The following is a 54,509-nucleotide window of genomic DNA, read 5'->3' as shown; positions in this document are numbered from 1 at the left end:
CCCGCCCGCCGAACCGCACCGCCCGGAGCCGCCGAATCCGCACGGGGTCGCCGAGGGCCGGCACGCGGCGCGCGACGCCGGGCCCGCATCGAGCCCGCAGCCGCTGCCCACCGGCGAGCCGACCACCCGGATGACCCGGGGGGCCGGCCAGTTGGAAAGCAGGTTCACCCGCCCCCCGGCCGGCCCGGTCGATGATCAGCGGACCACCGATTCCGGTGGTCGGTCATCGGCCGGGGAACAACCGGATGATGAGGAACACGCCCACAAGGGCAAGTTGTGGAGCAAGGTCAAGGACAATCTGTTCGGCGCCCCGACGATCGTGGGGGCGGTAGCGCTGGCGGCGCTCGCGATCCACGCCGACGGTGAGGCGGATCACATGGCCCGACAGCTTCCCGAACACAGCTCGGCCGCCGCGGCGGCAGCCGGAGCCGCCGACGCGCGGACCGACGGCGCCGCGGCCTTCGACGCACGCTCGCTGGGTGGCGTCGGCGCGGGATCCGATTTCGGCTCGTGGCCGGCCGTGGACAAGGTGTCACGCGCACCCGAGCCCAGCCCGGCCTGCTCGGTCACCCCGAACGCCGTCGAGCGCCCGGGGCCGGGTATGCGGACGGTCGCCGACCATCCCTGTGCGCATCTGGCGGTCGACAATCTGCACTACGTCGTCCCGACGGTCCCCGGTACGTTCGACTCGGGCCCGCCGATTCACATCTGACGAGTGCGGAGGCGATTTCGGGACCCCGAACCGGTCCTGGTATCGTCGTCGTTCGGCGTGCGGTACGTCGCGGATTCGTCCGTACCGTCACACGAGCCCCGGGTCTCCACCGGCCGCCGGGATCACTCGACCGTTCGCCTGGCTGGCAGAACATCAACGACAGACAGGGAAGCACTGTGCCTACGTACAGCCCGAAGGCGGGTGACGTGACCCGGCAGTGGTACGTCATCGACGCCACTGACGTAGTGCTCGGCCGCCTTGCCGTGCAGGCAGCGAATCTGCTGCGTGGCAAGAACAAGCCGACCTACGCCCCCAACGTCGATGGTGGCGACTTCGTCATCATCATCAACGCCGACAAGGTTGCCGTCTCCGGCAACAAGCGTGAGGACAAGCTCCTCTACACCCACTCCGGGCACCCCGGTGGCCTGAAGTCCCGGTCTGTCGGGCAGCTGCTCGACACCCGACCGGAGCGCGTGGTGGAGCGTGCCGTCAAGGGCATGATCCCGAAGAACAAGCTGGGCAACCAGATCGCGCGCAAGTTGAAGGTCTACGGTGGCGCGTCGCATCCGCACGCGGCCCAGCAGCCCGTTCCGTTCGAGATCAAGCAGGTGGCCCAGTGACCGCTCCTGAGGAATTCAACGAGGAATACGTCGAAGACGCCGCCGCGGAGGTCGTCGACGAGGGTGCCGGCTACGACGCCGAGTACACCGAGTCCGAGGGCTTCGCCGCGCCGGTCGTGATCGACCGCCCGGTGCAGACCGTCGGCCGCCGCAAGGAGGCCGTGGTCCGGGTTCGCCTGGTCCCGGGTTCCGGCCAGTTCGTGCTCAACGGCCGCACCATCGAGGACTACTTCCCGAACAAGGTGCACCAGCAGCTGGTGAAGTCCCCGCTGGTCACCGTCGAGCGCACCGAAGCCTTCGATGTGCACGCCCGCCTGGTCGGCGGCGGCCCGTCGGGTCAGGCCGGCGCGCTGCGCCTCGCCATCGCCCGCGCGCTGATCGAGGTCACCCCGGACGACCGTCCCGCCCTGAAGCGGGCCGGCTTCCTGACGCGTGACCCGCGTGCCACCGAGCGTAAGAAGTACGGCCTCAAGAAGGCCCGCAAGGCTCCGCAGTACTCGAAGCGCTGATCTTGCAGCGCGCGGCCGCTCCCACCCGCACCCGCACGGTGTGCCGGTGGGAGCACGGCCGACGCGACCCCGTACGAGAGCAGGCGCCCACTCCCGGGCGCCTGCTCTCGTGCTGTATCGATCGACGGTAGGCCGGGGCGGGCAGCCTGCGTCCGCGACGCAGGGTCTCCGCGCCCACCGCAATTCAACTCGAGGGGCGAGATAGATGGGGCGTTTGTTCGGTACCGACGGAGTCCGCGGCCTTGCCAACGACTCGCTGAGTCCGGAATTGGCACTGCAGATTTCGGCGGCCGCGGCCCAGGTGCTGGGCCGGGGCAGATCGCGCGCGGTGGCGGTGGTCGGCCGCGATCCGCGCGCCAGCGGCGAGATGCTGGAGGCCGCGGTGACCGCCGGTCTGACCGCCGCCGGGATGAGTGTGCTCTCGGTCGGGGTCCTGCCGACTCCGGCGGTGGCGTATCTGACCGCCGCCTATGACGCCTGCCTGGGCGTGATGATCTCCGCCTCGCACAACGCCATGCCCGACAACGGCATCAAGATCTTCGCCGCGGGCGGTCACAAACTCGACGACACCGTCGAGGACAAGATCGAGGAACTGGTCCGCGCGAAGAGTTTCGTGCGTCCGACCGGTGCCGGTATCGGGCGGGTGCTCAGCCTCTCCGGCGTCGACGGTCATGTCGAGGACCATTACAGCCTGGCCGGCACCCACGAGCGCTACGTCGAACATCTGGTGGAGGCCACCGGTCGCGATCTGTCCGGCGTCACCGTGGTCGTCGACTGTGCGCACGGCGCGGCCTCCGACGTCGGCCCGGCCGCGTACCGCGAGGCGGGCGCGCGCGTGGTCGCGATCAACGCCGAGCCGAACGGGCTCAACATCAACGAACGGTGCGGGTCCACGCATCTCGAGCATATTCAGCGCGCGGTGCTCGAACACGGCGCCGATCTTGGCCTGGCCCACGACGGCGACGCCGATCGCTGCCTGGCGGTGGACGGTTCCGGTTCCGTGGTCGACGGCGACGCGATCATGGCGATCCTCGCCCTGGCGATGCACGAATCGGGCGAGCTGGTGCAGGACACCCTGGTAGCGACCGTGATGAGCAATCTGGGTCTGCACATCGCGCTCCGCGATGCGGGAATCACCGTGCGCACCACGGCGGTCGGCGATCGTTACGTACTGGAGGAGTTGCGCCGCGGTGGCTACAGCCTGGGCGGTGAGCAGTCCGGACATCTGGTCTTCCCGCGATACGGCACCACGGGCGACGGGCTGCTGACGGGTCTGAAACTGATGGCCCGGATGGTCGAAACCGGTCGCGGCCTGGGCGATCTGGCGAGCGTCATGACGACCGTGCCGCAGGTTCTGGTCAATGTCCCGGTCGCCGACAAAGCCGCGGTCGCCGCCGCGCCGGAGGTTCGCGAGGCGGTGGCCGAGGCCGAGCGCACCCTCGGCGACAACGGCCGAATCCTGTTGCGCCCGAGCGGGACCGAACAGCTGATCCGGGTCATGGTCGAGGCGACCGATTCGCATCGCGCCAAACAACTCGCCGACGATCTCGCCAAGTGTGTGGCCGCGGTCTGAGCCCGCGGGCACGGCGAGCGGCGCGATGAACGGGGTGCGTACGCCGCGTAGGGGTGCGGCTGTATAGGCCGTTGACCGAGCGGCGGGCGCGCGGCCACGACGGCGGCGTCCGCGCATCATCGTCCGAATATCGGCTGGTCATCGCGAATGTCGGCGGGCGGCGGCGGATCCTGGAGGGGGCGTGTGAAGGTCGTCGGCGCGCCGACAGTCCCCGAGATCGGGGCGCGACTGTCGGCTCCGGGAAGTATGGTTGGACGCAGATCATGACGCGACAGCGAAGCTTGATTTCCGTGAGGGGGAACAGTGGACCCGCTGAAGCTTGACAAGTCTCCGACGCTCGACGACGCCGCGAATTCGGCCCCGCCGCCGACCGCCACCGCATCCGCTCCGGATACGGTGCTGCGGGTCGATCCCGCGGCGATGGCGGCCTATACGGCCATCGCGAATACCGTTTCCCAACAGCTGGCTTCGGCGGCGTCCGTGACGGCCGGCGCTGTCGACCCACAGCAGCTGGCCACCGACCTGGGGCTGGTGGGAGCGGACTTCGCCGCCAAATTCGCGGCCGCGGTCTCCGAACACGCGCAGGCGCTGTCCACCGCGGGCAAACTGGTCTCGGCCTACGGGCGTGGGCTGAACACCTATACCGCGGGTGTGCAGGGCACCGACGAGGATTCGGCCGTCGCGATCACCCGGACGGAGTCGCGGTCATGAGGCGGCCGACCGCATTGCGTCGCCGGCCCACCGCCGCGCGTAACGACACCAGCACGCCCGCAACGACATCCGATCCGTCCGTGGATCCGCCGATCGTCGCGACCCTGGTCCGGCCGCTGCTGGACCTGCGTGCCTCACTGGGTACCGGCGTCGCGACGCCCGCCGCGACCATCACCGGCGCTCTGTCCAGTGCGTCCACCCAGGCCGCCGACACCGAGGGACCACACCGCGAGGGCGTCCACGCGCTGGAATCCACCTGGACGGGTCCGGGCTCCGACGCGGCCGTTCCGGCATTGCGCACCACCCAAACTCAGATCGGTGACATCTCCGACCGGGGCCCGGCCTACCTGGGTGTCCTGGCCGACGCCCACGCGACCAGTGCGCGGGCGGCCGGCCGGATGGACCGGATCATCGCCGATTTCCGGCGCGACGCTCGAACCATCCTCGGTAACGCCACCGCCGCGCCGGATACCGATGCGGTGATTAATCGGGCCACCCAGGCGCTGCGCGACGCGATCACCACCGTCACCTCCGCACGCACCGAAATGGACGATCACTCGCGCCGATTGGACGAGATGGGGCCGCTCACGGTCACCACGCCGGCCGGGCTCAACTCCTCGCAGTCGTGGGGAGATACGCCCGCTACGGTCCTGCCCAGCGCCTACGGTGCGGTTCCCGGCCAATACGGCACGGTCCCAGCACAATACGGGACGGCGCCCGGTCAGCCGATCGATCCGGCGCAGCTGGCGCAGCTGCAACTACAGCAGCTGCTCGTGCAGGCCGGTGTGCAGGTCGGCACCTCGGCCATCAATGCCGGTGTGGATATCGGTACCCACCTGATCGACAAGATCGCCGAGGTCGGTACGCACACCATCGACACGGTGGCCTCCTCGGTCGACCAGGCGATACCGCAGCTGATCAATCCGGACCACACCACCGGTGACAAGACCAATCCGGCGGGGAATTCCGGAGATTCGGCGAAGCTGTTCGACTTCGGCCCCGGCAAGACGGCTCCTGGAACGGCGGGACCGGGCTCGATCATTCCGGGCGCACCCGCACCCGACAAGGCTCCGGCCGACAAGACCCCGGCCGACAAATCCGATCCGCCGCCCCCGTCACCGTCGTCCATCCTGCCGCCACCTGCCGACCCGCCGCCGATGCCGAAGCCACCGGCACCCGTCCCCGCACCCGCACCCGCGCCGGAGCCGGCACATCCGGGCGGGGTGGCCGGAGGTATGGCCTTGCCGCCGCCGGCCGGCAGTGGACAGGAACACAAACCTCGCGACGGCCAGCTCGGTGTCACCGTGCCGGCGGCCGAGACAACGGTTCCCGCCGCCGTGATCGGCGACTTCGGCGATGACACGGTCTGAGCCGGACCCGCAGCAGGACAACCCGTTCGACCTCGGCTTGCCGATGGTCCGGACTCCCGTCGGTAAGCAGGGCCGCAAGCGGCGGTCGGGCCGGCGAAATCCGAATCGCCCGGCCGCGGCGGCCTATCACGGCGCCGTCGCCGTGCCGCCGGCCCCGCCCGTCCCGGAGTCGGCGGCCTATCCGTCGGGGGAGTGGGAGCGGTGGCTGGAACCCGCGCAGCGCACGCCCGAGCCCGAGCCGGAGGTGGAACCGGAGCCGCGCCGCATCCCGGTCGGGGGACCGCTGACCGATCCGGATCTGGTCGACAAGTCGACGTTGGTTCCGCATATCGTCGACCGCTCGGGCGGTAACCCAGGTCCCGCACTGCGGCGTCCGCGCCCACGCCAGGCCGGCCCGCGCCGAGACCACCGTCGCGGTGAAAAGCTGCTGGCCGCAATCACGTTGATTGGTGTCGGCATCGTCGTCGTCTCGGTGGTGTTGACCGTCATCCATACCGGGAAGCGGTCCCAGCCGGTCGCGACCAAACCGCCGATGATCGCGGCGGTACCGGTGCCCACCTCGGTGAGTGCGACCCCACCGCAGCCGACGACCACGGCCGCGGCGACCTCGACGATCGCCACCGATGGCTGCGAGCAGCAGCGCACCGCGGAAGTGGTCTCCGGGACCGACCCCGGAGGCACCGCGAGTGGTCCGGACGCCATCCTGGCCTTCGAGCGGGCGTACTACGTGCAGCGTTCGGGGTACGCCGCCCGCGCGGTCGTCGCCGACGACTCGTCGGTGCCGCCGGCCGACCAGATCCAGCGCGGCATCAATCAGGTGCCGGTTGGCACCCGCTACTGCGTGCAGATCACCCGCACCGGCGACGAGGGGCAGTGGGAGGTCCGCCTAACCCAGCAGAAGCCGGACGAACAGCCGCATGCGTTCACCCAGATCATCAGCACCCGAGCGGAGTCGGGACGCACGCTGATCACCGGCATCGCAGCGGGCTGAACCACATCCGGATTCAGAACCGGGCGTGCACGAACCCGGTGAACGGCACGAGGAAGCCGCCGATCTCACAGACGATCAGCGCGTACATGGCCGCCCGCAGCGGCAGTCCGATGTCGCCGCGGAATTGATTGGTCGTATCCCGCCGCAGACCGTGCAGGCAGTAGGAGGCGATGGCACCGGCGAAGAAGCCGAGGACGATCAGAGCCGCAACGAGATTCACCGCCGTCGCCCAGTCCGACAGTTCCACGAAGACCGCGAGCAGCAGCGCCGCGAAGCTGTACATCAGGGCCGCGCGGTGTGCGATATCGACGTAGGGATGCGCATGTCCCTCCGCTGAGGTGCGCATCCCGTGGTACTTCCACACGCCCAGCAGCAGTGCCCAGACGAAGAGAAGGCCGGCGATCAGGAGCGTGATCCGGGTGTCCACACCGAGTTGTATCTGTTCCATCCGGGTCTCCTGGGCGGTCGCGTGAGGCATCGCGATCACTACGCCGAGCACGTTCTGATTCAACGGTTTTCGGTCAGTTGTCCGGCGGACATGTGCCAGCGCCGGGTCGCCCGCACGGTATCGAGCATGCGCCGATCGTGGGTGACCAACAGCAGTGTGCCGTCGAAGGATTCGACGGCTTGCTCCAACTGCTCGATCGCGGGCAGATCGAGATGGTTGGTCGGTTCGTCGAGTACCAGCAGGTTGACCCCGCGTGCCTGCAACAGCGCCAGCGCGGCGCGCGTGCGCTCACCCGGCGACAGGGTGTCGTTGGCGCGCAGCACATGAGCCCCGCGCAGCCCGAATTTGGCCAGCAGCGTGCGGATCTCCGCCTCCGGCCAGTCGGGTACCTCGGCGCCGAACGTGTCGGCCAGCGAGGCCGTGCCACGAAACAGTCCGCGTACCTGATCGACCTCGCCGATCGCCACCCCCGAACCCAGCGAGGCGGTTCCGGCGTCCGGCGCCACCTTGCCCAGCAGCAGCGCCAGCAGCGTGGATTTACCCGACCCGTTGGGACCGGTGAGGACGATCCGGTCACCCCAATCGACCTGGGTGGTAACCGGACCGAGGACGAACTCGCCGCGCGACACGACGGCATCGGACAGCGTCGCCACCACCGACCCACTGCGCGGGGCGGAGGCGATCGACATCCGCAACTCCCACTCCTTGCGCGGCTCCTCCACCACCTCCAGCCGTTCGATGCGGCGCTGGGTCTGGCGCACCTTCGACGCCTGCTTCTCGGTGGATTCGGCCCGCATCTTGCGACCGGCCTTGTCGGAATCCACCTTTCGCGGATCGCGAGCCTTACGGCGCGCATTGCGCACGCCGTGCTCGAGCCAGTTCCGTTGCATCACCTGCCGCGCTTCCAGCCCGGCCTTGGTATCGGCGTAGTCCTCGAAGGCCTCCCGCGCGTGCCGGCGAGCGATCTCGCGTTCGGCCAGATACGAGTCGTAGCCGCCGTCGTAACTGCCGACCTGCTGCTGGGCGAGATCGAGTTCGACGATCCGGTTGACGGTGCGTGCCAGGAATTCGCGATCGTGACTGATCACCATCAACGGCGTCCGCACCCCGGTCACGAAATTCTCCAGCCGGGCCAGACCGTCCAGGTCGAGATCGTTCGTCGGCTCGTCCAGCAGCAGAATGTCGAAGCGCGACAACAGGACCGAAGCCAGCCCGGCCCGCGCCGCCTGCCCACCCGACAGCGCGGTCATGGGTGTGTCGAGGCCTTGCGGCAAACTTTCGGTGAGGCCCAGTTCGGCGGCCACCTGGTCGGCGCGCGGTTCCAGGTCGGCGCCGCCCAGGGCGAGCCAGCGTTCCAGGGCGGCCGAATACTCCTCGGCGGCGGTATCGTCGGTCGCCAGCCGTTCGGCCGCGGCGTCCATCGTGCGCTGCGCCGCCGCGACTCCGGTCCGGCGGGCCAGGAATCCGGCCACCGTCTCGTCGGCCAGGCGTTCCGGTTCCTGCGCGAGGTAGCCGATCGTCGCATCGGGCGGGCTCAGCGTGATCCACCCCGTCTGCGGCGTACGGTCGGCCAGCATCCGCAACAGCGTCGACTTACCCGCGCCGTTCACCCCCACCAGACCGATCACATCGCCGGGCGCCAGCACCAGATCCAGGTCCTCGAACAGCACCCGGTCTCCGTGCCCCGCCGAGAGGCCGTGCGCATGCAGAGTCGTACTCACGCCCACGAGTCTGCCGGGTTCGGGGTATCACCCTGAGCCCGGGCCGTGGAAATCAGGGTCGGGATGGGTCTCGCGCCCGATGCGCGCCGGGGTGCCCGCACAGCACAGTGGAATCACCACGCACGACCGTGACAGAAGGAGAGCGTCATGACCGCCCCCACCCGCCGCCTCACCCGATCGACCTCCGACAAGTGGATCGGCGGCGTCTGCGGTGGCCTCGCCGAATACTTCGGCTGGAACGCCAATGTCATCCGCCTGCTGTTCGTCCTCTCCTGCCTGCTGCCGGGCCCGCAGTTCATCGTCTACCTGGTGCTGTGGCTCATCATCCCGAAGCAGTAGCCCGGCGCGGCAGACCGATAGTTATCCACAGGCAAACCTTTGGCCCACCTCGGCGCCGGTAAGTTATCCACAACATGCCGGACCGGGGATGCGCCACACCACTTCCGGATGCCAGGATGGAGGAAATTCCCGCACGTCCCTCGAGGAGCACATACATGATCCATTCGGGCGATCTGCCGGGCCTGGACCTGCCGGAAGTCGACGCACACTCCGACCTCGGCGGCATCGGCGCCGTGGAGCTGAACCACCCGTCCCAGGACATCGACGCCGACGGCATCCTGGACACCGAAACCTTCCACAGCGACCACTCGATGGAAGTCTGGTCCGATATGGACCACGACGGCTACGCCGACCACGTCAGCATCGTCGATGACGGCGGCGACTACTCCGCCTGGGAATTCCACCATTACCCCGACGGCCGCACCGAGTGGGTCCAGGTGGACAAGGGCAAGATGGGCAAGTGAGCGGCGTGCCTTCGGTTTTCGACCGACGGCCCGGCAAGTAGATTCGCTGGGTGCGCATCCGGACGCGATGGTCGGTACGAAAAGGGAACCGGTCGCGGTCCGTGCGCGTCGAAGAGAGTACGGGAAGGCTGTGGCGTCGGCCGCAGATCAGCGAGGGAGGGGAACTGAGCGATGGCTTCGGGTGGCCACGTCAAGGTGGACGTCGTGTCGCTTCAGCGGATGGCGACGAATCTCAAGGGCTCCGCGGGTGTTCTCGACAACAAGACCACGGAGTTGACCTCGCACACCTTCGGAGGTCCGCAGGCCGGCCGTGACTACACTGCCGACGGCGTCAAGATCAACCACTCGCTGGGACACCTGACCACGTGGTTGAAGAATTGGCAAACGGCGATCGCGAAGATGGGGGAGACGATGAGTACCAGCGCGAACACCTACTCGACGGTCGACGACTCCAACGTCGAGAAGTTCAACGCGACGGGCGTGAATCTGAACCCGACAACGCCCGCCGCGGCGCGCGTCTGATGTGGCCCCGATGTCGAGCACAGTGCACCCGCGGTGGTGAATCCTGGTGACTCTCAACGTTTCCACCGACGCCTCCGCGGACAAGATCCTGGACGAAGGTTGCACCGGGCTGATGTTCTTCCAGGAATATCTGCCCCGGTACGCGCAGGTCAATAAGCTTCTCGGATTCGGCCGAGCGGAGATGCCGTCCTACGAATCCTTGTGTGCCAAATACGATACCGAGCGGGGCATGGATCTAGCCGCCCTGGACGGTGTCGCGCAGGATCTCAGCCGGGTGGTCGGCGAGGCCAATACCGAACTGGAACTCCAGAAGACGCAGCTCGGTGCCTTGCCATCCGTCTGGCAAGGTACCGCGGGCGATGAAGCCCGTACTCTGCTCGATCAGCAGGTGCGGCGTGCGCAGACGGATTACGACCAGGTCAAGCAGGTGTCGTTGGGTTTGGCGTTAGCGCCCGCGTCGCTGCGGAATGCGGTCCTGGGCAAGGCGGAGGCCGTCAAAAAGTATTGGAAAGACGACGGTCCGGATTTCGATGGTTCCGCCGGACGCCAGAAAATCGACTGGATGATCATGGTGGCGGCCGAGTACAAGAACCCTGGTGCTTATGGCCCCATGGTGTCGATGCAGACTGCCAAGCAGTACGGGCCCACGGCCACGGACTGGCTTCGCACGGTTTTCGTGCCAGGGGTGGAGGACATCGTCCGGTCCTTCAACGACCTCTGTGCCCGAACGAAAACGACGATCGAGCAGCTCTACGGCGGCATATCGGATGCGCTCGACAGGCTGGATGTGTCGGCGTATCCGATGCCGGCTGGGACTCCGCAGCCGAGCAACCCAGGGCCTACTCCGAGCAACCCTGGTCCGGCACCCGCCAATCCGGGCCCAGCTCCCGCTAATTCGGTTCCCAGTAATCAATCGACGCCAGGGAATACCGTCCCGTCGTCGGTTTCTCCGACGGTCACCTCCGGCCTCGATGGACTCGCGCAGATCAGTCAGATCGCGTCCCAGCTCTCTCCGGTGGTCAGCACGCTCGGGCAGTCGCTGACCCAGGGAGCGACGGCGTTGTCCACCGCGATCCAGCAGGGGTTCGACGGTGCCCTGCAGCAAGTGCAGTCGCTGCTGCAGCCGCACGACGCGAAGGGTGCCGCAGACGGTACACCGAATGCCGAATTCGATATCGCCGGAAGGCATCTGAAGTTCGAGATGGGTCCGAACGGTGAGCTGAAGGTCATGATGTCCGACAGTTCGGGCGACGAGAAGACCTACAGCATGAAGTTGGACGAGCACGGCAACCCGGTGATCAACACCGAGGACACGAAGCCGGGTGCGGAGGGGGACGCGGGGAAGCCCGGAGGTGATGGTCAGCCGCCCGGCGAGGGGCAACAAACCGGTGACGGCCGCAAGCCTGACGACACCCAGCAGAAGCAGGACAGCGGAGTCGGCAAGCCGGGCGGCGATGATCAGGCACCTCCGCCACCGAAGCCGACCGATCAACAGCCACCCGCCGGAGGTGGTCAGTCGAGTGAAAACGGTGGTAGCCAAGCCAATCCGATGACCCCGCCGACCACCCCTCCGCCGCCTCGTCGTGATTCCGAGACCGATCACAAGCCACCGGCCGTCCCGCCGCAGGGCCCGCCGCCCGATCCCAACGGCTCGGGCGCGGAACTGGCCGAGGCAGGCCCACTCTGAGTCGTCCGCCGCTGACCACCCGGGAGAATTGAGATGGACCTCGCCCGCCACCTCGAAGAGGTGATGTACGAACACAACCGTTGGCTGCGCAACCACAACGAGGATTTCGAGGAAGCCCAACGCCGCCTCGCCGCCAATGGCGCGCATCTAGCTGCGGAGATCGACCGAGGCATCGTCGAAGCCGAACGTCTGGCCGCCGCCGAAGCCGAGGAACGCGAGCGCCAAGAGGAAGAGGCCCGTGAGCAACGCGAAGCGATAGCCCGCGCCGCGGCCGCCCGCAAAGCCAACCAGGCCGTCGCCCCGATCGACGACGAAGACGAGGACGACGCCTACTACCGCCGCAAGAGCTGGCTGGTCTGAACCGGCAGACTTCCGTCCGCCATTACCGGAACGAGTCGGTCACAGATCGTTGTCCCTCTCCGCGGATCGGAGCATTCGCACAGCGACCGACAGCTCGGCCTGCCCCGGCTGTGAGGCTGTATAACCACATTCTCGGATGTGTGCCAGGAATGCAGGTTCCGGAACGACATTGTGCTCTCGCAGGTAGTACGCGACTGCGCGCGACCACATCCATGTGCCGTCGGTTGCGAAGGAGACAGGGACCACCTTTCCTCTCGACGCGTCGATCCTGTCGATCGTGCGTCCGCTCGTTCGCGCCGCGATCGTCCCACCTGAGAGGAATCGCAGGACAGCCTCACGTTCGGCGTCATCCAACGAATGACGCTCGTGGGCCGGCGCGGGCATGTCTTCGGAATCGAACGCCCCGAACAACGTGGCAATCCTCACCGTTCCGCTACGCCTCGCCGATCGCTGTGGTATCGCTGGGCAAGCACCTTCAGGGGTCCGAGCGACGGAAGTTCGTCTTCTACAGCGTTCGGAAATGATCGTTCGTCCTATCGTCGATGAATCCGCTACTGCTGTGCGAGATTTACGAGCTGTTGCAGCGTGGCAAGCTCCGCGTCCGGCATGTGGGGTTGGATCATGCCCGACATGTGGTCTTCGGGGAAGCTGCGACATCTGTTGAGGATTTCGAGCGGTGGAACGTTCTGTTCGTAGCCCTCGGTGATGCGAAGTTTCCAGAGGCCGGCGGCGATTTGTGCGGTTCTGCCCGCTGCCGCGCGGGGCAGGTAGCCGGCCGCGTCGTTGGCGGTCGACGCCCACAGGTAGGCAATGAGGTTGCCGCTCTTGACAATCGGCAAATACCGAATCGGTGAGTCGGTGGTGGAGGGGTAGGTGGTAATGGGTGTGGAGACGAGTGGTCCCCAGCCCTGCGCGCGATTCACTGGTGTGCCGTCAGGGAATTCGCCGTCTTGAATGAGAGGGCCAGGCGCCGCAGGGCCGCCAGGGTTGGTGCGTTGGTACAGAGTGTCGAGATTCGGCGCGTCGAGGACAGGTGCGTCGGCGGGGATGTAGCCGCCGATGGGATCTTCGGGCGCACCGACCCAGCGCTGTACAGCATCGACGGGACGTAAACCCTGCTTGCAGGCGGTGTCGAGCCGCTCCCGCCAGACGTCCATCCAAGAGAAGTCGTTACGACTCAAGATGCGAACCTGTCCGGCGGAGTTGTGGTGCTGCGACGCCCAGATGTGACCGACGAACTCACCGCGGCTCAGGATCGGCCAGTAGAACAAGGGCTTACGAGTCCAGGGCTCGTATCGCCCTTCGAGCGGATCGCGCTGCGGTTTCGGTTCCGGATATTCGGGCGTCCCCGGCGGCGGGAGGGGGCCCCAGTTGTAGCTGGTGTCGTCCCAGGAGTTCACTGCGATGGGTCCCGTCTAGGAGGGTGATTCGTCAGTGGCAGAAGCGTCGGGAGAATCTCGGTGATGCGCACGTATTTCTCGTAGGACCTCGTTCTGCCAGATTGTCGGCCGGCGTTTTCGCCATGTAACTGTCCCTGGCGATTCGAAGTATGTGTGTTGCGCCAGCTCGCCGTTCGGATACCACTCTTTCCAATGCCCGATCGGTTCGCCGTGCTGAAACGAGCCCTGAACTTTCGGCGTACCACTCGGATACCATTCGCTTTCGGGACCGTCTTCCTTACCGTCTCGATAGAGAGTCGATGCCAGAATTCGGCCGTCGGCACCGGTTGTGACAATTTCGCCGGTGAAGGGTACGCCGTCATAAAAAACTTCCCCGAACGGTCCTTCGGTGAGTCTGTCGTCATCCGCGTTTATTTGCATGGGGGTTACCGAACTGCTCCACGTTCGACGCACGCGGAGCGGCTGTCGCTGAATGGTCTGCGAGTTCATTGGGTTCGGACACCGATCAACTGGCAGCTGTTTATTGCTGGGCGAGTGCCCGCAGTTGTTCCAGCGATGGCAGTTCGCCTTCTACAGCATCCGGCTGGATCATTCCCGAGAGGCGGTCCTCAGGATGGTGCCGGCTGTCCTGCAAGACTTGCAGTGGCGGGAGCTGTTGCTTGTACCCCTGGCTCAGTCGCAACTGCCAGAGACCGGCTGCGACTTGCGCTGTCTTGCCTGCGGAGTGAAGGGGAAGGTAGTCGGCAGCGTCATTGTCGACCGCGGCCCAGAGATAGCCGATGTGCCGACCTTCTTTGACTATCGGAAGATAGCGGACAGCGCTGGATGTGCTGGTCGCGTAGCGGCGTAACGGTGCGCTGACGAGTGGTCCCCAGCCTTGCGAGCGGTCGACCGGGGTGCCGTCGGGGTACATACCGTCCTGCACCAGCGGATTCGGCGGGGGTGGGCCGCCCGGATTCACCAATTCGTATAGGGCGGAGAGGCTTTCGGCTTGTTGGGCGTGGGTGTCGGCGGGGATTCCGCCGCCCTCGGGATGTTCCGGTGCGCCGATCCACTGCTGCACGGCCTGCTGGGCTGGGAGCCGGTCTGCGTATGCGGCGGCCAAGCGGTCTGCCCACGTGTCGATTGCGGTCCACGATGGATCGGACAATGGATCGCCCCCCGACATCTTGCGAATAAAGCCAGCGGAGTTGTGTGTCACCGATGCCCAGAGGCAACCCATGAATTCGCCTCGTCGCATGACAGGCAGATACAGGACGGGCTGGCGGGTCCAGCCCTCGTATGTCGCTCGAGGTGCCGTCGGCACGCCAGGGCCGCCCGGGGGACCGTATTGTCCTGGGGGCCCAGCGGGCGGGCTGAGATTCGCCGGCGGCAGCGGAGGCTCGTAAGGACCCTGCTGCTGGTGGGATGCCGCAGCCGCCGGATACACATTCCACGGCTCCGCCGGCCAGGACGGGTCGTTCATCGTTCTGTCATTCCTCTCGCAGTGCTTTAGGTCTCAGGTGCGGTCCGTGCCCGCGCCGCCGCCGTCGTCGGCGTCCGATTTTCGGTAGTACTCGCGAATCTCCCCGGGGCGTATAGTGTTCTCGGAAGTATCGGGGCCGAAACCCTTCGTAAATTTGGGATTGCTGTCTGTAACCCGTTCGTCCGCAGGCACCGCATCGCGGGCGCGGACATCGGCCGCGACCTGGCGGTCGAGTTCATGAAGCTGCTCGACGGTGATGCCCATACGTGCCGCGATTTTTTCATCGATCGTGCGTTGTTCCTCGGGGCTTGCCGACTGTTGCCACGGTTGATCGGTCATGATCGCTCGATTCAGAAGTAGGCGGATATCGCATCGTCGAATGCGGGCGCTGACGCGTCGACATCGGTGGCGGGCCGGTATTCTCGATTGCGGACGTGCTCGAGAAATTCTTGCGGAATATCGAGCGAGTAGTGGCGTAGGTAGTGGATCGAGTCGAGACGCCAGATCCAAGCGCCATCCGATATGAGCGTCGGTCCGCTTCGGATCCATTCACGCCCTTCGACGAGGTCGACAACATCTTCGAGTACATCGAAAATCGGTGTGCAGGCCGCCATATAGTCCGCGATCTGCTCGCGATCGCCGATGATGCGGGTGGTGTAGGAGTCGGAGAGTCGGGGGAGCTCACGTCCAGCGCTCCGGTACATCTCCGAGAATATTCCTACACTCTTCAGCTCGGTCACGAACACCTTCATTCCGTCAGTTGTCACGCGGAGGAATTTGCTGAAAATCCATTATCGTCCAAGCTGTTGCCTTCCTCGTCCCATCGATGCCGGACAGTCAGCATCCCGTTTTCATCGAAGTGATCCTCCTCGGACACACGACCATTGTGATGCCATTTCCGAAAGATGCCGGACGGGCTGCCGGCCACCATTTCGCCCTCCGACATCATATGTCCATCGGCCCACCACTTTCGGCTCGGCCCGTGGCGGACTCCGTTCACATAGAACTCCTGCGACAGCAGCTGGTCGCCGAGTGTTTCCACGACTTCGCCGGTATAGGGCTCCCCTTGATACTCGAGGCGCAGGTCGTCGCCCCAGTCGACGGGGTCGGTGTTGATATCGATTCGGCTCATTTCGTGTCGTCCTGTTCTCGATATGCATCAACGAGGTTGTCTGCGCTCGGCGGGAACCCCTCATGTCGGCCAGCGTAATTTTGTGCTGCCCCCATCATATGGTGGCAGTTCGCGCAATAGGGCACCGGCTGAGGAGCATCCGGGCGGAACGGGCGATACGTCTGGGAATACAGCTCGGCCAAAGCATCGGCGCCGGTGGGGAGCTCGATCCGGCCGGTGGCTCGGCGTATCTCGTTTTCTCGCTCGCGAGCCCACAATGCCTCATTGGCTGCCTTGACCTCGGCATGCCCAAGTGGGTTATCGAAATGCGGATGTGGTCTGGTGCCCTGTGGATAGCCGGGATAGTCGCGTCTCAGAGTTTCTGGATATCCGTTCCGATCGAGCTCTGGATATCCACCACCGGGCTGTTGCCGGCCGAGTTCCTGCATCTTGCGGAGATTTTCCGCCAAGGCCGGATGTAAGCGATTCTGAGGAATCAGGCTGCTGCCGTCGCCGTTTGTGCCCTCATACACGCTTCCCGTCCTGCGGTCCACCACGACAGCGTTCACGCTTCCGTGGGTGCTTGGACTCACGTAGGTGCCCTCGCGCTGGCTCCGAAGGACTCGTTTGGTTGCCTGCTGCTGTGACTCACCTGGCCGCGGCCTGTTGTCTTGGGCAGCAGCTCGAAATTGGTTCGCCCGGTCACGCGCGGTCGCGTCGGTATACTGCTCCACCGGTCGGCCATCGACCGCGCTGATCAGACCGTGCTCATCGCGTTCCACGCCTCCCGGGTGATCGCCCAGGTGGGCTATCTCCTTTGGTTCGTTCGACAGAGGAGCCGTGCTGTGATCGTGCGGAAGGCGTGGATGGTTCGGCGGATCCGGCTCCGAGTCGGCCATGATGTCCCAGCCGTCGCGATGGCCGTCGGTCGTGTGTGGTGCGTTCGGGTCCGGGGCGTGATGTGTCGGCTCGTTGGCAGACGAATGAGTTTCGCTCGGGTGGAAGGTCACCCAGTGTCCGCCGTCGTGAACCACAGCCGGCGAGTCCGGGGCTCGGCGGACGCCGACGGTGTCGGACGGGGCGCGAACCGGGACACCCAGTTCGTCGGCCAGCCGTTGTGCCCAGCCGATGTCGTTGCCTGCGTGACAAGCGACGAGTCGGACGGGGGTGCCCGGTCGGTAGTCAGGATTGTTGCGGATAGCTTCGGCGACGTGGTGCGGGTCGGTCTCTCCTTCGTTTCCCGGTGTAGGGCGACCGAAGCGGTTGCCGTGAACGATGACGTCGTGTTCGCCTTCGTTCCGGAGGTTTTCGTAGACCCGGCGGGTCTGAGGGTCGTCCCCGATGGCGGTCCGGTCGGTGCCGTGCAGGACCGGGGGGGCCGGTTCGGCCGAATGCTCCGAAGACCCGGCAGTGTGTTCAGCCCCGGGGTTTTCATGGGTCTCGTAGTGCTCGCTGGGGTGCTCCGAGTGCTGCGGCGGCGATTCGTAGAGATAGATGCGTGTGCGGCCGAAAAGGCCGGCACTGGGGTCGTGGACAACGCCTCGGACCTCGAACGTCGTGTTTCGATCGAACAGCACTTCGCGTTCGCCGGGGCGTGCAGAAAGGCCGGAGATATCGCGCCCGGTGCTCGAGTGGATGACGAACTCGACATTGCCGGTGAAGATGCGTCTGGGGTCGCGGGACGTGCTGGTGAAGGCGGCCTCTGTGACGGTTTCGCCGGGTATATAGCGCGCCAGCTCTTCGGGGGACAACGACGTACCACGCCACACTGTGCCGGCGTGGGCGGGCAGGTTGCCGAGTCCTGCAGAGATGTCCTGAGCGAGTTGATGCTGTGTCGGGTCGAGCTCCGAATTATCGCGCAGTCGATTGTTCAGGTCGGTGTAGAGACCGGCGTCCGGATCGGTATACGCGTGCAATGCGCGCCGTTGGTCGGCGGTGGGTTCGTTGTGCCGCTGGGGCGCGTTGTCATCGTGCAAACGCGTTTCGGAGCGGTCGGACCTCGATTGATCCCGCTGCTCGTCTCGGCGGGCGGGGTCGGACCGCATTTCGGAACGCCGGATGTCTTCTGGATGTCTCGTGTCGTGGTCGCCGCGCGCAGCCGTCTCACCACCGTGTCGTGGTGGCATCTCTCCACGCGGCTGTGCCGCGCCTGCGGTGGACGTCCCGTCTTCCCTTGAATGCCGCTCCGGCGAATGGTTACGGCTGTCCGGTAATGGGCGGTCGGAGTGTGCCGAAGGTGCCGTCGGCTCAGTGCTCCCACGATCGGAAGAGTGCGGAGCCGGCCGCGCGGACGGTGGCGAGCCTTCGGCCGAATGCGACGGCGCAGATCGTTCTCCGGCCCGAGTAGCGGGTGCTCCCGCATCGGCATGCATGCCGGTGGTTCTTTCGGGCGCGACATCTTCGGCAGCGCGTGCCGTCGCCGTGTGGGCGGTGGATGGGTTCGAACGGCGAGGTTGTTCGGAACGTGAAGGTGCCGAGGCTTCATGGTGAGGATGGCTGGTTGGTGACGGCGTGGGCGATTCCGCAACGGCGCGGTTCGGTGCGGGGGACTCCGACTGTCTTGCGACGCGCGCGTTTTCGGGTGACGGGTTGGTGTCCCGAGACGTCGGCATTTCGTGACGCCCGGCAGGAGTGACGTCGCTCGGGCGTGATTGAGATCGCGGGGTCTCAGGATGAGCAGGTTCCGCCGGGTGTCCGTCCGGTCGAGATGGGGAAGAGTGCGGAACCACCTCGGCATGGATCTCGAAAACGGGGCGCCCGTTGGCCGTTCCAATCTGCGTCACGTTGACGATGCGGTACTCGGTCTCCCGGGGAAGGATCAGTTCGCGCTGATCGGGGTAGGCACTGCGCTGTCCCATCCACAGACCGTGTGTGCCTTCCGGCAGGTCGAGCCGCATGCGGTATTCGAACGGTCTTCCGTCGACCACAGTTGGATTGGCGCCGAGAGAGGTCGACATATAGCCGCGTTCGGTTTGTGACACACCGATGAGCTCGCGTGGATCGCGTGAGCCGAGCGGTCGGCCGTCTCCGGCGGTGAGGAAAGAGATGTCGTGCATCCCGCGGATCGCGCTGACCGGTTCAGGCAGCGGACGGTTCAAGGCCGCGTCGATCGCGGCGATCCTGCGGCGGAAGGCATCGACAGTCGGTGGCTCACCGAAGTATCCGTGAAGCTGGTTGTGGCGTTGGTAGTTGCCCCACATCTCGTTCACGCGCGTGAAGACATCCGGCGCCGCCAGCGTGTGCTGGATCCACGCCCGCTGTACGTCCGTCGCATGCGGGTTGCGCAACATGTTCTCGAGCTCGGCGCGACTCCCGGGCATCCTGCCGCCGTTGAGCGGCGCCAACGCGTGGACGCCGTGACTTTCGTTCTCGAGATGTTGGAAGTAATGCCCGACGCTTCCGAGGGTATCACCGGCGCGGAGGAACCCGTTGGGCAGCGACTGCACGGTATAGGCGTGGACGGCGTTGCGGAGTTCCGGCGGCAGGCTTTCGAGGACGTGTCCCAGCACTCGCTCGCCGTATTGTTCACCGGCCGCGTCGGTCGAGAAGTGACGATATCCGTCCTGCCCGACGAAGCTCCCGTGTTCGTTCGCGGGGTGGTTCGGCCGATGCTGCGGTGAATCGGCTGGCGCAGCGGGATGGCCACCCTCGTGGGGCACACCATTGTGCGGACGCGGGTTCGCCGGATGGGTGGGCGAGGGGTGCACGGCATGGTTGTCGGCGGCGGGTCCGTGGGCGCCGGGATGTGTTGTGGCGCCTGTCGGTCGGGCCGTGTTGCGGGCTTCGGGCCCCGGAACCGGACGGCGTCCGGGACCGGCCGAGGGGTCGGGATGTGGTCGGCCCGCCCGCTCCGGTTGTGTCCGCGCGGCTGGTTCGGGGCGGGCTGGTGACGGCTCGGCCGGCCGATGCGAGGGGCGCGGTGTTTCCGGATGTGGTGTGCCCTCTGGACGCGGTCGGGGACCTGACTCCGGGCGAGGTGCCGGCTCGCCGGAGTGGTGGTTCGGGCGCGGCGTCTCCGGGTGTGATCCGTTCGGCCGGGGGGCTTCCGGGTGCGGGTGGTTCGGGCGGGGTGATTCGCGATGCGGTGCCGGGTGGGTGCTGTGCGACGGGGTTGCGCTGCGCCGCATCCATTCCGGGGGGCGCATGGCGTTGTCGAGGAAGTTCGGGTCGTGGTGGGCCCAGCGGGGTGGGGTTGCCGGTTCGGGTTCGCGGCGCAGCGGTGAGGTTTCCGGGCGTTCGGCTGGACGGGCCGGGTGTTCGGAGGTGTTGGCGGGACGATCGTGGGCGGCGGCGGCGGTGCGTTCGGGTGGGGGCGTGTTCCGCTCGTGCGGTGTTCCGGCGCGATCGCTCGGTGTGGGAGTGCGCTCGGCGGGGCGCTCCGGATGAGCTGTGCTCTCCGGGGACGAGTCGAGGGCGGTTGCGGACTCGCGCGCGTGGGCAGGTGAAAGCTCCTGTGCGGCAGGCTCTTCCGTTGTCCGGGCGCGGTGCTCCTCCCAGCGGCGGACTTCCAGATCGTGCGGGCTTTCCCCGGGCGGGTGGGCGCGGGCCGCCGAGATCTCCTCCGGCGTGGGCTGGTAGCGGTCGATGTGGGGGTTGTATCGGCCGGAGTAGAAGGGATCCATGTGGATCATCCGGCCGTCGTTGTGGCGGGCGACGTATGCGTGCACCGCGGGGTCGAAGCCCGGGCGGTGCGGGGGCGGCTGCGGCGTCGCTGCGGGCGGTTCCGCCTCCGCGCTGCGGTCGGTGTCGGTCCGCGCTGGTTCGGCCGGTTCCGCATCGGAACGGTCGTGGGGTGCGGCGATTGCATCGTCGGCCGGGTGTCGCTCGCCGGTGCGGTGGGCCAGGGTTTCTGCGTCACCCATGTGTGCGGAACCACGCCCCGGCGCATCGCCCGGCGCGGGTGACTCGGTCCGAGTCCCGTTGGGAGCCTGAGAGTCCGAACCATTCGCGGCAGCGCCGGACGGTCGCTCGACAGCCGGCTCGGCGGTATTCCCGTTCTGCGCGTGCCCGTTTCGGTCATGGGGAACTCGTGTTCGGCTCGGCTCCGGAGTGCGCGCTGGTGGGGCCGACTCCGGTCGAGGTCGCGCCGGAGGGTGGTCGTCGGCGGTCGAGCCGGGTGTGTGACGTCCCGGCTCCGGGCGGGCCGTCGTTCGCGGCGTGGATACAGCCGGACGCGGGGACTCGGTCCTGCTCGCCGGGGGAGTGTCGGTTCGCGCGTTGTCGCGCGGGGCACGGGAATTGTCCGGGCGCGAAGCGGTTTCGGGTCCGATGTGCGGCGCTGCCGATCGAGGGTCGGAGTGCGGTGTATCCGCGTGGGCCGGGGTGTTCGGCCGATGCGTACCTTCACCACCGGCGGAACCGAGAGATCCCAGCGACCCCATCGAGGGGGCCGCCGACGGTGTCGTGGCCGCGGGGGTGTCGGCGGTCGCGGCGTGGGTGGTTGCCGGGGTGGCCTCGGCCGGAGTCGGCGTTCGGTCCCCGCCGGGGTGCGGCGCCGCGGCCGGGTCGACCGAACTGCCGTGTGGCGTTGCCGTGGGTTGCGCCGGATCGGGTTGCGGTGATGGTGACTCGTGTCGGCCGACGGGCGTTACCGCATCCGGGTGTCGCGACGGGTCCGCTACTGCCGCAGGGGAATCGGGGTGCGCAGCGGAAGGCGGCGTCACCGGATCCGAATGCGGTGAGCCAGGCTGGTCGGATCCCGGCCGAGTCGTCGCCGGCGCATCGTGTGGGGGCGAACTCGCATCCGGATGCTGAGGTGCGGCATGGTCCGGCGCCGGTTGGGTGATGCCCGGCGGTGTGTCGTGGGAGGACGGCGAGGTCTCGGAAGCGCCCGGATGTGTGGTCTCGGACGGGGACGGCGAGTCGGTGTCCCAGTTCAGGCTCGACCCGGGGCGGGGCGGCTGCTCGGGTACCGAATGATCCACCGGGACAGGATGTTCGGATGGCGCGGACTCCGTACCCGAGGTGTGCGGGGCTTGCGGTGTATCCGCCGGACCGGTGTTGTGTTGCGGCGCGGCGTTTTCCGTATGTTGCGGAAGTCCGTTCCCGTGATCCGGCTGGGCGGTTCGGTCCGGTGCGGGCGCCGAATCGGTGTTGTGCGCGGTCGTGCCCGTCTCGGTGCCGGTGGGCGCGGGCTCCGAGGTGTGGGGCGACGGCTGTGCGCTGTCGTGAGCCGGGGATGGGGCGGGTGCATTGTCGTGCGCTGGGGACGACGGTCCCGGCCGCGCCGAGTTCGTTCCGTCATTCGAATGCGTGCCGGTCGAGTTGTCGTGCGTACCACTCGAATGATTCTGTCCCGCAGTGGAATCGGAACTGCCCGCCTCCCCGGCGTCCGTCGTTCCGGATTCGTGGCTCGCGGGAGCGGTCCGCCCCTCGTGCACCTGCCCGACCGCACCCTGGGCCGCCCCGGCGACCGACGATGTCGCGAGTGTGGTGGGGTCGATCTCGAATTTCCCGCCGAACGGGACGCTCGCGGCGGTTCCGGCGACCGATCCGACCGCGCCGCCGACGGCATCGGCGGCCGTGCGCGCGGCGAATTTGCCGGCAGTCGACCCGGCCTTGTCGACGAGCCCCTTGGCCAGGCCGTCGGAGCCCAGCTTCGCGCCCACCGCACCGCCGACAGCGCCCGAAACGCTCTCGGCGAACAGCCCTTTCACTTCCTCGCCGGTGAAACCACCGCGCTTACCCTGCGCCATCTGCAGCAGACTCGCGCCCGCGTCGACACCGGCGCCCTGCGCCACACCGATGAGCGCGGCCTTGGCCAGCGCCCGGGTGGAGATCTTCTGGATCAGCCACTTGATGATCTGGCGGATGGTCAAGCGCGCGGCGACCTGCGCCGCGGCCTCCTCGGCCGCGGCGGCGGGTGCCCCGATACCCGTACATGCCGTGGCGATCGCCTGGATCATCTGGATCGCGAAGATCACCAGGGTCGCGATGATGACGTATTTCGTATGTTCGATATCGGTGGCGGTGTCGTCGAGGTCCTTGCTCAGTCCCTTGATTTCCTCGATCAGGCCCGGCCACAGCCCTTTGTCACCCGCGACCTGATCCCAGAACTCCTTGATCGCCTCGTGCGTCTTGCCGTCGACGGCGGCCAAGGCGGACGTGGTGACCGATCCGGCATCGGTCTGGATTTCGGTCAGGGCGTCGGCGAGTTGATCCCACCCGTCGGCGAGCCGCCGCATCGCGGTCTCGTCACCCTTCGGCCAATCACCGGCGCCGACAACATATTTCGCGACCCACTGCAGCTCGGTGGGGATTTCGATACCCATATCCGGCGCAGATCAGAACTGGGTCTGGGCGATCGCACCGGCGTTGGATTGATCCTGCGCCTGCAGCGTTTCGGCCGCGGAGCGCATATTGCCCGCCATACTGCTGAGGATGGCGCCGAGATTGTCGCCGGTCGTGACGGCCTTACCGGCCGGATCGACGTATCCCTTCGCGAACTTCTCGCCGATTTCGTCGTCACCCCAGCATCGGCCCTCGGCCTCGACGATCCGCTTCAGGTTCTGCACCGCGGTGATCACCCGGTCCGAGACGTCGTTGTACCGGGGCTCGGTCGCTCGCAGGGCGGCCGGATCTGCCTTGAACGTGCTCATCGTTCCCCCCGCAGGTAGCCGCGGTTGCGGTAGTAGTCGTCCTCGTCCTCGTCGTCGAATGCCCCGGGCTCCGGCGAGTCCGGTTGCGCCGGTGCGCTCGCCGCCGGATCGGGCAGTAGCGAGTTCATCAGATCCTTGATGCTGGGTGCGCCCGGAAGAATGTCGGAGAGGTCGGGTACGTCACCGGCGACGTCCTGGATGGGCGCCAGCGCCTGCTGCGACAATTCGGCGGCGCGACGGGCGGCGGCCTGCGCGGCCTCGGCCATCGACCTGCCGAGTTTCTCCGGAGTCGACCGCTTGAACGCCTCGGGTTCCAGATGAACTTCCACCACCACGCCCGCGACGTTGGCGACGACCCGGACCAGATTGTCCGCGGACCAGGCCTCGGCCGTCGTGGCGGCCAGCCGTTCCTGTACGTCGGCGAGTTCGCGCTTCTGCTGTTCGAAGGTCGCCAGGAGGGAATCGACCTCCAGTCGCAACGCCTCGTTCCGCGCCCGCGCGGCCTCCCGCTCGGCGTCCGCCATCTGTCCACCCCTCCGTCGAGAACCAGCCGTCAACATATCCGACGCGGCCCGGCGACGATCGGTTCCCACCGTTCTCGTGCGAGCAGGTCGACGGCCTCCTACTTGCGCAGGGCGCGGGCCATCTGGACGAGCTGCAGCGGCGAAACGTGTTCGGGCTCGGGCTCTTCGGTGGCTTCCGGGTCTACCGCCGCGGTGTGCGGGATGTCGGCCTCGGGGTCGGCGAAGGGCTGATACTTCTTGTCGCCCAGGAGTTGGTAGCTGAGGTAGCCGACCAGGAGGGCGCGGGTGATGCGTTCGGTCTTCGGTTCGTATTTGGCGGCGCCGAGGGCGGCCAGGGCGCGACGGCCCTCGACGATGCCGTTGTGGGTGGCCTTGTCGACGGTGCGCAGCGACATCGGCCCGCCCCAGGCGGTGGCGAGGGCCTGCGCGGTGCAGTTGCCGGTGGAGATGTCGGCACCGCCGGCGACGATGAGCGCTGGGGTGTCGATCTGGGGTGCGAGGGCTTCCGCGCTCGGGGCGGTGGGTGCCGGATAGAGGGCCGCCACGGCGCCGACCTTGCGCTGCGAGGCGGCGATGACGGCGGCCCCCGCGCCCATCCCGTGCCCCGCCAGGGCGAGTTTGTCCGGATGCACGCTGATGGAGCCGCCGCCCAGCCGCACGCCCGCGCAGATGTCGAGGGTGGTCAGCAGGTCGGTGGCCAGATTCAGGTGCGAGGGCAGCGGGCCGCGTTCGGTGTCGGGTGCGGCGGCGACGAAACCCCAGGACGCGAGATGTTCGAGCAGTCGGCGGTAGTTGCCGGCGCCGGCGAGCCAGCCGTGTCCGAAGGCGACCGCGGGCAGGTTGTGGCCCTCTTCGGGGGTGTACACCACGCCGGGCTGCCCGGCGATGCCGAGGTTGCCGCGCATCACCCGGTGCGGACCCGGGCTGGTCAGAATGCTCAGAAGCGATTTCACAGACACCGACACGGGGGTGAACTCTACCGAGAGTCGCCCGGAATGCGGCACTGTCGCGAGCGGAGCGGCCCGGACACGCCGCCACCTGCTGCGATAGCAGGCCGATTCGCGTGTCCACGCGGCCCAAGTAGGCTGGGACACCATGTGCGGAATCGTTGGCTACGTCGGGTACCGGGACGCGCTCGGCGTCGTCGTGGACGCACTGCGCCGCATGGAGTACCGGGGCTACGACTCCGCGGGCGTGGCGATCCTGGACGGCGCGGGCACTATCGCGGTGGAGCGCAAGGCCGGTCGGCTGGCCAATCTGGAGGCCGAGCTGGCCGAGGCCGGCCCCGCCGCGTTCGCCGGGACGACCGGTATGGGACATACCCGGTGGGCCACGCACGGCGCGCCCACCGATCGCAACGCGCACCCGCACCGCGATCTCGCGGGCCGGGTCGCGGTCGTGCACAACGGCATCATCGAGAACTTCGCTCCGCTGCGGCGCGAACTCGAGGAGGCCGGGGTCGAACTGCGCAGCGATACCGACACCGAGGTCGCGGTGCACCTGGTCGCGCGGGCCTATGCGGCCGGACCCACGGCCGGTGATTTCGTCGGCAGCGCGCTGGCCGTCCTGCGCCGGCTCGAGGGCGCGTTCACGCTGGTGTTCACCCATGCCGACCATCCGGGCACGATCGTGGCCGCGCGTCGCTCGACACCGCTGGTGGTCGGTGTGGGCAAGGGTGAGATGTTCATCGCCTCGGATGTGACGGCGTTCATCGAGCACACGCGCGAAGCGGTCGAGCTCGGTCAGGACCAGGCCGTGGTGATCACCGCGGACAGCTACGTGGTCACCGATTTCGCCGGCGACACCGAGGGGGCGCGGACCCGGCCGTTCACCATCGACTGGGATCTGGCCGCCGCCGAGAAGGGCGGCCACGACTACTTCATGCTCAAGGAGATCGAGGAGCAGCCCGCCGGAGTGGCCGAGACGCTGATGGGCCATTTCGACAACGGCCGCATCGTGCTGGACGAGCAGCGCCTCGCCGACCAGGAACTCCGCGAATTCGACAAGGTGTTCGTGGTGGCCTGCGGCAGTTCGTATCACGCCGGCCTGCTGGCCAAGTACGCGATCGAACACTGGACGCGGGTTCCGGTCGAGGTGGAGCTGGCCAGTGAGTTCCGTTACCGCGATCCGGTCCTGGACCGGTCCACGCTGGTGGTCGCGATCTCGCAGTCCGGTGAGACCGCCGACACGCTGGAGGCGGTGCGCCACGCCAAGGAGCAGAAGGCGCGCGTGCTCGCGATCTGCAACACCAACGGCGCGCAGATTCCGCGCGAATCCGATGCCGTGGTCTACACCCGCACCGGCCCGGAGATCGGCGTCGCCTCGACCAAGGCCTTCCTCGCCCAGATCACCGCGAATTACCTTGTGGGCCTTGCCCTCGCGCAGGCGCGCGGCACCAAGTACCCGGACGAGGTGGCCCGCGAATTCGGTGAGCTGGAGGCCATGCCGAAGCTGGTGGAGCGGGTGCTCGAGACCGCGCCGCAGGTCCGCGAGATCGCCCGCCGGTTCGCGCATCAGTCGACGGTGCTGTTCCTCGGCCGCCACGTCGGCTACCCGGTCGCGCTCGAGGGTGCGCTGAAACTCAAAGAGCTGGCCTATATGCACGCCGAGGGTTTCGCCGCCGGTGAACTCAAGCACGGCCCGATCGCGCTGATCGAGGAGGGCCTGCCGGTGATCGTGGTGATGCCCTCCCCGAAGGGACGCGCGGTGCTGCATTCGAAGCTGCTCAGCAATATCCGGGAGATCCAGGCTCGCGGCGCCCGCACCATCGTGATCGCGGAGGAGGGCGACGATACGGTCCGCCCGTTCGCCGACCATCTGATCGAGATCCCGGCCGCCCCGACCCTCTTCCAGCCGCTGCTGTCGACCGTGCCGCTGCAGATCTTCGCCGCCGAGGTGGCGCAGACCCGCGGCTACGACATCGACAAACCGCGCAACCTCGCGAAGTCGGTCACCGTCGAATAGCGGCGGGCGCTCCGGTCAATTCCCCACGGCCACAAGCTCTTCGGGCGCAGCGACGGAGCGTGTCGTGCGACGTTCCAGTGCGCCCGACCAGAGGGCCAGGCCGAGCGCGCTCGTGGCCAGGACCACGCCGACCCAACTCGGAGCGGTGTAGCCGAAACCCGCTGCGATGACCGACCCGCCGAGCCATGCGGCCAGCGCGTTGCCGAGGTTGAAGGCCCCGATATTGAGCGCGGAGGCCAGCGTCGGCGCCGCCGCGGCCTGATCGAGAACCCGCTTCTGCAGCGGCGGCACGGTCGCGAAACCCAGCGCTCCGATCAGGACGACAGTGATCGCCGCCGCGATCTTGTTGTGCGCGGTAAGTGTGAACAGGGCCAGGACGACGGCCAGCGCCGCCAGCGTGATGTAGAGCATCGGCAGCAGGTGACGGTCGGCGTAGCGGCCGCCGACCAGGTTGCCGATCAGGAATCCGAGTCCGAACAGCACCATGATCCAGGTGACGGAGGTTTCCGCGAAGCCGGTGACCTCGGTCATCATCGGTGCGAGGTAGGTGATGGCGGCGAACACACCGCCGAAGCCGAGCACGGTCATCGCCATAGCCAGCAGGACCTGCGGATTGCGCAGGACCGCCAGTTCCCGGGTGAACCGGGCATCTCGCGGGGCCGGCCGATCGGGTACCAGCGCCAGCACTCCGCCGAAGGCGAGCGCGCCGACGACGGCGACCAGCGCGAAAGCGAGCCGCCAGCCGAAATGCTGACCCAGCAGGGTGCTCAGCGGAACGCCGATCACGGTCGCCACGGTGAGTCCGGTGAACATCATGGCGATCGCACCGGCGCGGCGGTCCGGGGCGACGAGCGATCCGGCGACCACCGCGCCGATGCCGAAGAAGGCGCCGTGCGCCAGTGAGGCGATGATGCGGCCGGTCAGCATCAGACCGAAAGTCGGTGCGGCTGCGGACAACGCGTTGCCGGCGATCAGGAGCAGCAGGCTGATCAACAGCATGCGTTTGCGGGACACGCGCGTGCCCAGGCCGGTCATCACCGGCGCGCCGACGAGGACGCCGAGGGCATATCCGGTGACGAGCCAGCCGGCGGTCGGGATCGAGACCGCATAACTGTCCGCGACCCCGGGCAGCAATCCGACCACGATGAATTCGGTCGTCCCGATGGCGAATGCGCCGAGGGTGAGTGCGAGAAGTGCGAGTGGCATCGGTACAAGCCTCCACACAGAGTTGTAGACGGGCGTTACGAGCTTCGACAATAATTGCAGACGCGTGTTAATTGCAAGCGCGTGCTATTGCGGGAGCGCGTTATCCTGGGGACGGCGACGACATGAGGAGGGCCGATGACCGCGGAAGCCGCGCTGACCGGATTGGCGGATGGCTGGTATGCGCTCTCGGTGCTGCACGACCGGATCGAGGCGAGGATCGAACGCGCCCTGCAGGCCGGTCACGAGCTCAGTGTGCGCGAATATTCACTGCTCACCGTGCTGAGCCGGCAGCACGACGGGCCCGGTGGCCATCTGCGGATGAATCAGGTCGCCGATTCGGTGGCATTGAGTCAGAGCGCGACCACGCGGCTGGTGACCCGGCTCGAGGACCGCGGTCTCCTGCAGCGCTATCTGTGCCCGGACGACCGCCGGGGCATCTACACCGACGTCACGCCCGCGGGTCTCGAACTGCTCGAACAGGCGCGGCCCACCAACGATGCCGCGCTGTCGCAGGCGCTCGGCGAGGCCGCGGCCGATCCCGAACTCGCCCCGCTGGTCACTGCCGTGGAGGCGTTGAATCGTCGCGAGGCGCGGGCAGGAGACGGGCAGTGACTACCGCACGGTGACGGTGCCGCGCATCTCGGGATGCAGCGGGCACAGGTAGCGGTAGACGCCGGGGATCGCGAAGGTGTGGCTCCACTCGCCGCCGGTGAAGATGGGGCTGTTGATGCCCATCGCCGCATCGCCGATGCCCTGTACGGCATGCGGCACCTTGTCGGAGAACTTCCAGGTCACCGTGTCGCCCGCCTGCACGGTCACGGCGTCGGGGGAGAACTTCATATCCTCGACGCGCACGGTGACCGCGGCCGGTTGGGCCGAGGTCGGCGAGGCTGCCGCGGTGCCCGGCGGTGTGCCCGCGGTCGTGGTCGACGGTGTGGATGTCGTTGTGTTCGAACCACATCCGGCGATCAGCACGACAGCCACCAGCGCTCCGGCGGTCGGGAGGAGACGCGCTGCGCGGTGGCGTACGGTGCTGTGGGCCATGGCTACGAGCCTAGTCCGGCGGCTGCGTCCGGCTCGCCGCACCCGCGCGCGGTGTCGGCGTCGTCGCGACGGCGAGAGAGCCGCGGGCATACCGAGGCCGGAGATCTCCGGGCGTACTCTGCTGGAGGTTCCGATTCGAGCGCGATTCCTACCGCGATCCCTACGAGGAGGCGAATGATGGCACCGGTCCTGCGGGGATACTTCACCGTCGACGAGGTGCGAGCGGCCGAAGCCGAACTGTTCGAGCGGGTCGCCGCGGGGGTGCCGATGCGCCGCGCAGCGTACGGATTGGCGAATGTGGTTGCGGCCGAACTACGGGAACGAACCGGAGCCGTCGCCGGGCGAGCCGTGACCCTGCTCGTCGGATCCGGGGACAACGGCGGCGACGCGCTCTGGGCGGGCGCCACGCTGCGCCGGCGCGGGGTGGCGGTGACGGCGGTGCTGTTGTCACCCGAGCGAGCGCATGCGGAAGGGCTCGCGGCGCTGCGCCGGGCGGGCGGCCGGATTTGCGAGGCCGGCGCGGGATCTGCCGCGGAACTGCTCGGCACCCCGGACCTGGTGGTCGACGGCATCGTCGGCATCTCCGGCCGGGGTGCGCTGCGACCGCGGGCCGCCGAACTGGTGGCGGTGGTCGAGGCACCGATCGTCGCCGCCGATCTGCCGAGCGGTGTCGATCCGAATACCGGTGCGGTGGACGGCCCGGCGGTGCGGGCCGCGGTGACGGTGACCTTCGGTGCGTACAAGCCGGTGCATGCGCTGGCCGCACCGTGGTGTGGGCGAATCGAGTTGATCGACATCGGTTTACGGTTGCCCCCGCCGGCCCTGGCCGCCTTGGAGCCGGTGTCGATCGGTCGTGACTGGCCGGTGCCCGGACCGCACGACGACAAATACACGCAGGGCGTGACCGGGATCCATGCCGGCAGTGACACCTATCCCGGCGCCGCGGTGTTGTGCACCGGCGCCGCGGTGACCGCCACCTCCGGCATGGTGCGTTACGCCGGAACCGCGGCCGCGCAAGTGCTCGCGCAGTTCCCGGAAGTCATCGCGGCCGAGAGTATTTCCGATACCGGCCGGGTGCAGTCCTGGGTGTTCGGGCCGGGGGCGGGCACCGACGACGCGGCGCGTGAGCGCCTGGCGGAGATCCTGGCCACCGACCTGCCCGTGGTGGTCGACGCCGACGGATTGACCCTGCTTGCCGCCACGCCGGAGCTGGTCACCGGTCGCGGCGCGCCGACCGTATTGACCCCGCACGCAGGCGAATTCGCGCGTCTCACCGGCCGTGAACTCGGCCCCGATCGGGTGGCGGCGGTCCGGGAACTCGCCGAGAAATGGCAGGTGACGGTCCTGTTGAAGGGGCGATCCACGCTGGTCGCCACCCCCGGCGAGCCGACGCTGGTCAACGAGGCGGGCGGTTCCTGGGCGGCCACCGCGGGCGCGGGCGACGTCTTGTCCGGCGTCATCGGCGCCCTGCTGGCGGCGGGGCGGGAACCCGCGTGGGCGGCGGCGGCCGCCGCGCGCGTCCACGCGCTCGCCGCCAACCTCGCCGCCCACGCGAACAGCGATGCGGGAGCGCCCATTTCGGCTACTCCGCTGCTGCACCACCTACGCGCCGCGGTGCGGACCTTGCGCAGTCTTGCCGAAAGCTGACCGTCGACCGGCTGATCCGGGTGCACTTTCCGGCCTGAGGGGTTCGGTGGCCGGTGCCGAAACCGCACCGACGGCATCCCCCACGGGTCGTTTCCGAATCAATCCCCTTGTGCCGCCAGCGTTACCGACTCCCATTCGCGCCAGGTCGAAAGCCGCGACTCGTAGTCGGCGGTCGCGATCTGCAGCGGCGCGGTGCCCAGGAACAGCCGCAGGGGCGGTTTGTCGGCGTCGACCACCGCCAGGATCGCCGACCGCGTGGCCGTCGGTTCGCCCGGCTGCTGGGACGAACGGGTGCGATTGCGCGCCGCCCGCACCTCGTCGTATGCCGGGTTCTCCGCGCTGTGGACCGACGACGGACCGGCCCAATCGGTGCTGAACCCGCCCGGCTCGATCAGGGTGACGTGGATGCCGAAACCGGCGACCTCCTGCGCCAGCGACTGCGAGAACCCCTCGAGCGCCCACTTCGACGCGTGATACGCGCCGAGATTCGGGAAGGCGCTGATCCCGCCGATGCTCGACACCTGGATGATGTGCCCGCTGCCCTGCTCGCGCAGAATCGGCAGCGCCGCCTGGGTGACCCACAGCGCCCCGAAGACATTGGTCTCGAGCTGCGCGCGGATCTCGTCCTCGGTGAGCTCTTCGATCATGCCGAAATGGCCGTAACCGGCGTTGTTGACCACGACGTCCAGGCGGCCGAACCGCGCAGCAGCCTCGGCGACCGCCGCGAAATCGCCCGCGCGGTCGGTGACGTCCAACCGCAGCGGCAGGAAGGTGTCGGGGTAGGCGGCGACGATATCGTCGAGCGTCTCCAGCTTGCGCGCGGTTCCGGCGACCCGGTCGCCGCGCTCGAGGGCCGCGAGGGCCCATTCGCGACCGAATCCGCGTGAGACGCCGGTGATGAACCAAACCTTGCTCATGAAACCCCTCTGGTGGATGGGTGGTGGCGGGCGGCGTATGCCCGCGTGAACCACGCTAACGAGCTGGAGTGCACTCCAAGCAAGAGTTGATTTCGACCCGATCCGAAGTCACTCGGGCGCGCCGGGTGGCCGTGGCGCGCCGCGTGGCAGGATCGGTAGCCGTGAGTAGCGCTGATCCGCAGGTGGAGACCGTCGTCGATCTGGATGCCATCGCACACAACGTGCGGATACTGCGCGAACACGCGGGCGATGCCGCGGTGATGGTGGTGGTGAAGGCCGACGCCTACAATCACGGCGCGGTGCAGGTCGGCCGGGCGGCACTGGCCGCGGGCGCGGCCGAACTCGGTGTGACCACCATTTCCGAGGCGCTCGAGCTGCGCGCGGCCGGTATCACCGCGCCCATCCTCAGCTGGCTCAACACCTCCGACGCGGATTACACCGCCGCGATCGCCGCCGATATCGAGATCGGCGTGTCCTCGACCGCCCATCTGCGGGCGGTGGAGCGCGCGGCGCGGGCGAGCGGGACCACCGCGACCGTCACGCTGAAGCTCGATACCGGCCTGAACCGCAACGGTGTCTCCTCCGCGGACTATCCGCACGTGCTGGCCCTGCTGCAGGAGCTGGTCGCCGAGCGGGTGGTGCATCTGCGGGCGATGTTCTCTCATCTCGCCCATGCCGATCAGCCGCAGCATCCGGTCATCGATGTGCAGCGGGACAGATTCGTCGAGGCCATCGCCGTCGCCAAGGATTACGGATTGCAACCCGAGGTGGTCCACCTGGCCAACTCCGCGGCCACCCTCACCCGGCCCGATCTGGCGTTCGACATGGTGCGGCCCGGTATCGCCGTCTACGGCCTCAGTCCGATTCCGGAGATCTCCGACTTCGGCCTGCGTCCGGCCATGACCTTCCGGGCCCGGGTCGCCCTGGTCAAGCGGGTGGCGCAGGGCGAGGGCGTGTCGTACGGCCACGAGTGGATCGCGCCGCACGACACCACCGTGGCGCTGATTCCGGCGGGCTATGCCGACGGTGTGCCGCGCGGTCTGGGCGGGCGGATCGCAGTGCGGATCGGGGACGCGGAGTATCCGAACATCGGCCGGGTGTGCATGGACCAGCTGGTAGTGGACCTCGGCGAGAACCGGCAGGGAGTGCAGGAGGGCGATCGCGCGGTGCTGTTCGGCGGGGCTCCCGGCGATCCGCACGCACAGCGGTGGGCGGAACTGATGAACACCATCCACTACGAGATCGTGTGTTCCCCCCGTGGCCGTGTCGTGCGAGGCTATACCGGACAGGCAGGGGTGGTGTGATGGAACCCGAACGGGCACATCGGTTTCGGAACGCGCGGCGGGTACGGTCCACCCTGCTGCGGGGCGGGGTGGCATCCGCGAGTGTGCTGGGCGCCCTCGCCGGTGCGCAGGCCCTGCGGCGAATGGGCGCCGCCGTCGCCTGGCCGGCCCGCGGTGACGACCTGCGCGACGAGGATTTCACGCTGCTGGACCGCGACCCCGCGCGCCGCGTGGTGGCCGACGACGGCGTACCACTGGCCGCCCGCGTCGTCGGCGCCGAGAACCCCTCCGCCACGGTCGTTTTCATGCACGGATTCTGTAACAGCATGCACTCGTTCCACTTTCAGCGCCGCGATCTGGCGCGGCAGTGGGGCGAGCAGGTCCGCATGGTGTTCTTCGATCTGCGCGGGCACGGCAGCTCCGGCACGCCGAGCAGTGCGAGCTGCACGGTCGCGCAGCTGGGACGCGACCTGCTGCGGGTGATCGAGGAGTGCGCACCCGACGGGCCGCTGGTGCTCGTGGGGCATTCCATGGGCGGGATGGCGATTCTCGCGGCGGCCGCCCAGGATCCCGAATTGTTCGAGCGCCGCGTGCTGGCCTCCGCACTGCTGTCCACCACCGCGGCCGGAGTGACCCGTGCCGGTGCGGCACAGCTGTTGCGCAGTCCGGCGATCGACGGGTTCCGGGTACTCGTCCACACCTCCCCGGCGCTGGTGCAGGCGGGACGGGTCACGGCACGCCGGCTGATCACCCCGGTGCTGCATGTCAGTTCGTTCCACGGCGACGTCAGTCCCACACTGTCGCGATTCACCACCTCGATGATCGATCGGACACCGGTCGAGACCATCGTGAAATTCCTCGAAGCATTGCAGGTCCACGACGAATCGGCGGCGCTGCCGGTGCTCGCGCCGCGGCCGGCGCTGGTCGTCGGCGGCGACCACGATCTGATCATCCCGTTCCGCAACTCGCGTGAACTCGCCGCCCGGCTCCCGGACGCCGATCTGGTCCGGGTCACCGACGCCGCGCATATGGTGCATCTGCAGTATCCCGAGTTGATGAATGCCGCGCTGGAGCGATTGCTGTTGCGCGCGGGCGTCTTCGGCGGCTCATCCGTCGAATTCGGCGCGGGCCGGGAGGCGAGCAATGGCTGAGCGTCGCGACGGGGCGCCGGACGATCAGGGCGAGGCCGAGCGCCGGGAACTGCCCACGGTCGCCGATACCGAGGCGCTGGGCCGGGAGCTGGCGGCCGAGCTGCGGCCCGGGGATCTGGTGGTGCTCGACGGTCCGCTCGGTGCGGGGAAGACCGCGCTGACCCGGGGGATCGCGGCCGGGCTCGGGGTCGAGGGGCGGGTCAGCTCACCGACCTTCATCATCGCGCGGCAGCATCGCGCCGGCGCGGCGCCGGGATCGATACCGCTGGTGCACGTCGACGCCTATCGGCTTGGCGGTGATCTCGACGAACTGGACGCCCTGGATCTCGATGCCGATCTGCACGAATCGGTCGTGGTGGTGGAATGGGGTCTCGGGGTGGTCGAACATCTCGCGGACCGTCATCTGCGGGTGCGGCTGCATCGGGAAGCGGAATCGGAGACACGCACCGCCACCTGGGAGTGGGTCGGACAGTACTGATCGGTTGTGATGCTCGCCACCGATGCCGCTCGGGCGAATCCGCGGCAGCGTGGAATCCGGTCCGGCCAACCGCGCCCGGCTGCACCGGCGCTCCGGCAGTTGTTGCGGCACTTAATCGTTGACGAGCGCTGGGCGGGCGCCTCGTGACGACGTGCGCACCTCCGGCGCGCAGCGGTTTGCCCTGCGGTTGCGACATGCGGATACGCCGACGGCGCTGATGGCATACGGGAGGTGACCAACCGGTATCGTTGAGGCAATCATGCTTGTACTTGCTGTCGACACCGCGACGCCTGCCGTTACAGCAGGACTGGTGGAACTGGAGCAGGCCGCCACACAGCCGCAGGTCCGCACTCTCGCCTCCCGGGTGACCGTGGACGCGCGCGCCCACAACGAGGTGCTCACCCCGCAGATCCTGGCCTGCCTCGAGGAGGCCGGCCGCACGCGCACCGATATCGGAGCGGTCGTGGTGGGTATCGGCCCCGGCCCGTTCACCGGCCTGCGCGTCGGTATGGCGACCGCCGCCGCCTTCGGCGACGCCTTGGGCCTGCCGGTGCACGGCGTCTGCAGTCTCGACGCCATCGCCGCGGAGGCGTGGGCCGACGTGCCGGGCGGGCAGGACGAGAGTTCCGGCGCCGAACTGCTCGTGGTGACCGACGCCCGCCGTCGCGAGGTGTACTGGGCGCGGTATCGCCGCAGCGGACGCGTCGACGGCCCGGGCGTGTGCAAACCCGTCGATCTGGATTCCGGGGACGCGACCGCGATCGCCGGATCGCCCTCGCACGTCGACTTTTTCGATCTTCCGGTGCTGCCGGTGGAGACCCCGTCGCCCGCGGGTCTGGTGCGGTGCGCCGCCCGCGACATCCTCGCGCGCGTGACGCCGGAGCCGCTGGTCCCGCTGTATCTGCGCCGGCCCGATGCGGTCGAACGCAGCTATCAGGCGGTGCGATGAGTACCGAATCCTCGCCGGTGGTCCATATCGAACCGATGGGCCCGGCCGATATCGCGCGCTGCGTCGAACTGGAACTGCTGCTGTTCCCGGAGGACGACCCCTGGCCGGACGTGGCCTTCCGCTCGGAGCTGGCCGGTTCGCACAATCGCTATCTGGTGGCGCGCGACGATGCCGGGCGCATGCTCGGGTACGCGGGCATCGCGCTGCTGGGCACAGCCGACCATCCCGAGGCCGAGATCCACACCATCGGTGTCGATCCGGACGTGCACCGTGGGGGAATCGGGACCGTGCTGTTGCGCGCGTTGCTGGCCGAGGCCGGACGGCGCGGTGGACCGGTCTTCCTCGAGGTGCGGACCGACAATGCGCCGGCCATCGCGCTCTACGAGAAGCACGGCTTCCACATCATCGGCCTGCGCAAGAGCTACTACCAGCCCAGCGGCGCCGACGCGTTCACCATGCGCCGCCCGGCGATGACCGGATTCCCGCACCCGGGCGCCGAGCGCGCCCACGACTCCGAGGTCCTGTCATGATCGTCCTGGGTGTCGAAAGTTCCTGTGACGAAACCGGTGTCGGCATCGTGCGCCGCCATCCGGACGGCACCTGCGAACTCCTCGCCGACGAGGTGGCGTCCAGCGTCGACCAGCACGCGCGGTTCGGTGGAGTGGTTCCCGAGATCGCCTCGCGCGCCCATCTCGAGGCCATCGTGCCCGCCATGCGGCGCGCCCTGTCGACGGCGGGGATCGCCAAGCCGGATGCGCTGGCCGTCACCATCGGACCGGGCCTGGCCGGTGCGCTGCTGGTGGGCGTGGCGGCCGCGAAAGCCTATGCGGCGGCCTGGGATATCCCGCTGTTCGCCTTGAACCATCTCGGCGGGCACGTCGCCGTCGACACCCTCGAACACGGTCCGATGCCGCCGTGTGTGGCCCTGCTGGTTTCCGGCGGGCACACCCATCTGCTGCACGTGACCGACCTGGCCGAGCCGATCGTCGAAATGGGCAGCACCGTCGACGATGCCGCCGGCGAGGCGTTCGACAAGGTGGCGAGACTGCTGGACCTCGGCTTCCCGGGCGGCCCGGCGCTGGATGCCGCTGCGGCTCACGGTGATCCGGCCGCGATCGCCTTCCCGCGCGGGATGACCGGGCCGCGTGATCCGCGGTACGACTTCTCCTTCTCCGGTCTCAAGACCGCCGTCGCCCGGTATGTCGAAGCGGCCCAGCGCAACGGGACCGAACTGCCGATCCCCGATATCGCGGCCTCGTTCCAGGAGGCCGTAGCCGATGTGCTGACCATGAAGGCCGTGCGCGCGGCGCAGGATGTCGGTGTGGACACGCTCGTGCTCGGTGGCGGCGCGACCGCCAACTCCCGCATCCGGTCGATGGCCGAACAGCGATGCGCGGCCGCCGGTCTGACCCTGCGGGTGCCCAAGCCGCGCCTGTGTACCGACAACGGCGTCATGATCGCCACCCTGGGTGCCCACGTGATCGCGGGCGGCGCCGAACCGTCCCCGTTGACGGTCGCGACCGACCCGGGACTTTCGGTGTCCACCAGCCAGATTCGCTGACGCCGTCTCGAAGACGATTCCTTCGACTCAGTCCTGGGGCTGCACGGTCGTCGTGCCGGGCGCTGCCGACCGTCCGGACGGAACGGGATCACCCGGCTCGGTGGGCTGGGCCGGGTCCGAATCCGCGGATCCGGAACTCGACCGCGGCAGCACCGGAACCCGGGTGTTGCCCGGCTTGGTCGGCGCGGCTCCCGGCGTCGGGGTATTCGGTGTGCTCGTGTCGGGCGTAACCGGTTGCGGTGTGGTGGTTCCCAGCAGCGGACCAAGCAGATGCGGCAGATTGGGCGGCAGCGGAATCTGCGGCAGATTCGGATCCGGCCGCAGTACCGGCGCGCTGGTGGTCGGCGTGACCGGCGGGACCTGATCGGCATTGGTCGTCGGCAGTGAACTGCCCGGCGAGGTCCCGGGTGCCGAACTGCCCGGCTGGGTGCTGCTCGCCGGCGGATGTTCGGTCCGGCTCTGCCCGGTGCCGTCCGTCGGTGTGCCCGCGGGCGTCGGGGTCGGCGCGGGTGTGGTGGTCAGCTGGGTATCGGTCGTCCCCGCTGGGGTCACATCCTGATGGGCGGTCGGCACGAGTTCCTTGACGCCGTAGCCGACCACGAGACCGACCACCACGACCGCGCCGACGAGGGTGCCGATCACCTTGGTGAAGGTTCCGGCCGATCCGTCGCTCCCCAGCGCGATCGGGGAGAAGGTGGAGGGCTGGGCCGAATCGGCAACCAGCGCCGCACCTTTCGCGGTCACCGCCTCCGGCTCCGGAACCGAGACCACGGGGATGTCGAGCAGTGCGTCGAGTCCCTCGACCAACGAGGCGATATTGGCGCCGCCGCCGATGATCGCCACCGCCTCCGGAACTTTCGGCGCGCGTGCGAAGACCGCGCGGGCGTAGTCGGCCGCCTCGTGCAGCAGATCGGCTATCAGTTCGGCGAAATCGGCGCGGGTCAGCTTCAGCGGCTGCCCGGCGACGTGGTCGATGGTCACCGCCGGGGCGATGGACAGATGTTCCTTGGCCGCCCGGCTGCGATTGATCAGCATGTTCCGGTTCGGCCGGGTGCCGCGGCGGGCGAAATGGCAGTCCAGCAGGTGGTGGTAGATCAGCTCGTCCACCGCGGAGCCACTGATCGCCTCGGTGCGCTCGGAACGCAGCACGGTGTCGTCGGCCAGATCGGCCACGGTGACCGTCGTACCGGAGGCGCCGAGGTCGATCACCGCGACCGTCTCGTAGCGGTCGAGCAGGCCGGTGTCGCGCAAATAGGTCAGTGCCGCAGTACTTTCGGGGATGAGCTGCACATCCCGGCGCTGCCGGCCGATCGCGGCACGAATCGCCATCGCCTGCTCGCGATCGCGGTAGGCGACCGCGATGGCACCGGCCGGGACGGGCTGGGTCTGCGGCGCCGAGGCGCCGGGCGAGTGCGTGCCGACGCGGTGCAGATAGTCGCGGGGCATCTGCGTGGTCATGAGTTCGATCGACGAGGCGACCAGATCACCCGGATCGGAATGTGCCACATCCGCCGACACGACGCGGTAATCGAAACTCTGGGCACCGTTGGGCGCGGTGGCGACGACGGCCGAGCAGACGACCTCGTTCCCGGCGGAGATACCGAGGGATGTTCGCATGTTCACCTCCCTTCTCGAGCTGGTCGAGCGGACGGCCATGGTGGTACCGACCATCTCGAACGGACATCAGGGGCATCCGCTGTGCGGCGAATACTCCGCGCGCGGATCGGGACGGGGCTTCGTCCGTCGGGGGGCGGTCCGGTGAGGCGCCATACCGTCAGGCTGTCGGTCCCATCAGGTGCGATCCGTTTTCAGGGTCGGGACCGGCCGTCGATCACGTGCGGTCTTGTTCTCGTCTCAGGTGTGCGCGAGGTCGTCGCGCGATGGGTGAAGCTGTTGTACTCGGGATCGCGTGACGGCTACGCCCGATGGGCACGCCGTAACGACACAGCTGTCGTACGACATGACCGATCACGGAACCGTCTTACATACTGTCACAATCCGTTATCCGAACGTTACAGATTTTTCGGATCAATTGCCACGCCCTCGGGTGTGTCGTGAAGTCAGCACTGCCCACCCTTGAGCGCTGGCACTCTCATGTATAGAGTGCTAGTCGGCACTGGTTGTGCTCAGGTGCCAGCTCGACTTTGGGCAAGGGTCCCGGCACCCGCGACGACGGGGCTGTGCGCAGGGTCGGCACGGCGGTAGTGGTAACGCTCCACGAACGCCGCATCAACACCGTGACCAAACCGTGAGTCCGGGGAACAGCCCCGGACGACCGAATCCCCTGAAAGTGGAGGGCTCAACGTGGCGAGCGTGAACATCAAGCCGCTCGAGGACAAGATCCTCGTCCAGGCCAACGAGGCCGAGACGACGACCGCCTCCGGCCTGGTCATCCCCGACACGGCGAAGGAGAAGCCCCAGGAGGGCACCGTCGTCGCCGTAGGACCCGGCCGGTGGGACGAGGACGGCGAGAAGCGCATTCCGCTGGACGTCAAGGAAGGCGACGTCGTCATCTACAGCAAGTACGGCGGCACCGAGATCAAGTACAACGGCGAGGAGTACCTGATCCTGTCGGCGCGCGACCTGCTGGCCGTCGTCGACAAGTGATGACCGACCGATGACCCTCGCGGCCGTCGCGATTCGGATCGCACCGTAACGATCACTGCCCCGGTGCCCCACGCGTGGGCCCGGGGCAGTGGTCGTTGTGACTCCGGCTTCCCGGCCGCGGGTCGTCGCAGGCCCGTCCACCACTCCCACCCCAAGGACATCTCAACCATGGCAAAGCAGATCGAGTTCGACGAGAAGGCTCGTCGGGCAATGGAACGCGGCGTCGACAAGCTGGCCGACGCCGTCAAGGTCACCCTCGGCCCGCGTGGCCGGCACGTGGTGCTGGCCAAGGCGTTCGGCGGCCCCACCGTCACCAACGACGGCGTCACCATCGCGCGCGACATCGACCTCGAGGATCCCTTCGAGAACCTCGGTGCGCAGCTGGTCAAGAGCGTCGCCACCAAGACCAACGACGTCGCCGGCGACGGCACCACCACCGCCACCGTGCTGGCCCAGGCCCTCATCAAGGGCGGTCTCAAGAACCTCGCCGCCGGCGCCAACCCGATCGGCCTCGGCGTCGGTATGAGCAAGGCCGCCGACGTCGTGTCCGAGGCCCTGCTGGCCGCCGCCAAGCCGGTCTCCGGTGAGAAGGCCATCGCCCAGGTCGCCACCGTCTCCTCGCGCGACGAGGAAATCGGCGAGATGGTCGGCAAGGCGCTGACCACCGTCGGCAAGGACGGCGTGGTCACCGTCGAGGAGTCCTCCACGGTCAGCACCGACCTGGAGATCACCGAGGGCGTGCAGTTCGACAAGGGCTACCTGTCGGGCTACTTCGTCACCGACCCCGACAAGCAGGAAGCCGTCCTCGAGGACGTCCAGGTGCTGCTGCACCGGGAGAAGATCAGCTCGCTGCCCGACTTCCTGCCGCTGCTCGAGAAGATCGCCGAATCCGGCAAGCCGGTGCTGATCATCGCCGAAGACGTCGAGGGCGAGGCGCTGTCCACCCTGGTCGTCAACGCCATCCGCAAGACCCTCAAGGTCGTCGCGGTCAAGGCGCCGTTCTTCGGTGATCGCCGCAAGGCGTTCCTCGACGATCTGGCCGTTGTCACCGGTGGCACCGTGATCAACCCCGACCTGGGCATCAGCCTGCGCGAGGCCGGTCTGGACCTGCTCGGCCACGCCCGCCGCGTGGTCGTCACCAAGGACGAGACCACCATCGTCGACGGTGCCGGCACCCAGGAGGCCATCGACGCCCGCGTCGCGCAGCTGCGCGGCGAGATCGAGGCCACCGACTCCGACTGGGACCGCGAGAAGCTGGAGGAGCGGCTGGCCAAGCTGTCCGGCGGCGTCGCGGTCATCAAGGTCGGCGCGGCCACCGAAACCGCGCTCAAGGAGCGCAAGTACCGAGTCGAGGACGCGGTCAGCGCGGCCAAGGCCGCGGTCGAGGAGGGCATCGTCGCCGGTGGTGGAACCGCACTGGTGCAGGCGGCCACCAAGCTGGTCGAACTGCGCGACTCGCTGACCGGTGACCAGGCCATCGGCGTCGAGGTCGTACGGCAGGCGCTGCGGGCGCCGCTGTACTGGATCGCCACCAACGCCGGTATCGACGGTGCGGTCGTGGTCAGCAAGGTCAGCGAGGGCAAGGACGGCTTCAACGCCGCCACTCTGACCTACGGCGACCTGATCACCGACGGTGTCGTCGACCCGGTCAAGGTCACCCGCTCCGCGGTCCTCAACGCCACCTCCGTGGCGCGGATGGTGCTCACCACCGAGAGCGCCGTGGTCGAAAAGCCGGCCGAGGAAGAGGCGGGCGACCACCACGGTCACGCGCACTGAATTCTTGGCCTCCGCTTCGCTCCGGCGGGGTTGCGGCCCCCTAGGGCTCGTCGATCGGCACCTGCTGCTTGCTCCTTCGTCGCGTACGCAGCAGGCACCGATCGACGAGCCGGGCCGCAACCCGTGGCGGTTGGGTTGGGCCGAGAATTCTCGGTGACGGCAGGTTGTGTAACGCAACGGCCCGTTCACGTTCGAAACGTGAACGGGCCGTTGGCGTTTTCGGGATGAGACCGCGAGTGGATACTCGCCGGAGCCGTGGCGGCTGCGCCGGGGGCTCAGTTGAGGGAGGTGGGGCCGGGTTCCTCACCGTTGCGTTGAGCCGGTGGGCGAATGTGTCGTGCGGCGGGGGCGTGATCGTCGGCGATCGCGGCCAGGAGCCGGGTGCGGAGGGTGGCGGGTGGCTGGACGGCCGACGCCGAGGCGAACAGGGTAAGAGCTTCTCTGGTCAGTTGCACTTCCGTGTCGAAGTCCGCGCGCAGTACCGGATCGCCGGAGTCGAACAGCTCCTGCACCGCGCGCTGGTCCTCGTCGCCGATCGATCCGAGCGCGACCGTATGCGCGAGATCGATCTGGCTCTCGTTCATCTCACGTCACTCCCAAACTCTTTTTCAGTCGTGTCAATCCGTCCCGAATCCGGGACTTGACGGTCGGTAACCCTACTCCGAGGTAAGTAGCCACCTCGGCATATGTCCGGCCGCCGAAATACGCCAGCGAAATGGCCTCGCGCTGGGTTTCGGTGAGGGTGGCGAGGCTCTCGCGTACGGCCTGTTGTTCGAGTCGGCGGCCGACTTCCTCGGTGACCTCGTCGAATTCGTTGCCGAGAGTCGCGGCGCCGTAGGTGACCTCGCGCTGGGCATGCGCCTGTTCGGCACGGACACGGTCGACGGCGCGCCGATGCGCGAGCGTCATCAGCCAGGTCACCGCCGAACCCTTGGCCGGGTCGAAATTGGCTGCGGTGCGCCAGATCTGGAGGTAGACCTCCTGGGTCGTCTCCTCCGCGTAACCGGAATCGTGGAGGACACGCAGCACCAATCCGAATACCCGGGCGCTCGTGCGGTCGTACAGCTCGGCGAATGCTTGCCGATCGGCGCGGCCGCAGCGCACCAGAAGTGCCGCCAGCTCGATACTTTCGCTTGCGCGTGCCGTGATCGCAGAGTCCACACTCGGTGTGGCCACCCGACCGTCCCCGATGGATCCTTGGAACGAGTCGCCCTCTGCGGCCGGCGGCCGCGTTGTCACAACGCTCCATTCTGTGTCATCGGCCACTACCGTAGCGCGCCGCTATGACCTCCTTCCGGGTGGGGTGCGTCGGGCAACACACCTGTGGCCCAGCGGATTTCGCGCATAAAACGACACGCCGAGGAGTGTATGGAGACACGCCGTGACACGCCGATGACTTTCACGAAACGCTGAGGCTTGGGTGCGGCTGTTGGTCTACATGCGGCAGGCGAATCGGCGGTGGCCGAGAACCTGCGCCTGTACCGTTGTCGCCGGCCACGTTCAGTGGCCGGGTGTTTGCTAGGTATTCGGCGCCCCAGCTGGTTCGGATCGGTCCGGTGCGACCGAATTTCGCGTGCGCCGGTCAGACGGCCATCCGGCGGCGATTGCGCCGGGCGTGGAGCTCACGTTCGGTCTCCGACATGCCGCCCCAGATGCCGTACGGCTCGCTGACCTTCAGGGCGTGGCTGCGGCACTGCATGAGCACCGGGCAGGTCCGGCAGATCTCCTTGGCGCGCAACTCCCGCTGGGTGCGCGCGCGTCCGCGCTCGCCGTCGGGATGGAAGAAGACGGAGGAGTCCACACCGCGGCAGGAGCCGCGCATCTGCCAATCCCAGATGTCGGCGTTGGGACCGGGGAGGTGGGTGGGCATGGGCATGGTGAACTCCTCATGGTGCGAGCTCGTCGGCGTTGTCGAGCGGTGCTTGGCAGCAGCGGTCTGTCCGGACCCTGGGGCGGGGGCGACAGTGACCTCGCCGAGATCGGGCTCGGACCGTATCGCCGATCTCCGGCGATCGCAGTACGCGGTCGCCGCAATTTCGCGCGGCGCCGACGACGGCGATGAAGTACGTTAGGTCGCACAGTGAAATCACGTCAATAGATACGTCGATAGTGATCGCAATTCCGGCAGATCTCAGATTTAACCTGCACGCTGTTTACTTTCCGGACCGGAAAAGCGATACTGACCGGTTGACTTGTTTCGCGAGTATTGCGGCGTGTCTGTAGATTCTCACATTTTCCCAGCTCACACTGTGCTTAGCGGAAGAAATGACCTGTTGTACTTGCCAACGCTGGGGAGTGTGATATGTGATGTGGCACACTGGTCCCGGTGGCGCGGAAGAAGTCCGGATGGCCGAGTCGGGGCGGGCAGGTTAATAATCCGAAAAGCATGCGAATATCGCTTCGGTGCGCCGGCGGTTAGCTCGTTGCAGATTTACCTGATCGAAACATGGCGCCGCCGATTTTTCGCTGAGAAATAGCCCGTGCGCGGTTCTGGGTACCGCACTCCTCCGGATAAGGTGCGCTGGTGTTGGATTTGTCCCCGCGAGTCGGCGGGTTGCTGGACTCCGGGAGCGCGCCCGTACTGGCCGACGCGGCGTTCGGCGGCCGCCCCGGGATCGCGCCCGCGGATCTTCCCGCCGCCGCCGACCCCGCCGGAACCTGGCTGCGGGCGGTCGTCCTCGGTGGTCAAGGGCGATATGCGGCGGCACGCACCGAATTGCTCCGGGCCGCCCGGCTGACCCGGGATCCGGTACTCGGCTCGCTCGTGGCCTCCACCGAGGCGTCGCTGCTGCGCCAGCTCGGCTGGCATGCGCGCGCGGCGATTCTGGACGGGCGTGCGGCCGCGCTGGCCGTGAACCTGCCGGTGGGGAGGGCGGCCGATCCGATGCGCGCCGCGGCGGTCTGCGACGCGCTCACCGGATTGGCCGCGGACGCGCTCGGGACCGGGCAGCCGCAGGTGTCCGCACGATTGCTGCGGCGCTGTCGCGACGAAGTCGATCGCGCACCCGCGGATCTGCGAACCCTGGTGCGCTGGCATTGGGTCAGCGCCGAAACCGCCCTTGCCGCACCCGGTATGGAACTGGTCGCCGAGCCTGCCCTGGCTCATGCCGAGGCGGCGGTGGCCGCGGCCGAGCGGATGGGATCGGTTCGGCATCAAGTGAAGTCGCGGCTGCTGGTGGCCGCCGCGGCGGCGGGCGACGGTGACATCGATCGCAGCCGCGCCGTGGCCGAGCTGGTCGATTCCGACTGCGCCGCACACGGATTGCTGCCGCTGCGCTGGGCCGCCGCGATGTTGCGAGCGGGGGTGTGCGAACCCGCCGCGGCCCGCCGCGCGGCCGCGGAATCGGGTGCGTACGCGCAGATCCTGGCTGGTCGGGGCGGTCGGCTGCGGCTCGGCCCGGAAACCGGGTGAGCAGTGATCCCCCATGTTGTCCGACTCACATAGCTGAGCCGCTATTGTTGGTTCCGTTCCACCGACCGGTGGAAGCACCGGTCGAAATCCGGCCGTGCCACTTGTAACGCCAGGAATATCTCTGACGATGACGCACTCGGGCGAGGAGTTGGACGCCGCCGTAGCTGCTGCAGCTCAGGGCGACCGTTCCGCTTTAGCCCAGGTACTGGAAATCATCCGCCCGCTGGTAGTTCGCTATTGCCGTGCGCGGATCGGTTCCGCGGAGCGTGGGCAGCTCTCCGCGGACGACGTGGCGCAGGAGGTCTGCTTGGCTGTGATGACCGCCCTGCCGCGTTACCAGGACCAGGGGCGGCCGTTCATGGCTTTCGTGTACGGAATCGCCTCGCACAAGGTCGCCGACGCTCATCGCAACGCCGCCCGTAACAAGGCGGACGCGATGGCCGAAGTACCAGATGTCATATCCACCGACCAGGGGCCGGAGCAGCGCGCTCTCGAATCCGAAACGAGCCGGCAGATGAACAGTCTGCTGGCCACGCTACCGGAGAAGCATCGAGAGATCCTGATCCTGCGTTTGGTCATGGGTTTGTCAGCAGAAGAAACTGCTGTCGCCGTGGGCAGTACGGCGGGAGCTATACGAGTGGCTCAGCATCGGGCGCTCGCGAAACTGAAGTCACAAGTGGCGAGGGCAGGTGAAATGTATGGCTAGGGATGGCGAGCGCGGTCGGGGCGACTGGAAGGCGCGGCTTGGATCGCCGAACAGCGGTCCCTATGCCGAGGCATCCGGGGAGTCCGGTGATTCCGGGCCGGTGGATATCGCGGCGGTACGCCGCGACGATGCGCTGATAGACGCCATCGCCGGCGACGGTCCCGTCGCGACCGACAGTGCCGAGGAGTATCAACTCGCGAGCCTGCTCGCGAATTGGCGGGCCGATATCGTCGAGACTCCGATGCCGGCCGGTCCCGATCTGGACGCCGTGGTAGCGGCCGTCAACCAGGAGATCGGAGCGCGGGAGGCGAGGGTCAACGCCCATCGCCGCGGCAGATTGCGACTGGTACGTCCGTTGATGGGCGCCGCGGCCGCGGTCGCGGTGATCGCGGGCGGGACGACGGCGTTCTCCTACGGCGCGCAGCCGGGTGATCCGTTGTGGCGGGTGAAGGAGGTCGTGTTCAGCCAGCAGGCGCAGACCACGATCGCCCAGCGCGCCGACGACGATATGACCAAGGCGCAGACGCTGATCGACCAGGGACACCCGGAACAGGCCAAGGCACTGCTGGAGAGCGCTTCCACCAACACGACCCAGGTCGACGACAATTCGCGCAAGCAGGATCTGCAGCTGCGCTGGCAGCATCTGCTGGATCAGCTGAAGACCACCGCACCCGGGGTGGCCGCCGCGCTGGAGTCGCTGGAGCCGAAGGCCAATACGACGCCGACCACTCCGACCGTGGTCGCGCCGACGACGCCGGGACAGGCCACCAACCCGAGCCAGCACGAGAGCAGCGGTTCCAAGCAGAGCACTCCGGGTCCGGAGATCATGCGCAGCCAGACCGCGCCCGAAACCGGGGCGAACGGTTCGGTACCGGGCACGCCGGGCACCGAGCCGGGAAGTGGTTCCAAGCCGCCGACGCAACAGCAGCAGCAACCGCCGACGACTGCCGAGCCGCCGACGCACGAACAGCCGCCGACACAGCAGCAGCCGCCGACCAACGAGCAGCCGCCGACACAGCAGCAGCCGCCGACGAATCAGCCCACCGCCAATTCGCCGACCACCATCGGCGGAGGGGCGGTGGTCCCGCCGCCGCAGCCGCAGCAGACCGTCGCCCCGGTCCGCCCGTCGGTGCCCTCGGCGCCGACCGTGGTGGTGCCGCCGGCCGGTGGGGGATTGCACACCGGCATCGGCTAGAGCGACATATCCGGCCGGAACGACATATCCGATACGAGAACCGATCGCCGATTCCGGCGGTCGGATTCGTGTTTTCGGGGGTAGATGTGCGCGCCGAGATACTCGGCAGAAGTGTGGAAAGTCACACGCCGGACGTGCGCGCGGCTACGCCGACGCGAGCGCTACGCGGCTGTTGCAGAACGGGTCAGGCGTCGAAGCCGTCGAATCCGTCGCCGTGCAGGGCTTCGTTCATCGAGGCATCCGCGTATCCGCGGCAGTAGTCCCACGTCACGTAGGCCTCCGGCGTCGGATCGTAGGCAGGCTCGTGCGGGCGGACCGTGCCGTCGACCAGCAGTTGCAGCAGGTTGGCGCGCAGCATGTCCCAATCGTGGTAGTGGTCCTGCCGGCAATCCTCACAGCTCACCACGAGACCGCGGATGCCCCGATGGGACAGCAGCGCCTCGTACACCGCGAGATCGGCGAGATCCTCTTCGACCGCTAGGCGCTCGTGGGGGTCCAACGGCTCCCCAGGCTCAATGGCATCGAGCGCGGCCGACGGGTCGGAGGGATCTCCGGCGAAGGGGTCCGGCGGCAGGCCAGGTGGTAGATGGTCACGCACAATCCCACGGTACGCAGAACCACCCCCTCCGCGCCAGCGCTGAAGGCATTTTGACGCGCTTGTTGCGCGGCTGTCACCCTCGTCCACCACTGTGTCGGAGGCGACGAGGTCGCCCCCGCAGGCGGCCGATACCATGGATACACAGGCGCCGGGTAGCACGCTTCGGCTCCACCATCCATCAGCTGTTCTCGATCGGTACCGAGGTCCCCGGAAGGCGGGGCCGCAGTGCCGTATCGGTGCTTTCGAGGTCCAGGAGGGGTCGATCAGATGAGTAGTCCCGTGATGGGCGAACGAGCCGTCCGCCCGCATACGGGTGGTGACGATCCGAACAAGATCGCCATGCTCGGCCTCACGTTCGACGACGTGCTGTTGCTGCCGGCCGCTTCCGATCTGATCCCCAGCTCGGTCGAGACCTCCAGCCGGCTGACCCGCGAGATCACGCTGCGCACCCCGCTGGTGAGTTCGGCGATGGACACCGTCACCGAGGCGCGGATGGCGATCGCCATGGCCCGCGCCGGCGGTATGGGCGTGTTGCACCGTAATCTGTCGGCCGCCGATCAGGCCGCCCAGGTGGAGACGGTGAAGCGGTCCGAGGCCGGAATGGTTACCGATCCGGTCACCTGCCGGCCGTCCGACACCCTCGCCGAGGTCGACGCGATGTGCGCGCGGTTCCGGATCTCGGGTCTGCCCGTGGTGGACGAGACCGGTGCGCTGGTCGGCATCATCACCAACCGCGACATGCGTTTCGAGGTCGATCAGAACCGCCGGGTCGCCGATGTGATGACCAAGGCGCCGCTGATCACCGCCCAGGAGGGTGTCACCGCCGAGGCCGCCCTCGGCCTGCTGCGCCGGCACAAGATCGAGAAACTCCCGATCGTCGACGGCAACGGCCGGCTGCGCGGGCTGATCACCGTCAAGGACTTCGTCAAGACCGACCAGTACCCGAACGCCACCAAGGACCGCGACGGCCGTCTGCTGGTCGGCGCGGCGGTGGGTGTCGGTGAGGACTCCTGGTCGCGCGCGATGAGCCTGGCCGACGCCGGGGTCGACGTGCTGATCGTCGATACCGCGCACGGCCATCAGGCCCAGGTGCTGCAGATGGTCGCCAAGGTCAAGAACGAGGTCGGCGACCGGATCCAGGTCGTCGGCGGCAATGTCGCCACCCGCGAGGGTGCGGCAGCACTGGTCGAGGCCGGCGCCGACGCGGTCAAGGTGGGTGTCGGACCCGGTTCGATCTGCACCACCCGCGTGGTCGCCGGCGTCGGCGCCCCGCAGATCACCGCGATTCTCGAGGCCGTGGCCGCGTGCCGCGCCGCGGACGTGCCGGTGATCGCCGACGGCGGCATCCAGTTCTCCGGCGATGTCGCCAAGGCCATCGCCGCCGGTGCGTCGACGGTCATGCTCGGTTCGCTGCTCGCCGGTACCGCCGAATCCCCGGGCGAACTGATCCTGGTGGGCGGCAAGCAGTTCAAGAGCTATCGCGGCATGGGTTCGCTGGGCGCCATGCAGGGCCGCGGACAGGGCAAGTCCTACTCCAAGGACCGCTACTTCCAGGACGACGTGCTGGCCGAGGACAAGCTGGTGCCCGAGGGCATCGAGGGGCGGGTGCCCTTCCGCGGTCCGGTGAACCAGGTCATCCATCAGCTGGTGGGCGGTCTGCGCGCGGCCATGGGCTACACCGGTTCGCAGTCGATCTCCGACCTGCAGCAGGCGCAGTTCGTGCAGATCACCGCGGCGGGTCTCAAGGAGAGCCACCCGCACGACATCACCATGACGGTCGAGGCCCCGAACTACACCGGCCGCGGCAAGTAGGAGCCGGAGCGAGGGGCGAAGTCCCTGCCACATCAGCTCGGTGCCACCGTCGCCGCGGCGGCTTTCCGAACATCGGGAGGCCCCGCGGATCGGGGTCCCCGTGCCTGCCGTCCGACACGGACCGCCCCCGGCGTATGGCGTACGCCGGGAACTGGGAGGATGGACGCGCGTCGGCGTGAGATCGCCGCGACGTGGTGACGCCGGCGCGCGCAAGTTCGTCGCACACACGGGCCTGGCAGCACACACTAAGGAGAGACATCAGTGCGGGACATGGTCGAGATCGGGATGGGTCGGACCGCCCGGCGTACCTATGAGCTGGACGATGTCGACATCGTCCCCTCGCGGCGCACCCGGTCGTCGAAGCAGGTGTCGCTGGCATGGCAGCTGGATGCCTACCGATTCGACATCCCCGTGGTCGCGCATCCGACCGATGCGCTGGTGTCGCCGGAATTCGCGATCGAACTGGGCCGCCTCGGCGGACTGGGCGTCATCAACGGCGAGGGACTCTGGGCGCGGCACGCCGATGTGAGCGCGCGCATCGAGCAGTTGGTCGAGGTGGCCGAGCACAAGGGTCCCGAGGCCGCGGTCGAACTGCTGCAGGAACTGCACGCCGCGCCGATGCAGCCCGATCTGCTGGCCGCCGCGGTCGCGCAGGTGCGCGCCGCCGGGGTGACGGTCGCGGTGCGGGTGAGCCCGCAGAACGCGCGCGCCCTGACCCCGAGCCTGGTGCAGGCCGGCATCGACCTGCTGGTCGTCCACGGCACCATCATCTCCGCCGAGCACGTGGGCGGCGCGAGCGCGGTGCCGGCGGAGGACGCCGGCTCGTCGGTGGAACCGCTGAATCTCAAGACCTTCATCGCCGAACTGGACGTGCCGGTGGTGGCCGGTGGCGTCAGCGATCACCGCACCGCCCTGCATCTGATGCGCACCGGCGCCGCCGGCGTGATCGTCGGTTACGGCTCGATGCCCGGCGCCACCACCACCGGTGAGGTGCTCGGTATCGGTGTCCCGATGGCGACCGCGATCGCCGATGCCGCCGCCGCTCGCCGCGACTACCTCGACGAGACCGGCGGTCGCTACGTCCACGTGATCGCCGACGGTGACATCGTCTCCTCCGGCCAGCTGGCCAAGGCCATCGCCTGCGGTGCGGATGCGGCGATGCTGGGTGTACCGCTGGCGCTGGCGCAGGACGCGCCCGGCCGCGGTTGGTACTGGCCCTCGGCGGCCGCGCATCCGTCGGTGCCGCGCGGCGCGCTGCTGCAGTTCGCCGAGCCGGACGAGCAGCCCACCCTGGAGAAGGTGCTGTACGGTCCGTCCAGCGATCCGTGGGGATCGGTGAATCTCGTTGGCGGCCTGCGTCGTTCGATGGCCAAGGCCGGATACTGCGATCTGAAGGAATTCCAGCGGGTCGGCCTCAGCGTGCGGGCCTGAGAACTCGCGCCGTGACCCGGATCAGTTGAGCCGGGTCAGCACGTCCCCGCGCAGGAAGTCGCGAATCGCGGCGTTGACCTGCGCGGGGTGAGTCATGTTGACCGCCTGACGGGCATCCTCGATTTCGCAGAACCGCGATCCGGCCAGCCGGCGCGCCATTTCCAGCGCGTGCGCGCGCGGGATGCCGGCTCGCGTGGGATGGATGACCAGTGCGGGACAGGTGATTTCGGCCAGCCGATGCAGGATCGAGTCGCGGGCCAGCAGGCATCCGGCCGCGGCCTCGAGTTCGTGCGGGTCGCGCGCCAGCCATCGCTTGGTCCACACCGACCGGTACCAGGCGTCGTCTCCGATCAGCCAGTGCGCCATGTGCTCCGCGAGGACATGCCGGATATTCGGCTCCTTCCAGCGGTCCAGGAAGCGGCGCGAGGTCGCGAGTTCCTGCGGGGTGGGGCTGTGCGCCTCGGTGGAGATCAGGATCAGCGCGGCCACCCGTTCGGGAGCGAGCAGCGCGGTGCGCATGGCGCTGAACCCGCCCTGTGAGGTGCCGCCGACCACCGCGCGTTCGATGCCGAGCTGATCCAGCACGGTCAGGGCGTCGCGGGCCGCCGTCCAGTAGGTGAAGGGCAGCCCCTCGTCGCGGGTGCGTCCGTGTCCGCGCGCATCCCAGGTGACGATGCGGAACTCCGGTGACAGCGCGGCCGCCTGCGAGGCGAACATCGTTCGGTCCATGAAGAATTCGTGCCCCAGTAGCACCACGGGACCACGACCGCCGGAATCCTCGTAATGGATTTCGGCATCGATCGCACGGGCGAATGGCACGAGCACGAGGATAGCGGTCGCCGAGTACTGCTGCTCCGCCTTCGCGATCGTCGCGGAGGCCGGCGAGCATGGATATGCGTTGGCGGATAGGCCGTTTCGGACACCGGTCGGCACCGGTCGATACGACCGGCGTCGAATCGGCGGAGTGGGCGCGGTCACGGCCGCGACCGGCAGGCTCGCCCGCCCTCGAGGTGCGCCGATGCGCTCACTAAACTGTGCGGGTGGCAGAAACCCAGCGACCAGTTCTCGTCGTCGACTTCGGGGCGCAGTACGCGCAGTTGATCGCGCGGCGCGTGCGCGAATCCAGTGTCTACTCGGAAGTGGTACCGCATACCGCGACCGTGGAGGAGATCGCCGATCGGCAGCCGCTGGCGGTGATCCTGTCCGGCGGCCCGTCCAGCGTGTACGCCGAGGGCGCGCCGCAGCTCGATCCGCGGCTGTTCGACCTCGACATCCCGGTCTTCGGCATCTGCTACGGATTCCAGGCGATGGCGCAGGCGCTCGGCGGCACGGTCGCGCACACCGGCACCCGCGAGTACGGCCGCACCGAACTGAACATCGACGGCGGCGTCCTGCACGGCGGACTGCCGACGGTGCAACCGGTGTGGATGAGTCACGGCGACGCGGTCACCGATGCCCCGGCCGGTTTCGAGGTCACGGGGACGACGGCCGGTGCGCCGGTCGCCGCCTTCGAAGATCGCGCCCGGCGGCTGGCCGGTGTGCAGTACCACCCGGAGGTGCTGCATTCGCCGCACGGCCAGCAGGTGCTGAGCCGGTTCCTGCACGAAATCGCCGGCATCCCCGCGGCCTGGACCCCGGCCAATATCGCCGACGCGCTGGTCGAGCAGGTGCGTGAGCAGATCGGCGACGGGCACGCGATCTGCGGGCTGTCCGGCGGAGTGGATTCCGCGGTGGCGGCCGCGCTGGTCCAGCGGGCCATCGGCGACCGGCTGACCTGTGTGTTCGTCGACCACGGTCTGCTGCGGGCCGGTGAGCGCGAGCAGGTGCAGCGCGACTTCGTCGCCGCGACCGGGGCCAAACTGGTGACCGTCGACGCGGTGGAGAAGTTCCTCGGTGAGCTGAAGGGCGTCACCGATCCGGAGGAGAAGCGCAAGATCATCGGCCGGGAGTTCATCCGCTCCTTCGAGGATGCGGTCGCCGAGGTCGTGAAGTCCACCGGCGAGGAGGACGGTCACGGACCCGCGGTCGAATATCTGGTGCAGGGCACCCTCTATCCGGATGTGGTGGAGTCCGGCGGCGGTTCCGGCACCGCCAACATCAAGAGCCACCACAATGTCGGCGGCCTGCCCGAGGACCTGGAATTCGAGCTGGTCGAACCGCTGCGACTGCTGTTCAAGGACGAGGTTCGCGCGGTCGGCCGCGAGGTCGGGCTGCCCGAGGAGATCGTTGCGCGCCAGCCCTTCCCGGGGCCGGGCCTGGCGATCCGGATCATCGGGGAGGTCACCCCGGACCGGCTGGAAACCCTGCGGCAGGCCGACGCGATCGCGCGTGAGGAGCTGACCGCCGCCGGTCTGGACGCGCAGATCTGGCAGTGCCCGGTGGTGCTGCTGGCCGATGTGCGCAGTGTCGGCGTGCAGGGCGACGGGCGCACCTACGGCCATCCGATCGTGCTGCGGCCGGTGTCGAGTGAGGACGCCATGACCGCGGACTGGACCCGGCTGCCCTACGAGGTGCTCGAACGCATCTCCACCCGCATCACCAACGAGGTGGCCGAGGTCAATCGCGTGGTGCTCGATGTGACGAGCAAGCCGCCGGGCACCATCGAATGGGAGTGAGCGGCTGTCTCGACCGATAGCGGAGAAGGGGCCTTCCGGCATCGGCCGGAAGGTCCCTTCTTCTTTCCATCTATGTTCGGGACGCTATTTCTTCCTTCGCGGTGAAATCACCAGGGCGATGCCCACGACCACCGCGACGCCCACCACGATCCAGCCCACCGGGACCGCACTGTGGAAGGGCCAGGAGGTGGGGCCGATGAAGGCCCAGACGCTGACCAGCAGGGCGAGTATTCCGGCCAGCAGCAGCGAGAACGACGGTCCGCGCCGAGTGTCGGTCCGAGTGTCGGCCGTTTCGTTGTCAGCCACGTTTCACCTCCGCGTTTCCGGCGTGGACATCGATGTCGAGAGTGAGAATCGGCCCGTCGGCCGGTCCGGTGGGCCCCTGTGGACAGGACACATCGCCCATGCTGGCGTTACAGGTGGCGTGCAGGCGCATCGATTCCGGCACCAGCACCCGGAAGTCGCCCATCTGCACATTCACGTGGACCGTGCGATTCTCGGTCAGGGGCAGTTGGCGAAGGTCGAGCGTGCCCGAGCCCATGGTGATCTTGTATTCCGGCGCCAGATCGGCGGCCGTGGCCGGGGTCCAGACATGGTCGCCCATGGCCCCGCGATCGAATTCGACCGGGCCGACCATCGAGGCGAGGATGACGAAGCCGGCCAGCGGCGCGAGCACGACCATCAAGCCGTAACCGCGGCGCAGGAAGGCTCCGACGATCAGGCCGAGGCCGACCACCGCCAGGGCGACCGCGCCGATTCGCGCGGGTGTCATCCAGTCCGCTCCGGCGGCGGCCACTGCGCCCGCGGCCGCTGCCGCCAGGACGGCCAGGCCGATCACCACCGGGGTGAGCCGGGACCGCGGCCGCTGTACCGGGACGAAGGCGACCGGGCGTTCCTGCGTGGGGGTGGGCAGGTCCCAGGCCATCGGCGCCACGCCGAGCGGATCCCAGCCTGCCGGAGTGGGCCCGATATGCGCCGGGTCCGGGATCGGGCGGGCCCCGCTCGGGCGCGGGCCGGGGGGAGGTGTCGGGG

50 protein-coding genes and 2 pseudogenes are annotated in these 54,509 nt (G+C 68.1%); 29 read left to right on the top strand and 23 right to left on the bottom strand.

Translation table 11 applies throughout. From position 1 onward, the window contains the following. From C8258_RS32730 to C8258_RS30450, 7 genes and pseudogenes are all read left to right on the top strand, one after another. Positions 1-712, top strand: a pseudogene (locus tag C8258_RS32730) (hypothetical protein); the annotation flags it as partial. Between the two features lie 176 nt (positions 713-888). Further along, on the top strand, positions 889-1,332 hold the full coding sequence (rplM, locus tag C8258_RS30475; protein ID WP_036498285.1) for a 50S ribosomal protein L13: 444 nt from the start codon (positions 889-891) through the stop codon (positions 1,330-1,332). Further along, positions 1,329-1,841, top strand: coding sequence for a 30S ribosomal protein S9 (gene rpsI, locus C8258_RS30470; RefSeq protein ID WP_036498286.1), 513 nt, complete (start codon positions 1,329-1,331; stop codon positions 1,839-1,841). Before rplM ends, rpsI begins: the two co-directional genes overlap by 4 nt. Before the next feature lie 205 nt (positions 1,842-2,046). After that, positions 2,047-3,414: a phosphoglucosamine mutase gene (gene glmM, locus C8258_RS30465; protein ID WP_106958073.1), complete on the top strand. Its 1,368-nt coding sequence runs from the start codon at positions 2,047-2,049 to the stop codon at positions 3,412-3,414. A 303-nt stretch (positions 3,415-3,717) separates the two neighbouring features. Then, positions 3,718-4,125, top strand: coding sequence for a hypothetical protein (locus tag C8258_RS30460; protein WP_233225443.1), 408 nt, complete (start codon positions 3,718-3,720; stop codon positions 4,123-4,125). Then, positions 4,122-5,495: a hypothetical protein gene (locus C8258_RS30455; RefSeq protein WP_106958072.1), complete on the top strand. Its 1,374-nt coding sequence runs from the start codon at positions 4,122-4,124 to the stop codon at positions 5,493-5,495. Before C8258_RS30460 ends, C8258_RS30455 begins: the two co-directional genes overlap by 4 nt. Beyond that, a complete protein-coding gene (locus C8258_RS30450) occupies positions 5,482-6,486 on the top strand; it encodes a hypothetical protein (RefSeq protein WP_106958071.1) in 1,005 nt (334 codons plus the stop codon). Before C8258_RS30455 ends, C8258_RS30450 begins: the two co-directional genes overlap by 14 nt. A gap of 13 nt (positions 6,487-6,499) precedes the next feature. On the opposite strand, the gene C8258_RS30445 is transcribed toward C8258_RS30450, so the two are convergent. Together C8258_RS30445 and C8258_RS30440 are read right to left on the bottom strand one after the other, a co-directional pair. Beyond that, positions 6,500-6,934 (bottom strand): hypothetical protein, encoded by a 435-nt coding sequence (locus C8258_RS30445; RefSeq protein ID WP_106958079.1) that lies wholly within the window; start codon positions 6,932-6,934, stop codon positions 6,500-6,502. Between the two features lie 59 nt (positions 6,935-6,993). Further along, positions 6,994-8,655, bottom strand: a complete 1,662-nt coding sequence (locus C8258_RS30440; RefSeq protein ID WP_106958078.1) for an ABC-F family ATP-binding cassette domain-containing protein — start codon at positions 8,653-8,655, stop codon at positions 6,994-6,996. 147 nt (positions 8,656-8,802) lie between these two features. Here C8258_RS30440 and C8258_RS30435 point away from each other — a divergent pair, with 147 nt between their 5' ends. The 5 genes from C8258_RS30435 to C8258_RS30415 all read left to right on the top strand — a co-directional run bounded on the left by C8258_RS30435 (position 8,803) and on the right by C8258_RS30415 (position 12,027). Beyond that, positions 8,803-8,994: a PspC domain-containing protein gene (locus tag C8258_RS30435; protein WP_039776600.1), complete on the top strand. Its 192-nt coding sequence runs from the start codon at positions 8,803-8,805 to the stop codon at positions 8,992-8,994. Positions 8,995-9,149: 155 nt separating this feature from the next. Then, positions 9,150-9,458 carry a DUF6802 family protein gene (locus C8258_RS30430; protein ID WP_030513482.1) on the top strand — a complete coding sequence of 103 codons (309 nt, stop codon included), beginning with the start codon at positions 9,150-9,152 and terminating at the stop codon, positions 9,456-9,458. A gap of 204 nt (positions 9,459-9,662) precedes the next feature. Next, positions 9,663-9,980, top strand: coding sequence for a hypothetical protein (locus tag C8258_RS30425; protein WP_233225442.1), 318 nt, complete (start codon positions 9,663-9,665; stop codon positions 9,978-9,980). A 46-nt stretch (positions 9,981-10,026) separates the two neighbouring features. Next, on the top strand, positions 10,027-11,667 hold the full coding sequence (locus tag C8258_RS30420; RefSeq protein WP_106958070.1) for a hypothetical protein: 1,641 nt from the start codon (positions 10,027-10,029) through the stop codon (positions 11,665-11,667). A 33-nt stretch (positions 11,668-11,700) separates the two neighbouring features. Continuing rightward, a complete protein-coding gene (locus C8258_RS30415; RefSeq protein ID WP_039776602.1) occupies positions 11,701-12,027 on the top strand; it encodes a hypothetical protein in 327 nt (108 codons plus the stop codon). A gap of 551 nt (positions 12,028-12,578) precedes the next feature. Here C8258_RS30415 and C8258_RS30405 read toward each other — a convergent pair. The 10 genes from C8258_RS30405 to C8258_RS30360 all read right to left on the bottom strand — a co-directional run bounded on the left by C8258_RS30405 (position 12,579) and on the right by C8258_RS30360 (position 25,090). After that, on the bottom strand, positions 12,579-13,427 hold the full coding sequence (locus C8258_RS30405) for a hypothetical protein (protein WP_106958068.1): 849 nt from the start codon (positions 13,425-13,427) through the stop codon (positions 12,579-12,581). A gap of 15 nt (positions 13,428-13,442) precedes the next feature. Next, positions 13,443-13,847, bottom strand: coding sequence for a hypothetical protein (locus tag C8258_RS33730; protein ID WP_158271332.1), 405 nt, complete (start codon positions 13,845-13,847; stop codon positions 13,443-13,445). Between the two features lie 100 nt (positions 13,848-13,947). Next, positions 13,948-14,628, bottom strand: coding sequence for a hypothetical protein (locus tag C8258_RS32410; protein ID WP_146161372.1), 681 nt, complete (start codon positions 14,626-14,628; stop codon positions 13,948-13,950). Between the two features lie 297 nt (positions 14,629-14,925). Next, positions 14,926-15,231 (bottom strand): hypothetical protein, encoded by a 306-nt coding sequence (locus C8258_RS30390; RefSeq protein ID WP_106958065.1) that lies wholly within the window; start codon positions 15,229-15,231, stop codon positions 14,926-14,928. An 11-nt stretch (positions 15,232-15,242) separates the two neighbouring features. Continuing rightward, the gene (locus C8258_RS30385) at positions 15,243-15,632 is read right to left on the bottom strand and encodes a hypothetical protein (RefSeq protein WP_146161371.1); all 390 of its coding nucleotides are present in this window, start codon (positions 15,630-15,632) and stop codon (positions 15,243-15,245) included. A 23-nt stretch (positions 15,633-15,655) separates the two neighbouring features. Further along, positions 15,656-16,024 (bottom strand): toxin-antitoxin system YwqK family antitoxin, encoded by a 369-nt coding sequence (locus tag C8258_RS30380; RefSeq protein ID WP_106958063.1) that lies wholly within the window; start codon positions 16,022-16,024, stop codon positions 15,656-15,658. Continuing rightward, a complete protein-coding gene (locus C8258_RS30375; protein ID WP_106958062.1) occupies positions 16,021-23,274 on the bottom strand; it encodes an ADP-ribosyltransferase in 7,254 nt (2,417 codons plus the stop codon). The genes C8258_RS30380 and C8258_RS30375 overlap by 4 nt, the downstream gene beginning before the upstream one ends. 12 nt (positions 23,275-23,286) lie before the next feature. Beyond that, a complete protein-coding gene (locus C8258_RS30370) occupies positions 23,287-23,601 on the bottom strand; it encodes a WXG100 family type VII secretion target (protein WP_106958061.1) in 315 nt (104 codons plus the stop codon). Further along, positions 23,598-24,125 carry a YbaB/EbfC family nucleoid-associated protein gene (locus C8258_RS30365; protein ID WP_106958060.1) on the bottom strand — a complete coding sequence of 176 codons (528 nt, stop codon included), beginning with the start codon at positions 24,123-24,125 and terminating at the stop codon, positions 23,598-23,600. The genes C8258_RS30370 and C8258_RS30365 overlap by 4 nt, the downstream gene beginning before the upstream one ends. A gap of 98 nt (positions 24,126-24,223) precedes the next feature. Further along, positions 24,224-25,090: a dienelactone hydrolase family protein gene (locus C8258_RS30360; RefSeq protein ID WP_106958059.1), complete on the bottom strand. Its 867-nt coding sequence runs from the start codon at positions 25,088-25,090 to the stop codon at positions 24,224-24,226. A gap of 130 nt (positions 25,091-25,220) precedes the next feature. Between C8258_RS30360 and glmS the strand changes: the two genes are divergently transcribed. Beyond that, complete coding sequence (gene glmS, locus C8258_RS30355; protein ID WP_106958058.1) at positions 25,221-27,089, top strand: glutamine--fructose-6-phosphate transaminase (isomerizing); 1,869 nt, start codon at positions 25,221-25,223, stop codon at positions 27,087-27,089. Positions 27,090-27,104: 15 nt separating this feature from the next. Here glmS and C8258_RS30350 read toward each other — a convergent pair whose 3' ends face one another. Further along, entirely contained in the window at positions 27,105-28,295 is a 1,191-nt protein-coding gene (locus C8258_RS30350) for an MFS transporter (RefSeq protein WP_106958057.1), read from the bottom strand. 135 nt (positions 28,296-28,430) lie between these two features. Here C8258_RS30350 and C8258_RS30345 point away from each other — a divergent pair, with 135 nt between their 5' ends. Beyond that, the gene (locus C8258_RS30345) at positions 28,431-28,907 is read left to right on the top strand and encodes a MarR family winged helix-turn-helix transcriptional regulator (protein WP_106958056.1); all 477 of its coding nucleotides are present in this window, start codon (positions 28,431-28,433) and stop codon (positions 28,905-28,907) included. Here the strand turns inward: C8258_RS30345 and C8258_RS30340 are convergent, their stop codons facing one another. Then, positions 28,908-29,339: a plastocyanin/azurin family copper-binding protein gene (locus C8258_RS30340; RefSeq protein ID WP_106958055.1), complete on the bottom strand. Its 432-nt coding sequence runs from the start codon at positions 29,337-29,339 to the stop codon at positions 28,908-28,910. A gap of 174 nt (positions 29,340-29,513) precedes the next feature. Here C8258_RS30340 and C8258_RS30335 point away from each other — a divergent pair, with 174 nt between their 5' ends. Next, complete coding sequence (locus C8258_RS30335) at positions 29,514-30,986, top strand: NAD(P)H-hydrate dehydratase (RefSeq protein ID WP_369974847.1); 1,473 nt, start codon at positions 29,514-29,516, stop codon at positions 30,984-30,986. 98 nt (positions 30,987-31,084) lie between these two features. On the opposite strand, the gene C8258_RS30330 is transcribed toward C8258_RS30335, so the two are convergent. Beyond that, on the bottom strand, positions 31,085-31,903 hold the full coding sequence (locus tag C8258_RS30330; protein ID WP_106958054.1) for an SDR family oxidoreductase: 819 nt from the start codon (positions 31,901-31,903) through the stop codon (positions 31,085-31,087). Positions 31,904-32,064: 161 nt separating this feature from the next. On the opposite strand from C8258_RS30330, the gene alr reads away from it, so the two are divergent. The 6 genes from alr to tsaD all read left to right on the top strand — a co-directional run bounded on the left by alr (position 32,065) and on the right by tsaD (position 37,325). Further along, the gene (gene alr / locus C8258_RS30325) at positions 32,065-33,207 is read left to right on the top strand and encodes an alanine racemase (protein WP_233225441.1); all 1,143 of its coding nucleotides are present in this window, start codon (positions 32,065-32,067) and stop codon (positions 33,205-33,207) included. Further along, positions 33,207-34,337: an alpha/beta fold hydrolase gene (locus tag C8258_RS30320; protein ID WP_106958052.1), complete on the top strand. Its 1,131-nt coding sequence runs from the start codon at positions 33,207-33,209 to the stop codon at positions 34,335-34,337. Before alr ends, C8258_RS30320 begins: the two co-directional genes overlap by 1 nt. Then, on the top strand, positions 34,330-34,815 hold the full coding sequence (tsaE, locus tag C8258_RS30315) for a tRNA (adenosine(37)-N6)-threonylcarbamoyltransferase complex ATPase subunit type 1 TsaE (protein ID WP_051024324.1): 486 nt from the start codon (positions 34,330-34,332) through the stop codon (positions 34,813-34,815). The genes C8258_RS30320 and tsaE overlap by 8 nt, the downstream gene beginning before the upstream one ends. A 259-nt stretch (positions 34,816-35,074) precedes the next feature. Beyond that, positions 35,075-35,764, top strand: coding sequence for a tRNA (adenosine(37)-N6)-threonylcarbamoyltransferase complex dimerization subunit type 1 TsaB (tsaB, locus tag C8258_RS30310; RefSeq protein WP_106958051.1), 690 nt, complete (start codon positions 35,075-35,077; stop codon positions 35,762-35,764). Continuing rightward, complete coding sequence (gene rimI / locus C8258_RS30305; RefSeq protein ID WP_063063868.1) at positions 35,761-36,294, top strand: ribosomal protein S18-alanine N-acetyltransferase; 534 nt, start codon at positions 35,761-35,763, stop codon at positions 36,292-36,294. The genes tsaB and rimI overlap by 4 nt, the downstream gene beginning before the upstream one ends. After that, a complete protein-coding gene (gene tsaD / locus C8258_RS30300) occupies positions 36,291-37,325 on the top strand; it encodes a tRNA (adenosine(37)-N6)-threonylcarbamoyltransferase complex transferase subunit TsaD (RefSeq protein WP_106958050.1) in 1,035 nt (344 codons plus the stop codon). Before rimI ends, tsaD begins: the two co-directional genes overlap by 4 nt. Before the next feature lie 27 nt (positions 37,326-37,352). Here tsaD and C8258_RS30295 read toward each other — a convergent pair whose 3' ends face one another. Then, positions 37,353-38,942 (bottom strand): Hsp70 family protein, encoded by a 1,590-nt coding sequence (locus C8258_RS30295; protein WP_106958049.1) that lies wholly within the window; start codon positions 38,940-38,942, stop codon positions 37,353-37,355. A gap of 687 nt (positions 38,943-39,629) precedes the next feature. On the opposite strand from C8258_RS30295, the gene groES reads away from it, so the two are divergent. Both groES and groL read left to right on the top strand, forming a co-directional pair. Then, the gene (gene groES / locus C8258_RS30290; protein ID WP_030513506.1) at positions 39,630-39,932 is read left to right on the top strand and encodes a co-chaperone GroES; all 303 of its coding nucleotides are present in this window, start codon (positions 39,630-39,632) and stop codon (positions 39,930-39,932) included. A gap of 168 nt (positions 39,933-40,100) precedes the next feature. Then, positions 40,101-41,708 carry a chaperonin GroEL gene (gene groL, locus C8258_RS30285; RefSeq protein WP_106958048.1) on the top strand — a complete coding sequence of 536 codons (1,608 nt, stop codon included), beginning with the start codon at positions 40,101-40,103 and terminating at the stop codon, positions 41,706-41,708. A gap of 275 nt (positions 41,709-41,983) precedes the next feature. Here groL and C8258_RS30280 read toward each other — a convergent pair whose 3' ends face one another. The 3 genes from C8258_RS30280 to C8258_RS30270 form a co-directional block, all read right to left on the bottom strand. Beyond that, a complete protein-coding gene (locus C8258_RS30280) occupies positions 41,984-42,292 on the bottom strand; it encodes a hypothetical protein (protein ID WP_233225440.1) in 309 nt (102 codons plus the stop codon). A gap of 1 nt (position 42,293) precedes the next feature. Further along, the gene (locus C8258_RS30275) at positions 42,294-42,869 is read right to left on the bottom strand and encodes a sigma-70 family RNA polymerase sigma factor (protein WP_106958076.1); all 576 of its coding nucleotides are present in this window, start codon (positions 42,867-42,869) and stop codon (positions 42,294-42,296) included. Positions 42,870-43,290: 421 nt separating this feature from the next. Then, positions 43,291-43,584 (bottom strand): WhiB family transcriptional regulator, encoded by a 294-nt coding sequence (locus tag C8258_RS30270; RefSeq protein ID WP_030513510.1) that lies wholly within the window; start codon positions 43,582-43,584, stop codon positions 43,291-43,293. Positions 43,585-44,232: 648 nt separating this feature from the next. Between C8258_RS30270 and C8258_RS30265 the strand changes: the two genes are divergently transcribed. From C8258_RS30265 to C8258_RS30255, 3 genes are all read left to right on the top strand, one after another. Next, entirely contained in the window at positions 44,233-45,120 is an 888-nt protein-coding gene (locus C8258_RS30265) for a hypothetical protein (protein WP_199195902.1), read from the top strand. 127 nt (positions 45,121-45,247) lie between these two features. After that, positions 45,248-45,826, top strand: coding sequence for a sigma-70 family RNA polymerase sigma factor (locus tag C8258_RS30260; RefSeq protein WP_030513512.1), 579 nt, complete (start codon positions 45,248-45,250; stop codon positions 45,824-45,826). Then, entirely contained in the window at positions 45,819-47,021 is a 1,203-nt protein-coding gene (locus C8258_RS30255; protein WP_106958047.1) for an anti-sigma-D factor RsdA, read from the top strand. The genes C8258_RS30260 and C8258_RS30255 overlap by 8 nt, the downstream gene beginning before the upstream one ends. 184 nt (positions 47,022-47,205) lie before the next feature. Here C8258_RS30255 and C8258_RS30250 read toward each other — a convergent pair whose 3' ends face one another. Continuing rightward, positions 47,206-47,619: a DUF5319 domain-containing protein gene (locus tag C8258_RS30250; RefSeq protein ID WP_025347353.1), complete on the bottom strand. Its 414-nt coding sequence runs from the start codon at positions 47,617-47,619 to the stop codon at positions 47,206-47,208. A 267-nt stretch (positions 47,620-47,886) separates the two neighbouring features. Between C8258_RS30250 and guaB the strand changes: the two genes are divergently transcribed. Both guaB and C8258_RS30240 read left to right on the top strand, forming a co-directional pair. Next, positions 47,887-49,431, top strand: a complete 1,545-nt coding sequence (guaB, locus tag C8258_RS30245; protein WP_232329264.1) for an IMP dehydrogenase — start codon at positions 47,887-47,889, stop codon at positions 49,429-49,431. Between the two features lie 261 nt (positions 49,432-49,692). Further along, on the top strand, positions 49,693-50,862 hold the full coding sequence (locus C8258_RS30240) for a GuaB3 family IMP dehydrogenase-related protein (RefSeq protein WP_036498307.1): 1,170 nt from the start codon (positions 49,693-49,695) through the stop codon (positions 50,860-50,862). A 21-nt stretch (positions 50,863-50,883) separates the two neighbouring features. Here the strand turns inward: C8258_RS30240 and C8258_RS30235 are convergent, their stop codons facing one another. After that, entirely contained in the window at positions 50,884-51,681 is a 798-nt protein-coding gene (locus tag C8258_RS30235) for an alpha/beta fold hydrolase (RefSeq protein ID WP_106958075.1), read from the bottom strand. A gap of 215 nt (positions 51,682-51,896) precedes the next feature. Here C8258_RS30235 and guaA point away from each other — a divergent pair, with 215 nt between their 5' ends. Next, positions 51,897-53,477: a glutamine-hydrolyzing GMP synthase gene (guaA, locus tag C8258_RS30230; RefSeq protein WP_369974846.1), complete on the top strand. Its 1,581-nt coding sequence runs from the start codon at positions 51,897-51,899 to the stop codon at positions 53,475-53,477. A gap of 84 nt (positions 53,478-53,561) precedes the next feature. On the opposite strand, the gene C8258_RS30225 is transcribed toward guaA, so the two are convergent. Then, entirely contained in the window at positions 53,562-53,783 is a 222-nt protein-coding gene (locus C8258_RS30225) for a hypothetical protein (RefSeq protein ID WP_039776628.1), read from the bottom strand. Beyond that, positions 53,776-54,509: pseudogene (locus C8258_RS30220) on the bottom strand (PspC family transcriptional regulator); the annotation flags it as partial. The pseudogene C8258_RS30220 and the gene C8258_RS30225, both read right to left, overlap by 8 nt.

Source organism: Nocardia sp. MDA0666, from assembly GCF_003023875.1.
Classification (GTDB): domain Bacteria; phylum Actinomycetota; class Actinomycetes; order Mycobacteriales; family Mycobacteriaceae; genus Nocardia; species Nocardia aobensis.
Note: the sequence above shows the minus strand (reverse complement) of the source record. Positions and strands in the feature narration are given on the sequence as shown.

What these genes read in the sequence shown, in the direction of transcription:
- glmS (WP_106958058.1), top strand. Translation starts at nt 25,221, where the DNA reads ATGTGCGGAATCGTTGGCTACGTCGGGTACCGGGACGCGCTCGGCGTC.
- C8258_RS30335 (WP_369974847.1), top strand. Translation starts at nt 29,514, where the DNA reads ATGATGGCACCGGTCCTGCGGGGATACTTCACCGTCGACGAGGTGCGA.
- C8258_RS30260 (WP_030513512.1), top strand. Translation starts at nt 45,248, where the DNA reads ATGACGCACTCGGGCGAGGAGTTGGACGCCGCCGTAGCTGCTGCAGCT.
- C8258_RS30340 (WP_106958055.1), bottom strand. Translation starts at nt 29,339, where the DNA reads ATGGCCCACAGCACCGTACGCCACCGCGCAGCGCGTCTCCTCCCGACC.
- C8258_RS30375 (WP_106958062.1), bottom strand. Translation starts at nt 23,274, where the DNA reads ATGGGTATCGAAATCCCCACCGAGCTGCAGTGGGTCGCGAAATATGTT.
- C8258_RS30435 (WP_039776600.1), top strand. Translation starts at nt 8,803, where the DNA reads ATGACCGCCCCCACCCGCCGCCTCACCCGATCGACCTCCGACAAGTGG.
- C8258_RS30345 (WP_106958056.1), top strand. Translation starts at nt 28,431, where the DNA reads ATGACCGCGGAAGCCGCGCTGACCGGATTGGCGGATGGCTGGTATGCG.
- rimI (WP_063063868.1), top strand. Translation starts at nt 35,761, where the DNA reads ATGAGTACCGAATCCTCGCCGGTGGTCCATATCGAACCGATGGGCCCG.
- tsaD (WP_106958050.1), top strand. Translation starts at nt 36,291, where the DNA reads ATGATCGTCCTGGGTGTCGAAAGTTCCTGTGACGAAACCGGTGTCGGC.
- C8258_RS30350 (WP_106958057.1), bottom strand. Translation starts at nt 28,295, where the DNA reads ATGCCACTCGCACTTCTCGCACTCACCCTCGGCGCATTCGCCATCGGG.
- glmM (WP_106958073.1), top strand. Translation starts at nt 2,047, where the DNA reads ATGGGGCGTTTGTTCGGTACCGACGGAGTCCGCGGCCTTGCCAACGAC.
- C8258_RS30390 (WP_106958065.1), bottom strand. Translation starts at nt 15,231, where the DNA reads ATGACCGATCAACCGTGGCAACAGTCGGCAAGCCCCGAGGAACAACGC.
- C8258_RS33730 (WP_158271332.1), bottom strand. Translation starts at nt 13,847, where the DNA reads ATGCAAATAAACGCGGATGACGACAGACTCACCGAAGGACCGTTCGGG.
- C8258_RS30380 (WP_106958063.1), bottom strand. Translation starts at nt 16,024, where the DNA reads ATGAGCCGAATCGATATCAACACCGACCCCGTCGACTGGGGCGACGAC.
- C8258_RS30320 (WP_106958052.1), top strand. Translation starts at nt 33,207, where the DNA reads ATGGAACCCGAACGGGCACATCGGTTTCGGAACGCGCGGCGGGTACGG.
- C8258_RS30295 (WP_106958049.1), bottom strand. Translation starts at nt 38,942, where the DNA reads ATGCGAACATCCCTCGGTATCTCCGCCGGGAACGAGGTCGTCTGCTCG.
- C8258_RS30370 (WP_106958061.1), bottom strand. Translation starts at nt 23,601, where the DNA reads ATGAGCACGTTCAAGGCAGATCCGGCCGCCCTGCGAGCGACCGAGCCC.
- tsaE (WP_051024324.1), top strand. Translation starts at nt 34,330, where the DNA reads ATGGCTGAGCGTCGCGACGGGGCGCCGGACGATCAGGGCGAGGCCGAG.
- tsaB (WP_106958051.1), top strand. Translation starts at nt 35,075, where the DNA reads ATGCTTGTACTTGCTGTCGACACCGCGACGCCTGCCGTTACAGCAGGA.
- C8258_RS30280 (WP_233225440.1), bottom strand. Translation starts at nt 42,292, where the DNA reads ATGAACGAGAGCCAGATCGATCTCGCGCATACGGTCGCGCTCGGATCG.
- C8258_RS30255 (WP_106958047.1), top strand. Translation starts at nt 45,819, where the DNA reads ATGGCTAGGGATGGCGAGCGCGGTCGGGGCGACTGGAAGGCGCGGCTT.
- C8258_RS30445 (WP_106958079.1), bottom strand. Translation starts at nt 6,934, where the DNA reads ATGGAACAGATACAACTCGGTGTGGACACCCGGATCACGCTCCTGATC.
- groL (WP_106958048.1), top strand. Translation starts at nt 40,101, where the DNA reads ATGGCAAAGCAGATCGAGTTCGACGAGAAGGCTCGTCGGGCAATGGAA.
- C8258_RS30450 (WP_106958071.1), top strand. Translation starts at nt 5,482, where the DNA reads ATGACACGGTCTGAGCCGGACCCGCAGCAGGACAACCCGTTCGACCTC.
- C8258_RS30270 (WP_030513510.1), bottom strand. Translation starts at nt 43,584, where the DNA reads ATGCCCATGCCCACCCACCTCCCCGGTCCCAACGCCGACATCTGGGAT.
- guaB (WP_232329264.1), top strand. Translation starts at nt 47,887, where the DNA reads ATGAGTAGTCCCGTGATGGGCGAACGAGCCGTCCGCCCGCATACGGGT.
- C8258_RS30430 (WP_030513482.1), top strand. Translation starts at nt 9,150, where the DNA reads ATGATCCATTCGGGCGATCTGCCGGGCCTGGACCTGCCGGAAGTCGAC.
- C8258_RS30365 (WP_106958060.1), bottom strand. Translation starts at nt 24,125, where the DNA reads ATGGCGGACGCCGAGCGGGAGGCCGCGCGGGCGCGGAACGAGGCGTTG.
- C8258_RS30455 (WP_106958072.1), top strand. Translation starts at nt 4,122, where the DNA reads ATGAGGCGGCCGACCGCATTGCGTCGCCGGCCCACCGCCGCGCGTAAC.
- C8258_RS30330 (WP_106958054.1), bottom strand. Translation starts at nt 31,903, where the DNA reads ATGAGCAAGGTTTGGTTCATCACCGGCGTCTCACGCGGATTCGGTCGC.
- C8258_RS30415 (WP_039776602.1), top strand. Translation starts at nt 11,701, where the DNA reads ATGGACCTCGCCCGCCACCTCGAAGAGGTGATGTACGAACACAACCGT.